The organism is Massilia sp. LXY-6, assembly GCF_051233485.1.
Lineage (GTDB): Bacteria > Pseudomonadota > Gammaproteobacteria > Burkholderiales > Burkholderiaceae_D > Telluria.
In genome coordinates this window covers 57,672-113,073 of record NZ_JBKFGF010000002.1, presented here as the reverse complement: position 1 = coordinate 113,073, position 55,402 = coordinate 57,672, and the positions used below count along the sequence as shown (strand labels likewise).

54 protein-coding genes (2 of these 54 only partly in view) are annotated in these 55,402 nt (G+C 67.3%); 26 read left to right on the top strand and 28 right to left on the bottom strand.

The window, feature by feature from the left end; translation table 11 throughout:
* Positions 1-1,319: the 3' portion of a sulfite reductase subunit alpha gene (locus tag ACI48D_RS01520; RefSeq protein ID WP_435569443.1), read on the top strand. The gene continues 34 nt to the left of window position 1, outside the view; 1,319 of the gene's 1,353 nt are visible here — the last part of the coding sequence; its start codon lies beyond the left edge, outside the window; its stop codon occupies positions 1,317-1,319.
* An 11-nt stretch (positions 1,320-1,330) separates the two neighbouring features.
* Here ACI48D_RS01520 and ACI48D_RS01515 read toward each other — a convergent pair whose 3' ends face one another.
* From ACI48D_RS01515 to ACI48D_RS01505, 3 genes are all read right to left on the bottom strand, one after another.
* On the bottom strand, positions 1,331-3,169 hold the full coding sequence (locus tag ACI48D_RS01515) for a putative bifunctional diguanylate cyclase/phosphodiesterase (RefSeq protein ID WP_435569442.1): 1,839 nt from the start codon (positions 3,167-3,169) through the stop codon (positions 1,331-1,333).
* A 4-nt stretch (positions 3,170-3,173) separates the two neighbouring features.
* Positions 3,174-3,773: an MEDS domain-containing protein gene (locus tag ACI48D_RS01510; protein ID WP_435569441.1), complete on the bottom strand. Its 600-nt coding sequence runs from the start codon at positions 3,771-3,773 to the stop codon at positions 3,174-3,176.
* Between the two features lie 113 nt (positions 3,774-3,886).
* On the bottom strand, positions 3,887-4,609 hold the full coding sequence (locus ACI48D_RS01505) for a hypothetical protein (protein ID WP_435569440.1): 723 nt from the start codon (positions 4,607-4,609) through the stop codon (positions 3,887-3,889).
* A 313-nt stretch (positions 4,610-4,922) separates the two neighbouring features.
* Between ACI48D_RS01505 and ACI48D_RS01500 the strand changes: the two genes are divergently transcribed.
* From ACI48D_RS01500 to ACI48D_RS01475, 6 genes are all read left to right on the top strand, one after another.
* Entirely contained in the window at positions 4,923-6,521 is a 1,599-nt protein-coding gene (locus ACI48D_RS01500; RefSeq protein ID WP_435569439.1) for an ATP-binding protein, read from the top strand.
* A complete protein-coding gene (locus ACI48D_RS01495; RefSeq protein ID WP_435569438.1) occupies positions 6,518-7,198 on the top strand; it encodes a response regulator in 681 nt (226 codons plus the stop codon). The genes ACI48D_RS01500 and ACI48D_RS01495 overlap by 4 nt, the downstream gene beginning before the upstream one ends.
* 75 nt (positions 7,199-7,273) lie before the next feature.
* Complete coding sequence (locus ACI48D_RS01490; protein ID WP_435569437.1) at positions 7,274-7,762, top strand: hypothetical protein; 489 nt, start codon at positions 7,274-7,276, stop codon at positions 7,760-7,762.
* 44 nt (positions 7,763-7,806) lie between these two features.
* Entirely contained in the window at positions 7,807-8,229 is a 423-nt protein-coding gene (locus ACI48D_RS01485) for a BlaI/MecI/CopY family transcriptional regulator (RefSeq protein ID WP_435569436.1), read from the top strand.
* Positions 8,226-8,411, top strand: a complete 186-nt coding sequence (locus tag ACI48D_RS01480) for an oxidoreductase-like domain-containing protein (RefSeq protein ID WP_435569435.1) — start codon at positions 8,226-8,228, stop codon at positions 8,409-8,411. The genes ACI48D_RS01485 and ACI48D_RS01480 overlap by 4 nt, the downstream gene beginning before the upstream one ends.
* A 4-nt stretch (positions 8,412-8,415) precedes the next feature.
* Complete coding sequence (locus ACI48D_RS01475; RefSeq protein WP_435569434.1) at positions 8,416-9,123, top strand: GNAT family N-acetyltransferase; 708 nt, start codon at positions 8,416-8,418, stop codon at positions 9,121-9,123.
* Between the two features lie 22 nt (positions 9,124-9,145).
* Here the strand turns inward: ACI48D_RS01475 and ACI48D_RS01470 are convergent, their stop codons facing one another.
* Positions 9,146-10,108, bottom strand: a complete 963-nt coding sequence (locus tag ACI48D_RS01470) for a hypothetical protein (RefSeq protein ID WP_435569433.1) — start codon at positions 10,106-10,108, stop codon at positions 9,146-9,148.
* Positions 10,109-10,280: 172 nt separating this feature from the next.
* Here ACI48D_RS01470 and ACI48D_RS01465 point away from each other — a divergent pair, with 172 nt between their 5' ends.
* Positions 10,281-10,871, top strand: a complete 591-nt coding sequence (locus ACI48D_RS01465) for a CHRD domain-containing protein (RefSeq protein WP_435569432.1) — start codon at positions 10,281-10,283, stop codon at positions 10,869-10,871.
* Here ACI48D_RS01465 and gluQRS read toward each other — a convergent pair whose 3' ends face one another.
* A complete protein-coding gene (gene gluQRS, locus ACI48D_RS01460; RefSeq protein ID WP_435569431.1) occupies positions 10,872-11,810 on the bottom strand; it encodes a tRNA glutamyl-Q(34) synthetase GluQRS in 939 nt (312 codons plus the stop codon). It lies immediately after the preceding gene.
* 200 nt (positions 11,811-12,010) lie between these two features.
* Here gluQRS and pyp point away from each other — a divergent pair, with 200 nt between their 5' ends.
* Genes pyp through ACI48D_RS01445 form a run of 3 tightly spaced genes read left to right on the top strand, consistent with a single transcriptional unit; the run spans position 12,011 to position 14,587 of the window.
* Entirely contained in the window at positions 12,011-12,400 is a 390-nt protein-coding gene (gene pyp, locus ACI48D_RS01455; protein ID WP_435569430.1) for a photoactive yellow protein, read from the top strand.
* Positions 12,401-12,403: 3 nt separating this feature from the next.
* Positions 12,404-13,639, top strand: a complete 1,236-nt coding sequence (locus ACI48D_RS01450) for an AMP-binding enzyme (protein WP_435569429.1) — start codon at positions 12,404-12,406, stop codon at positions 13,637-13,639.
* A 39-nt stretch (positions 13,640-13,678) separates the two neighbouring features.
* Positions 13,679-14,587 (top strand): MerR family transcriptional regulator, encoded by a 909-nt coding sequence (locus ACI48D_RS01445; RefSeq protein WP_435569428.1) that lies wholly within the window; start codon positions 13,679-13,681, stop codon positions 14,585-14,587.
* Here ACI48D_RS01445 and ACI48D_RS01440 read toward each other — a convergent pair whose 3' ends face one another.
* The 3 genes from ACI48D_RS01440 to ACI48D_RS01430 all read right to left on the bottom strand — a co-directional run bounded on the left by ACI48D_RS01440 (position 14,588) and on the right by ACI48D_RS01430 (position 18,604).
* Positions 14,588-16,915 carry a putative bifunctional diguanylate cyclase/phosphodiesterase gene (locus tag ACI48D_RS01440; RefSeq protein ID WP_435569427.1) on the bottom strand — a complete coding sequence of 776 codons (2,328 nt, stop codon included), beginning with the start codon at positions 16,913-16,915 and terminating at the stop codon, positions 14,588-14,590.
* A gap of 154 nt (positions 16,916-17,069) precedes the next feature.
* The gene (locus ACI48D_RS01435; protein ID WP_435569426.1) at positions 17,070-17,564 is read right to left on the bottom strand and encodes a nuclear transport factor 2 family protein; all 495 of its coding nucleotides are present in this window, start codon (positions 17,562-17,564) and stop codon (positions 17,070-17,072) included.
* A gap of 11 nt (positions 17,565-17,575) precedes the next feature.
* Complete coding sequence (locus tag ACI48D_RS01430; RefSeq protein ID WP_435569425.1) at positions 17,576-18,604, bottom strand: proline iminopeptidase-family hydrolase; 1,029 nt, start codon at positions 18,602-18,604, stop codon at positions 17,576-17,578.
* An 87-nt stretch (positions 18,605-18,691) separates the two neighbouring features.
* Between ACI48D_RS01430 and ACI48D_RS01425 the strand changes: the two genes are divergently transcribed.
* Together ACI48D_RS01425 and ACI48D_RS01420 are read left to right on the top strand one after the other, a co-directional pair.
* On the top strand, positions 18,692-19,069 hold the full coding sequence (locus ACI48D_RS01425) for a hypothetical protein (protein WP_435569424.1): 378 nt from the start codon (positions 18,692-18,694) through the stop codon (positions 19,067-19,069).
* Positions 19,070-19,100: 31 nt separating this feature from the next.
* A complete protein-coding gene (locus tag ACI48D_RS01420) occupies positions 19,101-19,352 on the top strand; it encodes a DUF3297 family protein (protein WP_435569423.1) in 252 nt (83 codons plus the stop codon).
* A 70-nt stretch (positions 19,353-19,422) separates the two neighbouring features.
* Here the strand turns inward: ACI48D_RS01420 and rnk are convergent, their stop codons facing one another.
* The 8 genes from rnk to ACI48D_RS01380 form a co-directional block, all read right to left on the bottom strand.
* The gene (gene rnk, locus ACI48D_RS01415; protein WP_435569422.1) at positions 19,423-19,830 is read right to left on the bottom strand and encodes a nucleoside diphosphate kinase regulator; all 408 of its coding nucleotides are present in this window, start codon (positions 19,828-19,830) and stop codon (positions 19,423-19,425) included.
* Between the two features lie 362 nt (positions 19,831-20,192).
* Positions 20,193-21,494 carry a citrate synthase gene (gene gltA, locus ACI48D_RS01410; RefSeq protein WP_435569421.1) on the bottom strand — a complete coding sequence of 434 codons (1,302 nt, stop codon included), beginning with the start codon at positions 21,492-21,494 and terminating at the stop codon, positions 20,193-20,195.
* A gap of 53 nt (positions 21,495-21,547) precedes the next feature.
* Positions 21,548-21,814, bottom strand: a complete 267-nt coding sequence (locus tag ACI48D_RS01405; RefSeq protein ID WP_435569420.1) for a succinate dehydrogenase assembly factor 2 — start codon at positions 21,812-21,814, stop codon at positions 21,548-21,550.
* Positions 21,815-22,047: 233 nt separating this feature from the next.
* Positions 22,048-22,758, bottom strand: coding sequence for a succinate dehydrogenase iron-sulfur subunit (locus tag ACI48D_RS01400; protein WP_435569419.1), 711 nt, complete (start codon positions 22,756-22,758; stop codon positions 22,048-22,050).
* Between the two features lie 56 nt (positions 22,759-22,814).
* Positions 22,815-24,593, bottom strand: a complete 1,779-nt coding sequence (gene sdhA, locus ACI48D_RS01395; protein WP_435569418.1) for a succinate dehydrogenase flavoprotein subunit — start codon at positions 24,591-24,593, stop codon at positions 22,815-22,817.
* A gap of 2 nt (positions 24,594-24,595) precedes the next feature.
* Positions 24,596-24,967, bottom strand: coding sequence for a succinate dehydrogenase, hydrophobic membrane anchor protein (gene sdhD, locus ACI48D_RS01390; protein WP_435569417.1), 372 nt, complete (start codon positions 24,965-24,967; stop codon positions 24,596-24,598).
* Positions 24,968-24,970: 3 nt separating this feature from the next.
* Positions 24,971-25,402, bottom strand: coding sequence for a succinate dehydrogenase, cytochrome b556 subunit (gene sdhC, locus ACI48D_RS01385; RefSeq protein ID WP_435569416.1), 432 nt, complete (start codon positions 25,400-25,402; stop codon positions 24,971-24,973).
* A gap of 186 nt (positions 25,403-25,588) precedes the next feature.
* The gene (locus ACI48D_RS01380) at positions 25,589-26,410 is read right to left on the bottom strand and encodes a GntR family transcriptional regulator (RefSeq protein WP_435569415.1); all 822 of its coding nucleotides are present in this window, start codon (positions 26,408-26,410) and stop codon (positions 25,589-25,591) included.
* Positions 26,411-26,683: 273 nt separating this feature from the next.
* Between ACI48D_RS01380 and ACI48D_RS01375 the strand changes: the two genes are divergently transcribed.
* The 4 genes from ACI48D_RS01375 to acnA all read left to right on the top strand — a co-directional run bounded on the left by ACI48D_RS01375 (position 26,684) and on the right by acnA (position 32,087).
* On the top strand, positions 26,684-27,676 hold the full coding sequence (locus ACI48D_RS01375; protein WP_435569414.1) for a malate dehydrogenase: 993 nt from the start codon (positions 26,684-26,686) through the stop codon (positions 27,674-27,676).
* 120 nt (positions 27,677-27,796) lie between these two features.
* A complete protein-coding gene (locus ACI48D_RS01370; protein ID WP_435569413.1) occupies positions 27,797-28,786 on the top strand; it encodes an HpcH/HpaI aldolase/citrate lyase family protein in 990 nt (329 codons plus the stop codon).
* Entirely contained in the window at positions 28,786-29,313 is a 528-nt protein-coding gene (locus tag ACI48D_RS01365) for a hypothetical protein (RefSeq protein ID WP_435569412.1), read from the top strand. The genes ACI48D_RS01370 and ACI48D_RS01365 overlap by 1 nt, the downstream gene beginning before the upstream one ends.
* 65 nt (positions 29,314-29,378) lie before the next feature.
* Entirely contained in the window at positions 29,379-32,087 is a 2,709-nt protein-coding gene (acnA, locus tag ACI48D_RS01360) for an aconitate hydratase AcnA (RefSeq protein WP_435569411.1), read from the top strand.
* Between the two features lie 191 nt (positions 32,088-32,278).
* Here the strand turns inward: acnA and ACI48D_RS01355 are convergent, their stop codons facing one another.
* Together ACI48D_RS01355 and ACI48D_RS01350 are read right to left on the bottom strand one after the other, a co-directional pair.
* A complete protein-coding gene (locus tag ACI48D_RS01355; protein ID WP_435569410.1) occupies positions 32,279-32,956 on the bottom strand; it encodes a Fe2+-dependent dioxygenase in 678 nt (225 codons plus the stop codon).
* Positions 32,957-32,975: 19 nt separating this feature from the next.
* The gene (locus ACI48D_RS01350) at positions 32,976-35,306 is read right to left on the bottom strand and encodes a TonB-dependent receptor (protein ID WP_435569409.1); all 2,331 of its coding nucleotides are present in this window, start codon (positions 35,304-35,306) and stop codon (positions 32,976-32,978) included.
* A 208-nt stretch (positions 35,307-35,514) separates the two neighbouring features.
* Here ACI48D_RS01350 and ACI48D_RS01345 point away from each other — a divergent pair, with 208 nt between their 5' ends.
* A complete protein-coding gene (locus ACI48D_RS01345; RefSeq protein ID WP_435569408.1) occupies positions 35,515-36,762 on the top strand; it encodes a DUF2863 family protein in 1,248 nt (415 codons plus the stop codon).
* A 43-nt stretch (positions 36,763-36,805) separates the two neighbouring features.
* Here ACI48D_RS01345 and ACI48D_RS01340 read toward each other — a convergent pair whose 3' ends face one another.
* From ACI48D_RS01340 to ACI48D_RS01315, 6 genes are all read right to left on the bottom strand, one after another.
* Entirely contained in the window at positions 36,806-38,554 is a 1,749-nt protein-coding gene (locus ACI48D_RS01340) for an FAD-dependent oxidoreductase (protein ID WP_435569407.1), read from the bottom strand.
* A 75-nt stretch (positions 38,555-38,629) separates the two neighbouring features.
* Positions 38,630-39,775: a serine hydrolase domain-containing protein gene (locus tag ACI48D_RS01335; protein WP_435569406.1), complete on the bottom strand. Its 1,146-nt coding sequence runs from the start codon at positions 39,773-39,775 to the stop codon at positions 38,630-38,632.
* Positions 39,775-40,251, bottom strand: a complete 477-nt coding sequence (locus ACI48D_RS01330) for a CYTH domain-containing protein (protein WP_435569405.1) — start codon at positions 40,249-40,251, stop codon at positions 39,775-39,777. Before ACI48D_RS01330 ends, ACI48D_RS01335 begins: the two co-directional genes overlap by 1 nt.
* Positions 40,252-40,267: 16 nt before the next feature.
* Positions 40,268-41,392, bottom strand: a complete 1,125-nt coding sequence (locus tag ACI48D_RS01325; protein WP_435569404.1) for a M14 family metallopeptidase — start codon at positions 41,390-41,392, stop codon at positions 40,268-40,270.
* 11 nt (positions 41,393-41,403) lie between these two features.
* Complete coding sequence (locus ACI48D_RS01320) at positions 41,404-41,802, bottom strand: hypothetical protein (protein ID WP_435569403.1); 399 nt, start codon at positions 41,800-41,802, stop codon at positions 41,404-41,406.
* Positions 41,803-41,955: 153 nt separating this feature from the next.
* Positions 41,956-42,198 carry a KGG domain-containing protein gene (locus ACI48D_RS01315; RefSeq protein ID WP_435569402.1) on the bottom strand — a complete coding sequence of 81 codons (243 nt, stop codon included), beginning with the start codon at positions 42,196-42,198 and terminating at the stop codon, positions 41,956-41,958.
* A gap of 338 nt (positions 42,199-42,536) precedes the next feature.
* Here ACI48D_RS01315 and ACI48D_RS01310 point away from each other — a divergent pair, with 338 nt between their 5' ends.
* The 6 genes from ACI48D_RS01310 (at position 42,537) to waaF (ending at position 48,583) form a co-directional block, all read left to right on the top strand.
* Positions 42,537-43,583 (top strand): hypothetical protein, encoded by a 1,047-nt coding sequence (locus tag ACI48D_RS01310; protein WP_435569401.1) that lies wholly within the window; start codon positions 42,537-42,539, stop codon positions 43,581-43,583.
* Between the two features lie 202 nt (positions 43,584-43,785).
* Entirely contained in the window at positions 43,786-44,763 is a 978-nt protein-coding gene (locus tag ACI48D_RS01305) for a glycosyltransferase (RefSeq protein ID WP_435569400.1), read from the top strand.
* A 56-nt stretch (positions 44,764-44,819) separates the two neighbouring features.
* Positions 44,820-46,085, top strand: a complete 1,266-nt coding sequence (locus ACI48D_RS01300; RefSeq protein ID WP_435569457.1) for a glycosyltransferase — start codon at positions 44,820-44,822, stop codon at positions 46,083-46,085.
* An 8-nt stretch (positions 46,086-46,093) separates the two neighbouring features.
* A complete protein-coding gene (locus ACI48D_RS01295) occupies positions 46,094-46,861 on the top strand; it encodes an SDR family oxidoreductase (protein WP_435569399.1) in 768 nt (255 codons plus the stop codon).
* A 10-nt stretch (positions 46,862-46,871) separates the two neighbouring features.
* The gene (locus ACI48D_RS01290; RefSeq protein ID WP_435569398.1) at positions 46,872-47,435 is read left to right on the top strand and encodes a D-glycero-alpha-D-manno-heptose-1,7-bisphosphate 7-phosphatase; all 564 of its coding nucleotides are present in this window, start codon (positions 46,872-46,874) and stop codon (positions 47,433-47,435) included.
* Positions 47,432-48,583 carry a lipopolysaccharide heptosyltransferase II gene (gene waaF, locus ACI48D_RS01285; protein ID WP_435569397.1) on the top strand — a complete coding sequence of 384 codons (1,152 nt, stop codon included), beginning with the start codon at positions 47,432-47,434 and terminating at the stop codon, positions 48,581-48,583. The genes ACI48D_RS01290 and waaF overlap by 4 nt, the downstream gene beginning before the upstream one ends.
* 34 nt (positions 48,584-48,617) lie before the next feature.
* On the opposite strand, the gene ACI48D_RS01280 is transcribed toward waaF, so the two are convergent.
* From ACI48D_RS01280 to ACI48D_RS01270, 3 genes are all read right to left on the bottom strand, one after another.
* Entirely contained in the window at positions 48,618-50,063 is a 1,446-nt protein-coding gene (locus tag ACI48D_RS01280) for an SGNH/GDSL hydrolase family protein (protein WP_435569396.1), read from the bottom strand.
* Between the two features lie 168 nt (positions 50,064-50,231).
* A complete protein-coding gene (gene ftsH / locus ACI48D_RS01275) occupies positions 50,232-52,082 on the bottom strand; it encodes an ATP-dependent zinc metalloprotease FtsH (RefSeq protein WP_435569456.1) in 1,851 nt (616 codons plus the stop codon).
* A gap of 201 nt (positions 52,083-52,283) precedes the next feature.
* Positions 52,284-52,694: a hypothetical protein gene (locus tag ACI48D_RS01270; RefSeq protein WP_435569395.1), complete on the bottom strand. Its 411-nt coding sequence runs from the start codon at positions 52,692-52,694 to the stop codon at positions 52,284-52,286.
* Between the two features lie 119 nt (positions 52,695-52,813).
* Between ACI48D_RS01270 and ACI48D_RS01265 the strand changes: the two genes are divergently transcribed.
* A complete protein-coding gene (locus ACI48D_RS01265; RefSeq protein ID WP_435569394.1) occupies positions 52,814-53,524 on the top strand; it encodes a LexA family transcriptional regulator in 711 nt (236 codons plus the stop codon).
* 16 nt (positions 53,525-53,540) lie between these two features.
* Entirely contained in the window at positions 53,541-53,831 is a 291-nt protein-coding gene (locus tag ACI48D_RS01260) for a hypothetical protein (RefSeq protein WP_435569393.1), read from the top strand.
* A gap of 7 nt (positions 53,832-53,838) precedes the next feature.
* Here the strand turns inward: ACI48D_RS01260 and ACI48D_RS01255 are convergent, their stop codons facing one another.
* On the bottom strand, positions 53,839-55,402 hold the 3' portion of the coding sequence (locus ACI48D_RS01255; protein ID WP_435569392.1) for a ShlB/FhaC/HecB family hemolysin secretion/activation protein. It continues 86 nt past the right edge of the window; 1,564 of the gene's 1,650 nt are visible here — the last part of the coding sequence; its start codon lies off the right edge, out of view; its stop codon occupies positions 53,839-53,841.

The following is a 55,402-nucleotide window of genomic DNA, read 5'->3' as shown; positions in this document are numbered from 1 at the left end:
CAGCCCTGCTGCTGTCCGCCGGCTACCTGCTCATGTGCGCGGGCTACGTGCGCAGGGCGCGCGCGCGCGCGCGCGTCCCGGCCGCGCCGGCGGACTGGCTGGTCGTGTACGCGAGCCAGACCGGCAGCGCCGAAACCCTGGCGCGCCGCAGCGCCGAGCTGCTTGCCACCGGCGGGCTGGCGGCGCGCGCGGCCTGCATCTCGAGCCTCGACGACGCCGGCCTGCGCGCCGCGTCGCGGATCCTGTTCGTCGCCAGCACCTACGGCGAAGGCGACGCGCCCGACACGGCGGCGCGCTTCGCCGGCCGCCTGACGGCCGGGAACGACGAACCGCCCGAGCTGGCCCACCTGCATTATGCCGTACTGGCGCTGGGCGACCGCAGCTACGCCGATTTCTGCGGCTTCGGCCGCGCGCTGGATGGCTGGCTGGCGCGCGCCGGCGCCACGCCGCTGTTCGAGCGCATCGACGTCGACCGCGGCGACAGCCGGGCACTCGAAGACTGGCAGCACCACCTCGGCCGCCTGGCGGGCACCATCGATGCGCCCGACTGGGAAGCGCCGGCCTACGCCGACTGGCGCATCGCCGAACGCGAGCTGCTGAACCCCGGCAGCGCCGGTGGCCCGCTGTTCCGCGTGGCGCTGGCGCCGGTGGACGGGCTGCTGCCCACCTGGGAAGCCGGCGACCTGGCACAGGTCAGCGCCCCGGCCGACCCCGGACATCCGCGCGAATACTCGATCGCCTCGGTGCCGTCGGACGGCCGCCTGGAGCTGCTGGTGCGCCTGCACCGGCACCAGGACGGCAGCCCGGGCGCGGCCTCGGGCTGGCTGTGCGAAGGCGCCTTCAGCGACGACGCGGTGCGGCTGCGGCTGCGCGAACACCAACGCTTCCGCCTGGGAGACAACGCGCGCCGGCCGCTGCTCCTGATCGGCAACGGCAGCGGCCTGGCCGGCCTGCGCGGGCTGCTGCGCGCCCGCGTCCAGCTCGGCGAGCGCGAGAACTGGCTGCTGTTCGGCGAACGCAACGCCGCCCACGATTTCCTGCTGCGCGGCGAGCTGGAAGGCTGGCAGGGCTCCGGCTGGCTGGAGCGGCTGGACCTGGCGTTTTCGCGCGACCAGCAGGAACGGCTGTACGTGCAGGACCTGCTGCGCGCCCAGGCCGACGCGGTGCGCACGTGGATCGGGCGCGGCGCGGCGGTCTACGTGTGCGGCAGCCTGCAGGGCATGGCCGGCGGCGTGCACGAGGCGCTCGGCCACATCGTCGGGATCGATGCGCTCGAACGGCTGGCCGCCGAGGGCCGCTACCGGCGCGACGTGTATTGAGCGCTTGAGCCTCAGCCGGGCGGCAAGCGCCAGGGCATCTCCACCGGCTGCCGGAACCGGTCCAGCAACTGGCCGGACGGCAGCGGCCGCGCCACCAGGTAGCCCTGGATCTCGTCGCAGCCATGGCGTTCCAGGAACGCCGCCTGGCCGACGGTTTCCACGCCTTCGGCGATGACGCGCATCCCCAGTGTCTTGGCGAAGGAAATCACGGCCAGCACCACCGCCGCCGCGCTCGGCACGGTTTCGATCTCGTGGATGAAGGAACGGTCGATCTTCAGCTTGTCGACCGGGAAGTTGCGCAAGGCGCTAAGACTCGAGTACCCGGTACCGAAATCGTCGATCGAGATGGCGACGCCCAGGCCCTTGAGCTCGTACAGCAGGCTGGTCGCGTGATCGATGTCGACCATGATCGAGCTTTCCGTGATTTCGAGTTCGAGGCTGGACGGCATCAGGCCGGTGGTATGCAGCGCCTGCTTGACGGTGTCGACGATGCGGGCGTCGCGCAACTGGCGCGCGGCCAGGTTGACCGCCACGGTCCTGTCGCCGAGGCCGGCCCCGCTCCAGATCCTGGCTTGCAGGCAGGCCTGCAGCAGCACGCTTTCGCCCAGCGCCACGATCAGCGCCGAATCCTCGGCAAGGGGAATGAAGCGGGACGGCGGCAGCAGGCCGCGCTTCGGGTGCGCCCAGCGCACCAGCGCCTCGGCGCCCGCGAGCATGCCGCTGGCCAGGTCGAGCTTGGGCTGGTAATGCAGGATCAGCTCGCCGGCCGGCATGGCGCGGCGCAGCTCGGTCTCGAGTTCGATGCGCTCGGCCACCGCGGCGTCGCGCGTGCTGGCGTAGAGCTGGATGCTGTCCTTGCCGCACTTCTTGGCGCGCAGCATCGCCGAGTTCGCGCGCCGCAGCAGCAGCTCGGCTTCCTCGCCGTCGAGCGGATAGACCGCGGCCCCGATGCTGCAGGTGACCACCGCCTCCTTGTCCGCCAGCGGCACCGGCTGGCGCACCGCCGCCAGCATCGCGTTCAGGCGCGCGCTGCTGCGCTCGACGCTCTCCAGTCCGGCGAGCAGGATCACGAATTCGTCGGAGCCGATGCGCGCCACGGTATCGCTGTCGCGCACCAGGCGCGCCAGGCGCCGCGCGGTCTCGCGCAGGAAGTCGTCGCCGCATCCATTGCCCAGGCCCGTATTGATGAAGGTGAAGCTGTCCAGGTCGAGATAGACCACGGCGACCATGCGGCCGTCGCGCTGCGCATTGCAGATCGCGCTGTGCAGGCGGTCGATCAGCAGCGCGCGGTTCGACAGGCCGGTGAGGTGGTCGTGGGTGGCGCGGTATTCCAGCTCGCGGGTGCGTTCGGCCACGCGCTGTTCCAGGCCGTCGCGCGCCTGGCGCAACTCCTCGTTGGCCTGGGCCAGGCGCTCCTGGTAGTGGCGGGCCACCAGGATCCGGCCCAGGGTGCCGGCGATATTGCCGAGGAAGGCGACGTAGGGCCGCAGCGCCTCGTCGTCGTCCACCCTGAGCAGCAGCCAGCCGAAACGCCGGCCCGGCGTGCCGATCGGGAAGCACTGGACGCCGGTCTTCAGGTGGCGCATGACATTCACCACCGGAACCGGCGAGCATTCGGCCTCGCAACGTTTCTTCAGCGCCGCCATGTAGGCGTTCGGCGCCGTGGTGAAGCCGTCGAGGTCGACGTGGGCCTCGGCCAGGCCCGGCAGGCTTGCCAGCGCACGCGCGACGAAGCTGGCGATGTGGGCTTCGTCCGGCATCGCGTCGATGGCCTGCTGGATGACGAGCAGGCGCCCCAGCACCGTGGCGTCGAGTGCCGGCGGGCCGGGTTCTTCGACAACGGCGGCCATGGCCTCACCCGTAGTTCTGGTAGAAGGGATTGCGCAGGAGGTGGCCGCCGATGATCACGATCGGATGCGCATTCAGCACATCGTAGATCAGGCCGCCGTCGAATTTGTTCAGGTCGTACTGGCACATGATGGTCATCGGAGCCTCCTTGATCAGCTCGTTGATCCGCGATTCGCATTCGAGGATGCGGTCGGCGCCGGGGATGCCGCGCAGGGCCCAGCTCATCTCGCCGGCGAAGCGGGCACCAAGCAGTCCGGCCGCCTGGCATTGCACGTAGGCCTCGCGCAGCCTGGCCAGCATGTCGTCCGGATCGAAGCAGCCGCCGGGGAAGTAGCCTTCCGCCGTGATCGCGGCTTCTGCCTGTCCGGGCCGGTCCAGGATGGCGGACGCCAGGTCCAGCTCCTCCAGGACCCGTGGCAGGTCGGCGCGGCTGGGCACGTCGGCCACGTAGCTGAACCCTTCGCGCCCGCGCAGCGCCTCGCGCGCATACAGAGGCAGGATCTGGCGCCGTTCCTCGTCGTCGTTATAGAGGTAGCAGATGTGCGTGCCCGCCGGATAGGGCTCGTCCGTGAATCCGAGGCATACATGTCGTCCTGGCTGCGCCATGCCCGCTCCTGCATCCTTGCTGCCGAAAGGGCAGCATACACGCATTCGCCGCGCGTCGGCGTCGGCTTTTACCTACGGCGTTCAGCGCTTTATTTCAGGATTCGCAGGTCCGCTCAGCGCACGCAGCTGACGTAGGCATTGGCCGTGTTGCCGAGCTCGGCCGCGGCGCCGCTGGACAGGTCGACGGCGACGTGGCCGGCCGCGCCCGCGGTCGACGACCAGGTCGGGCCCAGGGACCAGCCGTGGCCGTCGATGGCGCCGGACTTCTGCAGGGCCGCCAGCTCGGCCTGGCTCGGCAGCTTCCAAGGGCCGCTGGCTCCGCCGAGCGTGATGGTGGCGCAGAAGTCGCGGGCATTGGTCCAGCTGTCCTTGTGGCTGACGCCCATCCAGGCCAGGTCGTTGGCATGCACGATGACGGCGTTCGTGGCCGGGGCGACGCACACGCCGCCGGTCGCGACGGCCGGCGCGACGCACGGGACGCAGACGAGCTTGATGCGCACGTTGCCGGCGGTGTCGCAGGCCACGGCGCTGACGGTGAGCGTGGTCGAGCCCGAGGTCGGGCCATAGCCGCCGATCCTGTCCTGGGATGCGGTGATCGTGCTCGTGCCCGGCCCCTTGATCGTCACCAGGCTGCCGGCGATGGTGGCGACCTCGGCGTTGCTGCTGGTATAGGTGAACTGCGCCGGGCTGCGCGAGGATGGCGGGGTGATGTTGAACGCCGGGTCGGTTTCCTTCTTGGCGATGGCCGCGAACACGCCCAGCGGCGGGCCCTGGTCGGGATCCCCGCATGCCGCCATCAGGCACATCATCAACAGCCAGCCAAGGATTCGTTTCATGTTTTTCCTCGTAAAAGTCGTGGATTTAACCTTTGTCACAATATCAAAATCGACCGGCACAAAAGGCGTGCTTTGTCACGCGTGCGCAGGCCGGCCCGGCCTCAATGGGGTGCGGCCATGGCCGGCGCGGCGAGGGCAAGGGCGGCGGCGATGAGGATGGCGTTTGGCGAGGCGTGGAGCATGGCTTGGTTTCCGATGGCTGGATCCGGCGATGCTAATGATGAGGTGACAACTCGTCAATCGAAATCCGAGCATCGTCTTCTCCGCCTTCGCGGGGGACGACGGGAATCGAAACTTGCCCTAGAATGGCTCGTTGCCAACTTATTATCCGACCTTGAAGATCTCGATCGGCCATCGCCTGTTCGCCTCCGTCCTGCTTGCGATCCTCGCGGTGGCGGCGGGGGCCGTGTACCTGCTGCGGCAGAACGTGCTGGCGGGCTTCGGCGACTACGCCGTGCGGATCGAGCTGGATCGCCTGGAAGAGCTGTCCGGTGCGCTGGCGCGCCAGTACCGCGACCATGGCGGCTGGGCCTTCCTGCCCGCGGGCGACGAGCGCCGGCGCTGGATCGCGCACGAGCTGGAACGGCTGCAGCGCGAACGTGAAGTGCCCGTCCTGGCGGCAGCGGCCGCTCCGCCTACGCCGCCGGCGCCATCGGCTGCATCGGCGCCGCCGGCGCCATCGGCCCGGCCCGTCGCCGCCCCGGCAGCACCCCTTTCCCCGCCCGCGCCGCCGGCCCCACCCGCACCACCCGCGCCGCCGCTGCCGCCGCTGCCGGCGCCACGCATCGCGCCAGCGATCGCACAGGCGCCGGAGCTGGACGCGCCCCTGGCCCAGCGCATCACCCTGCTCGGCCTCGACGGCCGCTACCTGGCCGGGCGCGCGCCCGGCGCGATCCCGCTGGCGCGCCGTCCGATCGAGGTGAACGGCCGCACCGTCGGCTACCTCGGCGTGGCGCACGGCCAGCGCCCGAGCGACGCCATGGCGCTCGCTTTCCTGGAACAGCTGCGCGCGAGCCTGTGGTGGATCCTCGCCTTTGCGGTGGCCTTCTCGGCGCTGGCGGCGACCCTGCTGGCGCGCCACTTCCGCCGGCCGATCCACGCGCTGGCGGACGGTGCCGGCATGCTGGCCGAGGGCCGCTTCGAGGTCCGCCTTCCCGCCGGCCGCAGTGACGAACTGGGTGAGCTGGCGCGCCACTTCAACACCCTGGCGCAGCAGCTGGAAAGCGCCGAGAGCGCGCGCCGCCGGTGGGTGGCCGACACTTCGCACGAGCTGCGCACCCCGCTCGCCGTGCTGCGCGCCCAGCTCGAAGCGATCCAGGACGGCGTGCGCAGCAGCGGCTCCGACACGATCGACGCCATGCTGCGCCAGGTGCTGGCCCTGAACAAGCTGATCGACGAGCTGTACGCGCTGGCGCGCGCCGACATCGACGCCCTCGACATCAAGCCCGAACGCCTCGACCTGTGGCAGCTGGCGGCCAGGCAGGCGCGCGGCTTCGAAGCGCGCCTGCAGGCAAGCGGCCTGGCGCTCGACCTCGGCCCGGCGCCGGCGCGGTCGCTGGTGTCGGCCGATCCCGACCGCATGCGCCAGGTGATCGGCAACCTGCTGGAGAACAGCCTGCGCTACACCGCGGCCGGCGGCCGCGTGGCCCTGCGCGCCGAAACCCTTGGCACGCTGCTGCACCTGCACCTGGACGACAGCACGCCCGGCGTGCCCGACGAGGCCCTGGGACGCCTGGCGCAGCGCTTCTACCGCGTCGACGCCTCGCGCAGCCGCGCACACGGCGGCGCCGGCCTGGGCCTGGCCCTGTGCCGCCGCCTGCTCGAAGCGCAGGGCGCGCAGCTGAGGTTCGCGCATTCGCCGCTGGGCGGACTGCGCGCCACGATCACGATGCCCCTCATCGACTCGCCATGAACCACGAACTTTTCATCGTCGAGGACGAACCCGAACTGGCCGCGCTGGTGGCCGACTATGCGAAGGCGGCCGGCTACCGGGCCAGCGTGTTCGGCGACGGCGCCCTGGCCCTGGAGGCGATCCGGCGCCGGCCGCCGGCCCTGGTGGTGCTCGACCTGATGCTGCCCGGCCTGGACGGCCTGTCGGTGTGCCGCGAAGTGCGCCGCTTTTCCGCGGTGCCGGTGGTGATGGTGACCGCGCGCGTCGAGGAGATCGACCGCCTGCTCGGCCTGGAGCTTGGGGCCGACGACTACCTGTGCAAACCCTTCAGCCCGCGCGAGCTGATGGCCCGCATCAAGGCGATCCTGCGCCGCGCTGCCGCCGCCGCGCCGGCTGCTGCGGCGGCGCCCATCGTGGATGTCGACGACGGCGCGCGCCGCATCCGCATCCACGGCCGGCCGCTGGCGCTGACGCCGACCGAATACGGCATCCTGGCCGCGCTCGCGCGCCGGCCCGGCCAGGTGTTCTCGCGCGCCCAGCTGCTCGACGCCGCGCGCGAGGGCAACGCCAACCTGGACGTGGCCGACCGCGCCATCGACAGCCACGTCAAGAACCTGCGGCGCAAGCTGGATGCCGCGCTGCCGGGCGTGGAGGCGATCCATTCGATCTACGGGCTCGGATACCGCTTCGATGTGTGACGCCCACGCACGAATCTTCATTTTTTCTCCACATTCGGGCCGCACCATGCAAGCTCTTGACCCGAGGAGAACACAATGAAAACCACTGCCGCCTTCCTGAGCTTTGCCCTGCTGTCGGGCGCCGCCGGCGCCGGCCTGGCCGAGGTCCACGTCTACGTCGACTGCAAGGCCACCGACGCCAGGTGCCCGCCGCCGCCGAAGCCGCCGCGGCCGCCGCGCCCACCCGCTCCGCTGGTGCCGCCCGCACCGCCCATACCGCCCATACCGCCCGCACCGCCCGCACCCGACGCCGCGATGGCCGCCGCGCCCGCCGACCTGGCCATGCCCGCCCCGCCTGCCCCGCCTGCCCCGCCGGCTCCTCCCGCTTCTCCCGCGCCTCCCGCTCCGCCGGAGCCGCCGGAGCTGCCGCCGGTACCCGACAGCGCCCACGCCGACTGCGCGTCGAAGAAGCCGGGCACCCGCCTGAGCTTCACCCTGCGCCCGGGAGAGACCATGAGCGGCGTCTGCCGCAGGCAAGGCAACCGGATGGTGTTTTCGCTGCGCGAATACGAGCGCAGGGACTGAAGCGCGGCCGGGAGGGCATCTCGACTTTCGCGGCCGGAGCGGGTATGCTGGCCCGCATGTCGCATCCTGCCGCCCCACCGAAACCGACTCCGTCCGAGCTGGAACTGCTGCGCATCCTCTGGCAGCTGGGCCCGGCCACGGCCAGGCAGGTGCACGAAGCGATCGCGGCGGAGCGCCCCGACCTGACGGCGGCGACCGTGCTGCGCCTGCTGCAGCTGATGCACGCCAAGGGCCTGCTGCTGCGCGACGAAAGCCAGCGCGCCCACGTCTACGCGCCGGCCCAGCCGCAGGACACCCTGCAGACCAGCCTGGTCAGCGAACTGATCGCGACAGCCTTTTCCGGTTCCGGCAAGGCGCTGGTGCTGGCCGCCCTGCGTGGCCATGTCAGCAAGAAGGAACGCGAGGAAATCCAGGCGATCCTCAGTGGCGAGAGCGGCGCCAAAAGCGGCGGCGGAAAGGCATCGTGAGCGAGCTGTCTTTTCCACCCGACCCCGACCCGCGCCCGCTGCCGCCAAAGGAACCCGAGCTCGAGGATTGCTGCGGCACAGGGTGCGTCAACTGCGTGTTCGACATGTACCAGATCGCGCTCGAGAACTACGAGCGGGCGCTGACGGCGTGGCTCTCGCGCCATCCGGACAACGCAAACTAAATCCATGGACCATCTGCTAGACAACATCTTCTGGAATACCCTGAGCGGCCGACATCTCCACCTGTCGAGCGGCACCGAATGCGCCAGGCGCTATGCGCAGGGCTTCTCGCCGATCGTCGGCTTTCCCGACCCGCGGCAGCCGGACTTTGCAGCGCTGGCGCCCTTCTGCGAACCCGGCGAGCGTTTCTACTGCGACGCATGGTCCGGCCCAGCGCCGGACGGCTGGCGCATCGAAGCCGAGTCGACCATGCTCCGGATGGTGTGGGACGGCACCATGCCGGAAGAGGACGAGGCGCCCGATGCCATCCCTCTGGGAACCGACGACGCGGCGCGCGCGCTGGATCTGGCGATGCTGACCCGCCCCGGCCCCTTCGGCCCGCGCACCATCGAGCTGGGCGAGTACTTCGGCTACTTCGACGAAGGGCATGCGGGCAGCCGGCGCCTGATCGCCATGGCCGGCGAGCGCATGGCCGCACCCGGACTGCGCGAAATCAGCGGCGTCTGCACCCGCCCCGGCTACCAGGGCCGCGGCTACGCGCGCCGGCTGATGCTCAAGCTGATCCGGCGCCAACTGCTGCGCGGCGAGATGCCCTTCCTGCACGTGATGCGCGCCAACGAGGCCGCGCACCGCTTGTACCTGCGCATGGGTTTCCGCGATTATCGCGAGACGACGGTACGGGTGGTCACGCCGGATGCGCCTTACGTTCCCTAGCGAACGATCGGAGCCCGCGCGGCTAGAACGCCACCCCGGCCCCCACCAGGAACACGTCGGAATCGCGCTCGTAGCTGGTGATCACGCGGCTCCAGGTGAGCTGGGCGCGCAGGCTGTCGTTGATCCGGTAGCGCATGCCGATCGAGGCGATCGGCACCATGTGCTTGTCGCGCTCGGCGTGGGAGTCGGTGCGGTCGAGCTGGTCGCGCATCGCGTAGGCGCCGAAGCCCATCTCCAGCACGGTGCGCTCGGTGAAGGGGCGCAGCAGCCAGACCTGGCCTGACACGCCCTTGCGCTCGGCCGCATCGACCTTCCCTTCGTTCATCAGGATCACGCTCCACTCGACGTTCGGATTCAGCGTGCGGCGGTATTCCAGGCCGGACGAGGTCGAGGTCTCGGACTTGAAACTGTTCACGATCGCGCGGCCGGCCAGCAGCATCAGCACGTTGTCGCCCTGCTCCGCGTTCTGCAGGCGGATCTCGCGCGGCAGATTGCGCAGTTCGTAGCCGGCGCCGAACAGCAGCATGGTGGTGTCGTGCGAGGTGATCCCGTGCGTGTGCGACAAGCGTGTTTCCAGGTAGGCGTTCGAGGCCAGGTGGTACCTCGCGCTCAGGCTCATCAGCTGGCCCCAGCCGTGTTCGTTGCGGTAGTCGGCCAGGGAGCCGTTGCCGGTGGTGGTGTCGAAGTAGTAGTAGGGGCCGAAGCCGGCCGCGAACGACCAGCCGCGCGTGGGCACGGGCGTGTGCAGCCACAGTTGCGCGCCGAGGCCGTCGCGGTGGTGCAGCTTCGGGTGGCCCTCGTTCAGGTAATCGGCGCTCACCGACAGGTACTTGTTGAGGTGGTGGTTGTAGCCGAGGGCGACGGCGAACGAGCTGTCGTCTGCGTTCTGGTCGACCCGCATGCCGCCCGCCAGCAGGGACGCATCCTGGGCATGGGCCAGAAATGATACAAAAAACAGAGTGGGCACCAGGAAAGTGTATCGCATGATGATCGAATCCTTGGTCATTGTTGATTATGCCAAGCTTTCCAAGCCTAAGTCGCCTATAGGCACTATCTCAGCCGTACGGTGCGAGTCCGCCCCAGCCTCCGGTGCTAAGTTTTTGATCGTATCCCAGGACGGGATACGCTGCAGAGACTCTGTTCAAAGGAGGCATTCCATGAAACATGTTCTGTCCGTTCTAGCGCTGGCGGCGGCGGGCCTGGCTCCCCCGGCCTTCGCCCAGACCTACCGGGCCGTGGCCAGCGGCCCGGCCGAGAGTCCGCCCAACGGCTCACCCGGCGACAGCCTGGTGACGATCGACCTCAACACCAGCAAGGTGATGGTCGACATGCCGTTCCACGACCTGGTCGGCACCTCGTCCGCCGCCCACATCCACTGCTGCACCAGCACTGCCTTCACCGGCACGGCGCCGATAGCGATGCCGTTCGACGGTTTCCCGACCGGGGTGCATGCCGGCGATTACACGCGGGCCATCCCGCTGTACGAGGAAACCTCCTACACCCCGGCCTTCCTGGCGGCGCATGGCGGCACGGCGTCGGGGGCGGCGTCGGCGCTGGTGAATGCCATCAACGCCAACGAAGCCTACATCAACATCCACACCAGCGCCTATCCGAACGGCGAGATACGCGGCTTCCTGGTGGCGGCGCCGGTGCCGGAACCCGGCGAGTGGGCGATGCTGGCGGGCGGACTGGCCAGCCTGCTGTGGGCCGGCCGCCGCCGGCGTCCGGAGTCGATCTGGCAGAAATAGTCAGGAGGTAAGCATGGCGCCGCGTTCGGCAAGCAGGCCGGCCCAGGCCGGGACCGCCTCCTGCCAGAACGCGGCCAGGGACGAGATCGATCCGGCCGGGGCGGCCAGGCGCAGGCCGAGGAAGCCGGCGGCTTGGCGCAGGGCGGCGACGGCGGCCTCCTCCGAATGTGCATGATCGGCGGGCAGGACCGCCAGCGCGCCGGTCTGCTTCGACAGCTTTTCGCCCTTGGCGTTGCGCAGCACCGGCACGTGCAGGTAGCGCGGGGTCGGTACGCCGAGCAGGCGCTGCAGGTAGATCTGGCGCGGGGTCGAGTCGAGCAGATCGGCGCCGCGCACGACGTCGGTCACGCCCTGCTCCGCATCGTCCACCACCACCGCCAGCTGGTAGGCCCAGTAGCCGTCGGCGCGCTTGAGCACGAAATCCCCCGACTCCAGCGCCAGCCGCTGCTCCTGCCGCCCGGCAAAGCGGTCGGTGAAGCCGATGAGGTCCGCACCCGGCTCCGGCACCCGCAGGCGCAGGCTCCGCGCTGCGCGGCCCGGCGCCAGGCCATGGCGGCAGGTGCCGGGATAGATTGCCGCGCCGTCCGGCCCGACGCCCAGCCGCGAATCGGCGATCTCCCGCCGGTTGCAGCCGCAGCCGTACACGGCATCGGCAAGACGCTCGCGCGCAGCCTGGTAGAGCGCCTTGCGCCGGCTCTGCCAGACGATCTCGCCGTCCGAATGCATGCCCAGCCAGTCCAGCTGCTCGAGGATGGTCTCGGCGGCCCTGGGTACGGCGCGGCCTTCGTCGATGTCTTCGATGCGGATCAGCCAGCGCCCGCCGTTGGCGCGCGCATCCAGGTAGCTGGCCAGCGCCGCCACCAGCGAACCGGCGTGCAGCGGGCCGGTGGGGGACGGGGCGAAACGGCCGATGTAGGAACTGGTGGGGGTCGTGCTCACTGCTTGCCTGGCATTCCGGGATGAGGAAAAACGCCACCTTAGCACAGGCGGGCGGGCGGCGTCCGCCCTGCCCCCTGGTCGCTCACTCTGTCCACGACAACTCATCAATAAGTCTCTATCTTATTCCATAAAAGCAATATACAATTTATTTTGTCCTGGACAAATTAAGCTCAACCAACGCCAACCCATCAAGGAACTCCATGCAGTCAACCCTGAACGTGATCGCCTTCGGCAAGGACGACATCGACAACAGCCTGTCGCGCCTGTCCGGCAAGCAGATCGATGAACTGGCCTTCGGCGCGATCCAGCTCGATGCCCAGGGCAAGGTCCTGCGCTACAACCAAGCCGAAGCGCAGATCACCGGCCGCCTTGCCAGCGCGGTGATCGGCACCAATTTCTTCCGCGACGTCGCGCCCTGCACCAACACGGCCCGCTTCAAGGGTGTGTTCGATGCCGGCGTGCGCTCCAACAACCTGAACACGATGTTCGAGTACGTGTTCGACTACAAGATGACCCCGACCAAGGTGAAGATCCACATGAAGAAGGCGATCAGCGACGGCACCTACTGGATCTTCGTCAAGCGCCTGTAAGCCATGCGCGCATCCGGCATCTCCCTGGCCCCGTGGTGGGCCGAGCGCAGCGCGCTGCTGCGCTTCGTCGCCGACCTGGTCGCGGCCGAACTGGCGGCACTGCGCCACGAACCGCTGTTGCTGCCCACCGGCTGGAGCGCCTCGCTGTCGCTGCAGCACGACCTCGGGGCCGATTCCCTGGAGCTGCTGCAGCTGGCGGGCAGCCTGGCCGACACCCTGCAGATGCAGCGCAGCGGGATCGAGGACTACCTGCTGGCGCGCCGCACCCTTGGCGGCTGGCTCGACCTCGCCACCGCCGCCCTCCAGCAATGGGATGGCGAGTTGACTTTCCGCACCTCGGGCAGCACCGGCACGCCGAAACGCTGCACCCATGCCCTTGCCGCGCTGGAGCAGGAAGCGGCCAGCCTGGCCGCGCTGTTCCCGCGGCGCCGGCGCCTGCTCCTGGCCGTGCCCAGCCATCACATCTACGGTTTCCTGTTCGGCGTGCTGCTGCCGCGCCACCTCGGCCTCGCCCCGGAACAGGTGGTCTGCGTGCGCGCGCGCCTGCCGTCCCGGGTCGCCCGCCATACGCTGCCCGGCGACCTGGTGGTCGGCCATCCGCAGTTCTGGCAGGCGGCGACAGGCAGCGAGGCGCGCTTCGCGGACGACGTGACCGGTGCCAGCTCGACCGCGCCCTGCCCCGACGCGGTCGCGGAGCAGGCCGAGGCGGCCGGGCTGGCATCGCTGGTCCAGGTGTATGGCGCCTCCGAGACCGGCGGCCTCGGATGGCGGACCTCGCACCGCGACGCCTACCGCCTGCTGCCCTATCTCGAACGCGTGCCCGGTGCCGACGACGAGCTGAGGCGCCGCGGTCCCGGCGGCGAGACGCGCATACTGCGCCCGCAAGACGGCCTGGCCTGGTGCGGCGCCGAGCGTTTTACGGTGGGCCTGCGCCGCGATGCCGCGGTCCAGGTGGGCGGCATCAACGTGTTCCCGGAACGGGCGCGCGAGGCGTTGCTGGCGCACCCGCTGGTGGAAGACGCGGCCGTGCGCCTGATGCGGCCTGACGAGGGCCAGCGCCTGAAGGCCTTCGTGGTGCCGCGTCCCGGCGCCGGCGCCGCCTTCGCCCAGGAGCTGCGCGCATGGCTCGACGCCAGGCTGACGCCGCTGGAGCGACCGAAGGCGATCACGCTGGGGGAGCGCCTGCCGCGCGGCGCGCTGGGCAAGCCGGCCGACTGGCGCATCGACACATGCTCATGAAAGCGGATGCGGCGGCAAGCGGCTAGAATAAGCCCTTCCATGACGACCATGACCACAACGACCACCCTCAGCATCGCCGCCGTCGAGCGCGAGACCCGGCTGTCCAAGGACGTGCTGCGGGTCTGGGAACGGCGCTACGGCTTTCCGCAGCCGGTGCGCGACGCGCACGGCGAGCGCTGCTACCCGGCCGACCAGGTCGAGCGCCTGCGCCTGATGAAGCGCCTGATGGACCAGGGCCACCGTCCCGGCGCGCTGGCCGCGCTCGCGCCCGACGACCTGGCCGCGCTGGCCGCGCCGGAACGGCGCGCGCCGGCGCCCGATGCGCAGGCCGGCGCCGTCGCCCAGCTGCTGGAGCTGATCCGCGCGCGCGACCCGGCCGCGGTCCGGCATGCACTGCGGCAAGCGCTGGCGCGCCAGGGCCTGGAGCGCTTCATCGAACAGACCATCGCGCCGCTCACGGCGGCCGTCGGCGGCTGCTGGGAAGACGGCAGCTTCGACGTCTTCGACGAACATTTCTATACCGAGTCGGCGCAGCAGCTGCTGCGCCAGGCGATCGCCGACCTGCCCGGCGCCCGCCAGGAGCCGCGCATCCTCCTGACCACCGTCCCCGGCGAGGGGCACGGCCTCGGCCTGCTGATGGCGGAAGCCCTGTTCGCGCTGGACGGCGCAAGCTGTATCTCGCTGGGCACCGAGACGCCGCTGCTCGACATCGCGCGCGCCTGCTCCGCCTACCGCGCCGGGGTGATCGCCCTGTCGTTCTCGGCGGCCTATCCGCGCCGCCAGCTGGCGCCGGTGCTGGCCCAGCTGCGCCAGGCCCTGCCCGCCGAGGCCGAACTGTGGGCCGGCGGCGCCGGCGTGGCGAAGCTCGATGCGCCTGCCGGCGTGCGGCTGCTGCCGACGCTGGACAGCGGCCGGCAAGCCCTGGCCGGCCTTGGTCTCAGGGTGTGATCAGGCCGCGGCCAGGGTCCGGGTTTCCGGCTCGGCCTGCGCCTGCCAGCCCCGTATCTGCGCGATGAAGTCGTCCAGCGGCGCCGGACGCGAGAACAGGAAGCCCTGCATCGCCGGCTTGCGGTTGGCCGCCAGGAAGTCGGCCTGCTGCGCGGTCTCGACGCCTTCCGCCACCACGCGCAGGCCCAGGTGGTCGGCCATCGCCAGGATCGACTGCACGATGGCGGTCCCGTTCGGGTCGCCCGGGGTATCGCGGATGAAGCTCTTGTCGATCTTCAGTTCGTACAGCGGCATCTTCTTCAGGTAGGCCAGGTTCGAGTAGCCGGTGCCGAAATCGTCGATCGAGAAGCGGATGCCCATCTGCGCCAGTTCGTGCATGCGCGCGATGGTGTCGTTCAGGTCGTTGACCAGCAGTCCTTCCGTGACCTCGAAGATCAGCTGGCCGGCAGGCGCGCCGGTCTCGTGCAGGATCGCGCGCACCTGGTCGACGAAGTCGGGCTGGCGGAACTGCAGCGGGCTGACGTTCACCGACAGCGGCAGCGGATGGCCGGCCTGTTCCAGCCGCAGCCAGTAGGCGCAGGCCTGGCGCAGCACCCAGTGGCCGAGCGGGACGATCAGGCCGCTCGATTCGGCAGCCGGGATGAACAGTTCCGGCGAAACGGGCGTGCCGTCCGCGCGCCGCCAGCGCATCAGGAGCTCGGCGCCCACCGGCACGTGCCGGTGATCGATCTGCAGCTGCAGGTGCATCGACAGTTCGCCGTTTTCCATCGCCTGCGCCAGGTCCCTCTCCAGCGTCAGCTTGCGCTCGGCCTCGGCCAGCATGGCGGTTTCGAACAAGGTCACCCCGTTGCGCCCGCCGACCTTGGCGTGGTACATCGCGGTATCGGCTTCGCGCAGCAGGTCGTGCCCGGCCTGCCCGCCGCGCAGCGGCAGCGCGATGCCGATGCTGGCCGAGGCGTGGTAGGACTGGCCGCCGATCTCGACGTCTTCGGCCAGCGCGGCGCGGATCTTTTCGGCCACCAGCCGGGCCGCCCCGACGGCGCGCTCGGCATCCCGGCCCAGGCTTTCGAGCAGCACCACGAACTCGTCGCCGCCGAGGCGCGCCACGGTATCGCCCTGGCGCAGCACGCCCGCCACCCGCGCGGCCGCGTGCTTGAGCATGAGGTCGCCGATCGCATGGCCGCGCGCGTCGTTGATGGTTTTGAAGTTATCGAGGTCGATGAACAGCACCGCCCCCAGCCCGCCGCCCGCATGCGCGCGCGCGACCATCGCGTCGAGGCGCTCGATCAGCAGGCGCCGGTTCGGCAGCCCGGTCAGGACGTCGTAGAAAGCGAGGCGGTGGATCGCCTGGGCCGCGTTCCTGCGCTCGGTGATGTCGCGTCCGACCACCACCCAGTGCGTGTTGCGCCCGCCTTCGCCGGCGAACGGCACCAGCTCCATCTCGACCCAGTATTTTTCGCCGTGCTTGGTATAGTTCAGCAGCTCGGCCGTCACGGCGTGGCCGCGCCGCATGGCGTCGAGGATGCGCGCTAGCTCGGCCGGGTCGGTGTCGGGGCCGTGCAGCACGCGCATGCTGCGCCCGACGATCTCCTCGCGCGCGTAGCCGGTGCGGCGCACGAAGGCGTCGTTGGCGAAGATGATCGGCTGTTCGGCGCCCTCGGCATCGACCACCCTTGCGATCAGGACCATGTCGTTGAGGCGCGCCACCGCGGCCGAGGTCAGGCGCAGCTCGGCATTGAGCTCATGCAGCCGGGCGTGGCCCGCTTCGAGCGAGTCGGCGGTCTTGCCCAACTGTTGCATCGAATTGTTCAGGCGCTGCAGCAGGCCGCCGCAGGTCAGGGTGATCAGCGCGCCGACGAACAGGTAGTTCAGGGTGACGATCAGGCATGGCAGGAAGGCGTGCTCGTCCAGGTTCGCCACGTAAAGCTTCGCATAGCCGGCCAGGCCGAGGGCGAAGATCGAGGCGCCGCTGAAGAGCAGCGCGACGAGCGCCGGCCGCATCCCCAGCAGGACCACGCCCAGCACGGGCAGCGCCATCAAGAAGATCTGGCTGACCGGGCCGATCGTGAGCATCAGGCCGATGCCGACCAGGTACAGGATCGCCAGGAAGTTGAGGACCCGGAAGGTGTACGGCAGGCGCGGCAGGCGCCACAGCGCGATCACCCAGCCCAGCGCGGCGCCGTCCAGCAGGGCGACCGGCCAGATGCCCTCCTGGATGGACAGGCCGATGCTGGGCACGGCCACGAGGGTGCCGAGCCCGACCACGTACGACAGCAGGGAAGCGAAGACCCTCGAGCGCCAGTGTGCAATGTCGTAGTAGGTTCCCATAGAGCGGCCCGTGCGGCGTCAGAATTGATGCAGAGCAACATTCTAGGCGAGCTCATGGGTGCTGTCACGGCAGGAAGAGGCGCCTGTTGCGCGCGCGGGACAAAACGATATTTTGCAGAAAGCGAAACAGCGCCCGGGGCGGGCGCCGTCCCGCTTACTTGCTTGCCTCGGTTGCCTCGGCTTGTTTCACCAGCTCCGTTACCTGCTTGGCGATTCCGTTCGGCACCGCCATCGAGAGCTGGTAGTGCAGGATTTCGAAGCCGGTGGCGGTCTTGCGGAGCACGCCGCTGGCCATGCAGTGGCCCATGTTCGGCGTGTCGAGCAGTTCGTCGAACCAGATCAGCTTGCCGTCATCGGAAGCGTAGATGTTGCGCCGGGTGGCGTGGAAGGACCAGGCCGATTTCTTGCCTTCGAAATATTTGCGGCCCCAGGCCTTGAAGGCGTCGCGCTGCCACAGCTCGCTGCGGTCGGTCCCGATATACACGCCGTCCGGCGCGATCTTGTCGAAATACGCCATGCGCGCATGGGCGGCATCGTCGTGCCAGGCGTCGACGAAAGCGTTGACCTGCCTGGTCAAGGCAGGATCGGCACCGGCGGCCTGGACCAGGCCGGCGAACAACAGGCAGCAGGCGAGCAGCAGCGATTTCATGGCAGTCCCTTTCATTGGAAGCGTCCGCCGTCGACGTCGCGCAGGAACTTGACGAGGCCCGTGAAGTAGGTCTGCTGGTCGTCGTACATCGACATGTGGCTGCCGTTCGGGCAGACCAGCAGGCGGCCGTGCCGCACTTTCTGCGAGACCATCTTCATGTGCGCCGGGTCCATGGTGTCGTGCTGGCCGGCGATGACCAAGGTCGGCACCGCGATCTTCGGCAGGTCGGCGACACGGTCCCAGTGCTCCAGGCGCGCATTGTGGGCGCCGAGTTCGCTCGGCCCCTGCATCGGCACGTAGATCTTCGGGTTGATGTGGGCGAACGAGCGCTGCACCGGCTCGGGCCACTGGTCGGCCGGCATGCGCAGGATGTGCTGCACGTAGTGGTTCGGGATCAAGAGTTCCATGTAGCGCGGATCCTCGTACTTCCCCTCGGCCTCGAGCTGCCTGATCTCGGCCAGCGCCTTCTGGTCCATCTGCGGCATCAGGACGGTGTCGGCGTATTTGTTGTAGGCCGGGATGCTCATCATCATGTTCGAGATCACCAGGCCCTTCAGGTTCTGGCCGTACTTGAGCGCGTACTCGGCCGCCAGGATGCCACCCCAGGAGTGGCCCAGCAGGTAGAAATTCTTGTTGTTCAGCCCTAGTGCCTTGCGCACCTGTTCGACCTCTTCGACGAAGCGCGGCAGGTCGACCAGCGAGGGGTCGTCCGGCTTGTCGCTGTAGGCCGAGCCCAGCTGGTCGTAGTAGTAGTACTCGATGCCGGCGCCCGGGAAATAGCTGTCGAAGGCTTCGAAGTATTCGTGGGTGGCGCCGGGGCCGCCGTGCAGCAGCAGGACCTTGATGGTGGGATTGTTGCCGACGCGCTTGGTCCAGACCTTGAAGCTGCCTTTCGGCGTGACGATCGGAATCATGCGCACGCCGCCGGACAGCACGTCGCTGCGGCCGCTGTTGTCGTGGTAATTCGAAGATGCGGCGGCGGCCGCCGGGCCGGCAGCCATCAGGAGCATGGCCGCCATCAGGGCAAGGATGCGTTTCATCGGGACCTCGTCGGTTGAAATCGTGCAGATATTGTACGTTGGAAATGTAACCAAATGTACAAGAAAACCACACGCGTTCAATAACTCGTGTACATTGGTTTCAGTACAACTTCGTGTGCGAGCGATGAAAGCGTCGACCTGGAACAACACCATCCCGCGCCACCCAGGCTCAGCCTGCGCCTGACCGACGAGGTGATCGGCAAGGCGGTGAAGGAGACCCTGGCAGAGCAGGCGAAGGGACGCGGGCTGGGTCCGGAAAAGACGCTCAGCGGCGACGCTTATCAAAAATTCGAGCGGGCGTTTTCCGAGGCCGAAAAGCCGGACTGCCTGCATCCGGATGCGATGAAATTTCAGCCGCACAGCCTGGCGTTCAAGATCGGCGGCCAGACCTACGGCATCGGCGTCGGCGGCCAGCTTGCGATTCCCTTCTGGATCGCCGCGATCGTGCGCGGCAAGTGTCATTGAGGCCGGATCGGGAATCGTGGATAATGTCGCCATGAACGAACCTACCCAACTCCCTCCCCTGCCCGACCGCCTGTCCATCGACCCGAAGAGCCCGCACCATGACGCGGAAGTCTTCAAGCACCCGGTCGGCATCCGTTTCAACGGCAAGGACCGCACCGACGTCGAGGAATACTGCATCAGCGAAGGCTGGATCAAGGTCGCCGCCGGCAAGGTCGTGGACCGCAAGGGCCGTCCGATGCTGATCAAGCTGAAGGGCACGGTCGAGCCGTATTACGCCGACTAACTTTTTACATAAACGCATCATGACGGCTGCCGAAGGTTCCGGCAGCCGTTTTTCTTTGCGGCGCAGCGAGCTAGCGGTGCAGCTCCCCTGCCCGCTCCGGCTGGTACAGCAGTTCCAGCACGGTGAGCTTGAACAGTTCGCCGCCGGGACGCGCCCATTCGATGGTGTCGCCCACGGCCAGCCCGAGCAGGGCGCTGCCGATCGGCGACAGCACCGACAGGCGGTCGCTGCCGAAGGCCACGTCCTTCGGATAGGCCAGGGTCATGCAGAACTCGCGCGGCGGATGGTCGACCGCGAAGCGCACCGTCGAGTTCATCGTCACCACGTTCGGCGGCACCTCTTCCGGATCGACGATGTCGGCCCGGCCCAGTTCGTCCATCAGGTGGAAATCGAGGTGGCCGTGGGCGATCGGCGATTCGTCGAACAGCGCTTCGAGGCGCGCCATGTCGAGGCTTGATACGGTGATATTGGGTCTCATGTTCAGCTCCTGTAAAAAATAGACCAGCAAGACGGCAAGGCCGCCGCCTGTTGCGGCAGCCGGGTGTGTCGTGGAATAGGCCCGGGAGGTTGGCGCCGCCTTGCGCGGCCTGGTCCTCACCGAGCCCAGGAGAGCCGGGCGGGATGTCGCGGAAAGAACCGCGCGTGCAGCAGCCGTACCCCCTCTTGCAGGGGCGCAGGTTCGCGATCGCGGTGGGCGGCGGCGTTGCGCATGGGACGGTTACTGGGGGGTGGAGACAAGGTCCAGTATAGCCGTGCTGGGCATTTCGTCAACTCGCACGTGGCCGGGCACAAAGTAAAAAAGCGAGCCGAAGCTCGCTTTTTCGAGGCGACGAAGCTGAATTAACGCTTGTCGATGGCCGGGACGTCGCGGCGCGGCGAACCGACGAACAGCTGGCGCGGACGGCCGATCTTCTGTTCCGGGTCGGCGATCATCTCGTTCCACTGGGCGATCCAGCCCACGGTACGGGCCATCGCGAAGATACCGGTGAACAGCGAGACCGGGATGCCCAGGGCCGACTGCACGATACCCGAGTAGAAGTCGACGTTCGGGTACAGCTTGCGCGACACGAAGTACTCGTCGTTCAGGGCGATCTTTTCCAGTTCCATGGCCAGCTTGAACAGCGGGTCGTCCTGCAGGCCCAGCTCGTCCAGCACTTCGTGGCAGGTTTCGCGCATCAGCTTGGCGCGCGGGTCGAAGTTCTTGTACACGCGGTGACCGAAGCCCATCAGCTTGACGCCCGAGTTCTTGTCCTTGACCTTCTCGATGAAGGCCGGGATGTTCTCGACGCTGCCGATTTCCTTCAGCATGTTCAGTGCGGCTTCGTTGGCGCCGCCGTGTGCCGGGCCCCACAGGCAGGCGATGCCGGCGGCGATACAGGCGAACGGGTTGGCGCCCGACGAACCGGCCAGGCGAACGGTCGAGGTCGATGCGTTCTGCTCGTGGTCGGCGTGCAGGATCAGGATGCGGTCCAGGGCACGCACCAGCACGTCGTTGACCTTGTACTCTTCGCACGGGTTGCCGAACATCATGTGCATGAAGTTCGCGCTGTACGACAGGTCGTTGCGCGGGTACATGAACGGCTGGCCGATCGAGTACTTGTACGCCATGGCAACCAGGGTCGGCAGCTTGGCGATCAGGCGGATCGCCGAGATCTCGCGCTGCTTCGGATCGTTGATGTCCAGCGAATCGTGGTAGAAGGACGCCAGCGCGCCGACGGTACCCACCAGCACCGACATCGGGTGCGCGTCGCGACGGAAGCCACGGAAGAAGAAGTTCATCTGCTCGTGAATCATCGTGTGACGGGTCACGGTGTTCTCGAACTCGGCCTTTTGCGCGGCGTTCGGCAGTTCGCCGTTCAGCAGCAGGTAGCAGGATTCCAGGAAGTCGCAGTTAACCGCCAGTTGCTCGATCGGGTAGCCGCGGTACAGCAGCTCGCCCTTGTCGCCATCGATGTAGGTGATGGCCGACTGGCAGGCAGCGGTCGACATGAAGCCGGGGTCGTAGGTGAACATGCCGGTCTGGCCGTACAGCTTGCGGATGTCGATGACGTCCGGGCCGATGGTGCCTTTGTAGATCGGCATGTCTACCGACGGGCTGCCGTCGGAGAACGACAGGGTGGCTTTGGTATCAGAGGTATTCATGGCACTTCCTTCTTTGGGAGGTGGGTGTACAAAAAAACGAAACCAAGATTTCGTTACGCTTGCCGCAGGCGCACCAGCAGGGCGCGTACATGCGGCAGGTCGACCTCGCCCTCGGGCTCGGCGCGTCCCAGCAGCAGGTCCATCAGCGGGTTATCCGCCAGGTCGAGCAAACGGGTCAGCGCATCGACTTCCTCGTCCGTCAATTCCTCTTCGTGCGCATCCAGGAAGCGCGTGAGGATCAGGTCGTTTTCGAGCAGGCCCCGACGTGCGCGCCAGCGCAGGCGGGCACGGTTGGTGGGGTCGGATTGATGCGTTTTCACACTAGAGTCCGTTGTTCGGTCAACACTATACTCCGGCTGCCGGTTGCAGGCAGTACGGTAGTTTTACTGTATTTATGGAAACAAATTAGGCGCAATTACCGCGAAATATACCGTGTCAGCGGTGTTTGCGCCGCATTGTAGGGTGGGCGCGGCCGGCGTAGGCACACCGTGCCCACGCGTAACGCCGGCATGGTGCAATCGTCACGCGTGGCCACATGGTGCCCACCCTACGATTAAATCGCGCGGCGGACCAGCAATTCCTTGATCTTGCCGATCGCCTTGTTCGGATTCAAGCCCTTCGGGCAGACGTCCGTGCAGTTCATGATCGAGTGGCAGCGGAACAGGCGGTACGGGTCTTCCAGGTTGTCCAGGCGCTCGGTGGTCGCTTCGTCGCGCGAGTCGGCGATGAAGCGGTAGGCCTGCAGCAGGCCGGCCGGGCCGACGAACTTGTCCGGGTTCCACCAGAACGACGGGCAGGAGGTCGAGCAGCAGGCGCACAGGATGCACTCGTACACGCCGTCCAGCTCTTCGCGCTCTTCCGGCGACTGCAGGCGTTCCTTCTCCGGCGGGATCGAGTCGTTGATCAGGAACGGCTTGATCGAGTGGTACTGCTTGAAGAAGTTGGTCATGTCGACGATCAGGTCGCGCACCACCGGCAGGCCCGGCAGCGGACGCAGCACGATCGGCTGGGTCAGCTCGTTCAGGTTGGTGGTGCAGGCCAGGCCGTTCTTGCCGTTGATGTTCATCGCGTCCGAACCGCACACGCCTTCGCGGCAGGAACGGCGCAGGGCCAGCGAGTCGTCGACGTCGGCCTTGATGCGCTGCAGTGCGTCGAGCAGCATCTTGTCGGTGTCTTTCAGCTCGACGGTGATGTCTTGCATATAGGGCTTCGAATCCTTGTCCGGATCGTAGCGGTAGATCTTCAGTTGGACTGTGCGTGCCATGTTTTACCTATCGGGTAAGGACGGGACCGATGCCCCGTCCGCAAAGATTCTTGCTATTAGAAAGTACGTGGTTTCGGTTTGAAGGTGTCGACCGTCAGCGGCTTCTGGACCACCGGCTTGTACTCGAGGCGGTTGCCGTTCGTGAAGAACAGGGTGTGCTTCATCCAGTTCTCGTCGTCGCGGTGCTCGTAGTCGCTGTGGGCGTGGGCGCCGCGCGATTCCTTGCGCGCCGCGGCCGAGACGATGGTCGCCTTGGCCACTTCGATCAGGTTGTCCAGTTCGATCGCTTCGATGCGGGCGGTATTGAACACCTTCGACTTGTCCTTGAACGAGACATGCTTGCGGCGCTCGTCCAGCTTCATGATTTCCTTCACGCCCTCGTCCATCAAGGCCTGGGTGCGGAACACGCCGCAGAACTTCTGCATGGTGGCGCGGATGTCGTTGGCGACGTGCTGCACCTTCTCGCCGCCGGTCGAGTTCTCGAGGCGGTTCAGGCGGTCCAGCGCGTAGTCGGCGGCATCCTTCGGCAGCGCGCGGTTGCCCTGCGCCTTCAGGTTCTGGCCGACGATGTGGTTGCCGGCCGCGCGGCCGAACACCACCAGGTCGAGCAGCGAGTTGGTGCCCAGGCGGTTCGCGCCGTGCACCGAGACGCAGGCGCATTCGCCGATCGCGTACAGGCCGTTGACGATCTTCTGGCTGCCGGTACCGTCCGGAGCGACGACCTGGCCGTGGATGTTGGTCGGGATGCCGCCCATCTGGTAGTGGATGGTCGGGACGACCGGGATCGGTTCCTTGGTCGCATCGACGTTCGCGAACTTGTGGCCGATTTCCAGGATCGACGGCAGGCGCTTGCGGATGGTGTCCGCGCCGATGTGGCGCAGGTCCAGCAGCACGTGGTCCTTGTTCGGGCCGACGCCGCGGCCTTCCTTGATCTCCTGATCCATCGAGCGCGAGACGAAGTCGCGCGGCGCCAGGTCCTTCAGGGTCGGCGCGTAGCGCTCCATGAAGCGTTCGCCGTTCGAGTTGATCAGGATGCCGCCCTCGCCGCGCACGCCCTCGGTGATCAGGACACCCGCGCCGGCCACGCCGGTCGGGTGGAACTGCCAGAACTCCATGTCCTGCAGCGGCAGGCCGGCGCGTGCCGCCATGCCCATGCCGTCGCCGGTGTTGATGAAGGCGTTGGTCGAGGCCGCGAAGATGCGGCCCGCGCCGCCGGTCGCGAACACGGTGGTCTTCGCCTGCAGCATCATGACGTCGCCGGTTTCCATTTCCAGCGCCACCACGCCCAGTACGTCGCCGTCGGCGTTGCGCACCAGGTCCAGTGCCTGCCACTCGACGAAGAAGTGGGTGCGCGAACGGACGTTACGCTGGTACAGGGTGTGCAGCAGCGCGTGGCCGGTACGGTCGGCGGCCGCGCAGGCGCGCTGCACCGGCTTCTCGCCGAAGTTGGCGGTGTGGCCGCCGAACGGACGCTGGTAGATGGTGCCGTCCGGGTTGCGGTCGAAGGGCATGCCGAAGTGTTCCAGCTCGTACACGACCTTCGGGGCTTCGCGGCACATGAATTCGATCGCGTCCTGGTCGCCCAGGTAGTCGCCGCCCTTGACGGTGTCGAACATGTGCCAGTACCAGTCGTCCTCGCTCATGTTGCCGAGCGAGGCACCGATGCCGCCCTGGGCAGCCACGGTGTGCGAACGGGTCGGGAAGACCTTCGACAGCACGGCGACGTTCAAGCCGGCTTCGGACAGTTGCAGTGCGGCGCGCAGGCCGGAACCGCCGGCGCCGACGATCACCACGTCGAAGTGGCGGGTAGGGATTGCGGAATTAAATGCTGCCACGATTAAACGCTCCAGAGAATTTGCACAGTCCAGGCGGCGCAGGCAAGCAGCCAGAGCACCGTGGCGATCTGCAGGGTCAGGCGGATGCCGACCGGTTTGACGTAGTCCATCCAGATGTCACGCACGCCGACCCAGGCGTGGTAGAACAGGCCGAAGAAGGTGACCATGGCGAAGAGCTTGAACCACTGGCGGGTGAACAGCCCGGCCCAGCCTTCGTAGGAGAAGTTCTGGCCGCCCAGGAAGGAGACCAGCAGGACGATGGTGAAGATCGCCATGACGATGGCGGTCACGCGCTGGGCCAGCCAATCGCGCATGCCGTAGTGGGCGCCGACGACGAGGCGCCGTTGTCCGATATTCTTTTTAGTGGCTTGCATGGTTTAAAACACTCCGAACAGTTTGAGGGCGACCAGCACGGTCAGCGCCAGGCTGATGACCAGCACCCAGCGCGCGGTCTTCTGCGATGCGTCCTTGTCCAGGGCCATGTGGTTGTCCATGAACAGGTGGCGGATGCCGGCGGTGAAGTGGTGCAGGTAGGCCCAGGACAGGCCGAGGATGATAATCTTGGAGAACGGGTGGCTGACGACGCCCGCGAAGTGCGCGTACGAGATTTCCGAGCGCAGGCTTTCCTGGAACAGCCAGAGCAGGAACGGCAGGAAAAGGAACAGGCCGAGACCGCTGACGCGATGCAAGATCGACACGATCGCCGACGGCGGCTGTTTGTAGTACCCGCGGTATGTGATATCGCCGAAATCGACGTTACGGATTACCGGTCGGCCCTTCTTTTGAGCCTCTCTCACGGCTTCGGACATTGCAACACCTCCCTTAAAACTCATTAATTATCGAACCCAGATTCATCGATTTTGTGACCTGCTCCAGGTCCGTTTCTGGACACCGGGGGAACGTCGACCGGGCCTTGTCTTCGCTTTCCCAAAACCAACTCATTTTACTCGCTCATCGCGAATCCTGCACCAGCATAGAGCGTGTACAAAAACTATTCAGGACAATTCGTTCTGGTAATGATGCGAGGCGGTCAGGTACAGACCGCGGCGCAATTCCACCGCCTTGTCGCCATAAGTGAACGAGATCCGGTCTGCGCACAGCAGCGGCGTGCCTTCCGGCACCTTCAGACACTCGGCCGCCCCGGCATCGGCCGCCACCGCGCGGATCTTTTCCGTCGCGCGGATCATGCGGGTGCCGAACTCCGATTCGAACAGGCCGTACATCGCCCCCTTGTACTCCGCCAGGCGCTCCGCCGTCAGCCCTTTGAACAACTGGCCCGGCAGCCACATCTCTTCCAGGATCGTCGGCGCGCCATCGAAAGACATGGTGCGCTTGATATAGACGACCGCATCGCCCGGCTTCAGGTCGAGCAGGCGCGCCACCTCGGCCGGCGCACGGATGCGCTTGACCTCGAGGTACTGGTGATCCGGATGGTGGGGAACGCCCTCGTCGGGCATCAGCTTCAGGAAGCGGAAGTGGGCGCGTGCCTCGTTGTGGCTGGCCACGAAGGTGCCCTTGCCCTGGCGCCGCACCACCAGGTGCTCGGCCGCGAGCTCGTCGATCGCCTTGCGCACCGTTCCCTGGCTGACCTTGTAGCGGCCGGCCAGCTCGACTTCACTGGGGATGAGCTCGCCCGGCTTCCACTCGCCGGACTGCAGGCTCTGGGTGATCAGGGCCTTGATCTGCTGGTACAGCGGGGAAAAGGTAGGAGACATGCCCACGTGGGACGTGCCTGCTCCGGAGCTGCCTCCAGCACTGCCCGCAGTGTTATTGCCGGCGGTGCCATTGCTGTTCGGATTGGACGGAACCTGATTCATAGACTGCGATTTTTCCACAAATCCCACTCTGCGTCCAGTGGGAATGTGAAAGATTAGCTGTCTTATATAAGACATATGATATGAATTGACAGATGGAATATCGGAGGACTACACTCGCGGTCGATTGGACGTGGGTGTGCCCTGACCGGTTACACGCCGCATGTCCAAATCGGAGATGCGCTTTTGGTATGATTGCAGTTTTCCCGAACTGGCGTATCCTCGGCGTCGCCTCGCTTACCCGCTGTAACCCGTTTCCCAACTTTGGAGATAATCATGGCTAAAACCCCAATGCGCGTCGCCGTCACCGGCGCGGCCGGCCAGATCGGCTATTCCCTGCTGTTCCGCATCGCCAACGGCGACATGCTGGGCAAAGACCAGCCGGTCATCCTGCAACTGCTCGAAATCGACAACGAGAAGGCGCAGAAGGCGCTCAAAGGCGTCATGATGGAAATCGACGACTGCGCATTCCCGCTGCTGGCCGGCATGACCGCCCACAGCGACCCGATGACCGCATTCAAGGATGCCGACGTGGCCCTGCTGGTCGGCGCCCGTCCGCGCGGCCCGGGCATGGAGCGCAAGGACCTGCTGGAAGCCAACGCCCAGATCTTCACCGTGCAGGGCAAGGCGCTGGACGCCGTCGCTTCGCGCAACGTGAAAGTGCTGGTGGTGGGCAACCCGGCCAACACCAACGCCTACATCGCCATGAAGTCGGCCCCGAACCTGCCGGCCAAGAACTTCACCGCCATGCTGCGCCTGGACCACAACCGCGCCCTGTCGCAGGTCGCCGCCAAGACCGGCAAGCCGGTCGGCTCGATCGAAAAGATGGTCGTGTGGGGCAACCACTCGCCGACCATGTACGCCGACTACCGCTTCGCCACCGCCGACGGCCAGTCGGTCAAGGACCTGATCAACGACGACGTCTGGAACCGCGACACCTTCCTGCCGACCGTCGGCAAGCGCGGCGCCGCCATCATCGACGCGCGCGGCGCCTCGTCGGCAGCCTCGGCCGCCAACGCAGCGATCGACCACGTGCGTGACTGGGTCCTGGGCACCAACGGCAAGTGGACCACCATGGGCATCCCGTCGGACGGTTCGTACGGCATCCCGGAAGGCACCGTGTTCGGCTTCCCGGTGACCACCGAGAACGGCGAGTACACCATCGTGCAGGGCCTGCCGATCGACCAGTTCTCGCAAGAGCGCATCAACCACACGCTGAACGAACTGAACGAAGAGCGCGCCGGCGTCGCTCACCTGCTGGGCCAGTAATCATTTCCGTCGTCCCCGCGCAGGCGGGGACCCAAGTTTGGCAAGTGCTGACGACATGCACGCAGAACTTAGGTCCCCGCCTCCGCGGGGACGACGCTACTTTTAGCTAAATAGTCAGTTATGCATCCTTCCGAGGTTTTATTCCAGGGTCAACGCCAGCCGCTGCTGCTTCCTGCCTGCGATCACTACGCCGGCAGCGAGAAACTGATGCGCAAGTCGATGGCCCTGCAACAAGAGCTTGGCCCGGTATTCGACATCACCTTCGATTGCGAGGATGGCGCCGCCGCCGGCAACGAAGCGGCCCACGCCCGCCTGGTGGCGAGCCTGCTGAACGACGAAGGCAACCGCTTCGGGCGGATCGGCGCGCGCCTGCACGACGTGGGCAGCTCCCACTTCGAACAGGACGTCGAACTGATCGTCGGCGCGGCGGCACCGCGACTGGCCTATGTGGTTTGCCCGAAGCCGAACGGCATCGCGGATGTGCTGCGCGCGCAACGGATCGTCAACGCGGCGGCGGAAAAAGCGGGACGTCCCGACCTTCCGCTGCACGTGCTGATCGAGACCCACGGCGCGCTGCACGACGCTTACGCGATCGCCGCCCTGCCCCAGGTCGAATGCCTCTCGTTCGGCATCATGGACTTCGTGTCCGCCCACCATGGCGCGATTCCGGCAAGCGCCATGCGAACTCCGGGGCAATTTACCCACCCCCTCGTAGTACGAGCGAAGCTGGAGATGGTTGCGGCATGTCATGCGCATGACAAGGTCCCCTCCCATAATGTGACGACCGATATCAAGGACAGTGCGGTGGTCGCCAACGACGCCACCCGCGCCGCCGGCGAATTCGGGTTCACGCGCATGTGGAGTATCCACCCTGACCAGATCAAGCCGATCGTCAAGGCCTTTACCCCGCGTGCGTCGGAAGTGAACGAAGCAACCAACATCCTGCTCGAGGCAATGGCAGCAGATTGGGGGCCGATCGCCCAGCATGGCCGCTTGCACGACCGCGCCAGCTACCGATATTATTGGGCGGTGTTGCAGCGCGCGAAGCTGGCCGGCCTTGCGCTGCCGGATGCCGCGGCGGCAATCGTCAACCAACCGGAATCCATCTGATGGCCATCACTCTGAAACAAATGCTCGCCGCCTGCACCGTTGCGCTCGCGGCCGCCTCCCTGTACGCGCCGGCATCCGCCGCCGGCGCAGCCACCTCCGCCGAACACGAATCGCATCCGAAGGCCGTCAAGGTCCTGAAGGAAAAGGCCAAGAAGGCCAAGAAGGCGAAAAAAGAAGAAGCGAAGCAGGCAATCGCCGACGACGAACCGGAACCGGACCTCACCGACACCGTCGTCGCCGACTATGCGTGCGAGTTGAACAACAAGGTCACCATCTACACCAACGAAAAAGACAACGGCCACATCGCGCTGCGCTGGAAGAACCGGCTGCACCGCCTCGAGCGCGTGGGCACCACCACCGGCGCGCTGCGTTTCGAAAATACCAAGTTCGGCCTGGTCTGGATCGGCATCCCGTCGAAGGGCATCCTGCTCGACTCGAAGCTGAATCGCCAGCTGGCCAACGAATGCAAGAACGCCGAACAGGCCAAGCCGCTGGTGGCGGCTGCACCTGCTGAAAAGAAAAGCTGATGCCGGCGCATCGGTCCCATTGCTCGATTAGCCAGCAATAATAAGTCCCTACCGAAGGAGAGCTCATGTCTCACAACACTTTGAACACGCTGAAGGAATTCCCGCTGCAAGCGGGCCAGACCGGCCAGTTTTACTCGCTGCCGGCACTGGGCGAATCCCTGGGCGTGAACCTGTCGCGCCTACCGGTGTCGATCCGTATCGTTCTCGAGTCCGTGCTGCGCAATTGCGACGGCAAGAAGGTCACCGAAGAACACATCCGCCAACTGGCGAACTGGGGCCCGACCGCCCAGCGTACCGAAGAGATCCCCTTCGTCGTCGCCCGCGTCGTGCTGCAGGACTTCACCGGCGTGCCGCTGCTGGCCGACCTGGCCGCGATGCGCAACGTCGCCGCCAAGATGGGCGCCAACGCCAAGAAGATCGAGCCGCTGGTGCCGGTCGACCTGGTGGTCGACCACTCGGTCACCATCGACCACTTCCGCACCCCGAATGCGCTCGACCTGAACATGAAGCTCGAGTTCCAGCGCAATAACGAGCGCTACCAGTTCATGAAGTGGGGCATGCAGGCCTTCGACACCTTCGGCGTCGTGCCTCCGGGCTTCGGCATCGTCCACCAGGTCAACCTCGAGTACCTGGCGCGCGGCGTGATGAAGAACGGCAGCATGTTCTACCCGGACACCCTGGTCGGCACCGACTCGCACACCACCATGATCAACGGCGTCGGCGTGGTCGGCTGGGGCGTGGGCGGTATCGAAGCGGAAGCCGGCATGCTGGGCCAGCCGGTCTACTTCCTGACCCCGGACGTGATCGGCGTGAACCTGACCGGCGCGCTGCGCGAAGGCTGCACCGCAACCGACCTGGTGCTGACCATCACCGAAATGCTGCGTAAGGAAAAGGTCGTCGGCAAGTTCGTGGAATTCTTCGGCGAAGGCACCGCCTCGCTGTCGACCACCGACCGCGCGACCATCGGCAACATGGCCCCGGAATACGGCGCGACCATGGGCTTCTTCCCGGTCGACGAAAAGACCGTGGAATACTTCCGCGGCACCGGCCGCACCGAAGAAGAACTGGCTGCCTTCGAAAACTACTTCAAGGCCCAGCAGCTGTTCGGCATCCCGCGCGAAGGCGAGATCGACTACACCCGCGTGGTGTCGCTCGACCTGTCGACCGTGACCCCGTCGCTGGCCGGCCCGAAGCGTCCGCAGGACCGTATCGAACTGGGCGCGATGAAGTCGACCTTCACCGACCTGTTCTCCAAGCCGACCACCGCGAACGGCTTCAACAAGTCGGCCGACGACCTGCACAAGGTCTACGAGACCACCAACGGCGTGCGCGTGAAGAACGGCGACATCCTGATCGCCGCCATCACCTCCTGCACCAACACCTCGAACCCGAGCGTGCTGCTGGCCGCCGGCCTGCTGGCCAAGAAGGCCGTCGAAAAAGGCCTGACCGTCGCTCCGCACATCAAGAGCTCGCTGGCTCCCGGCTCGCGCGTGGTCACCGAATACCTGACGGCCGCCGGCCTGCTGCCCTACCTGGACAAGCTGGGCTTCGGCGTCACCGCGTACGGCTGCACCACCTGCATCGGTAACGCCGGCGACCTGACCCCGGAACTGAACGCCGCGATCACCTCGAACGACATCATCGCCGCCGCGGTCCTGTCGGGCAACCGTAACTTCGAAGCGCGTATCCACCCGAACATCCGTTCGAACTTCCTGGCCTCGCCGCCGCTGGTCGTCGCCTACGCGATCGCCGGCAACGTGACGCGCGACCTGATGAGCGAGCCGGTCGGCAAGGGTTCGGACGGCGTCGACGTCTACCTGGGCGACATCTGGCCAACTTCGCAGGAAGTCCAGGACCTGATGAAGTTCGCGATGAACTCGGACGTCTTCAAGAAGAACTACGCCGACGTCAAGGGCAACCCGGGCGCGCTGTGGGAAGCCGTTTCCTCGACCTCGGGCCAGGTGTATGACTGGCCGGAGTCGACCTACATCGCCGAGCCGCCGTTCTTCGCCGACTTCGAGATGACCCCGAAAGCCGCCGCCACCGGCGTCAACGGCGCGCGCGCGCTGGGCGTGTTCGGCGACTCGATCACCACCGACCACATCTCCCCGGCCGGTTCGATCAAGGAAGACGGTCCGGCAGGCAAGTACCTGAAAGAGCACGGCGTGCTCAAGGCCGACTTCAACTCCTACGGCTCGCGCCGCGGCAACCACGAGATCATGATGCGCGGCACCTTCGCGAACGTCCGCATCAAGAACAAGATGATCCCGCCGAAAGCCGACGGTTCCGCAGTCGAAGGCGGCATCACCATCCACCAGCCGAGCGGCGAACAGATGTCGATCTACGACGCGGGCATGAAGTACATCGCGGAAGGCACCCCGACGATGATCTTCGCCGGCGAAGAATACGGCACCGGCTCCTCGCGCGACTGGGCCGCCAAGGGCACCCAGCTGCTGGGCGTGAAGGTCGTGATCGCCCGTTCGTTCGAGCGTATCCACCGTTCCAACCTGGTCGGCATGGGCGTGCTGCCGCTGCAGTTCATCGGTGACGACAGCGTCGAAACCCTGGGCATCACCGGCAACGAGACCTATGACCTGAAGGGCCTGGAAGGCGATATCCGCCCGCAGATGCAGGCGACCCTGGTGATCCACCGCGCCGACGGCTCGACCAAGGAAACCCAGGTCCTGCTGCGCATCGACACCCCGATCGAAGTGGACTACTACAAGCATGGCGGCATCCTGCCGTTCGTGCTGCGCCAGCTGCTGGCTGCTTGATGGCAGGGGTCAGGGGTCTAGGGGTCAGAGCCCGGGTCTAGGGGTCAGAGCCCGGTTTTAACGGGTGGGCTCTGACCCCGGCGCTCCTGACCCCGGCGCTCAGTGGCAAAAGGCAAAAAAGGCCGGAATCCGCAAGGATTCCGGCCTTTTTATTCTTCCGCTGCCATCAATCGCACGGTAGGGTGCCCACCCTACGTCTCGGCCCACTGCCGCAGCAGGTTGTGGTAATGCCCGGCCAGGCCGACCAGCTCCGGCCCGTCCCCGTGCTTCGCCCGCAGTGCCTGGATATTCAGGTCCAGCTCATACAGCATCGACCGCTTCCAGTCATCTCGCACCATGCTCTGCACCCACAGGAAAGACGCCACGCGCTCGCCCCGCGTCACCGGCTGCACCTCATGGATGCTGGTAGCGGGATAGACGATCGCATCGCCGGCCGGCAGCTTGACCTCGTGTGTGCCGTAGGAATCGATGACGGTCAGCTCCCCGCCTTCGTATTCTTCAGGCTCGGACAGAAACACGGTGCACGACACATCGGTGCGGACAGGAGAAGCGCCCCGCTGCGTGCGGATCGCGCCGTCCACGTGCGGGCCGTAGTGCTCGCCGCCGGCGTAGCTGTTGAAGAAGGGCGGCAGGATGCGCAGCGGCAGCGCGCACGAGAAGAACAGCGGATTGGCCATCAAGGCCGCACTCACGATCTGCCCGAGTTCCAAAGCCGGCGGCGACCCTTCAGGCAGCTGGCGGTTGCGCTTGACCTGCGCCCCCTGGCTGCCGACGCTGGCGCGGCCGTCGATCCAGTCGATGCCGGCAAGGCGCTCGCGCATCGATTTCACCTGTTCCGGCGTCAGCACGCCCGGGATGTGCAGCATCATCGCCGCTCCTTACCTGATATCAGAACTTGAAGTTGGCGGTCAGGGTCGCCGAACGTCCCGGCGCCACGCCGGCGTAGTGCGGCGACGACACCTTGTCGAAATACAGTTTATCAGTCAGGTTCTGCAGGTTCAGCTGCAGCGAGATGTCCTTGTTCAGGGCATAGCTGGCCATCGCATCGAAGCGCGCATAGCCCGGCACGTATTTGTTGTTGTTGACGTTCGCGTACACCTTGGACATCGCGCTCATGCCGAAGCCGGCGGTGAAGTCCTTGGTGAAGGCATAGCTGGTCCACAGCGAGGCGCTGTTCTTCGGCGTGGTCGGGAAACGGTTGCCGTTGAACGGCGACGGGGTCCAGACCGGGGCTGCCGTGGTGCCGGTGTTCAGGTAGCCGTTGTCGGCGATCTCGGCGTCCAGCCAGGTGTAGCCGCCGAACACGGTCCAGGCGGACGTGATCTTGCCGGAGAAGCCCAGTTCCACGCCCTGCACTTCCTTGCGGCCGACGTTCTGGACGGTGCCGTCCGGCGAGGTGACGCGGGCATTGTTCATGGTGCTCTTGAACAGCGCGCCGGTGACCGAGAGGCGGCCGCCCGGCAGCAGGTCCCACTTGCTGCCCAGTTCGATGTTGCGGCTGCGCTGGGGCTGCAGGTTCTGGACGGCGGCGGTCAGCGCGTCCAGGCCGTCGCCGCCGTCGTTGCCCGGCGGGGTCGCCGAACTGGCGTAGGAAAGATAAATGCTGCCGTTCTTGGCCGGCTTGTAGACGATGCCGGCCTGGGTGCTGACGAAATTGGTGTCGACCACGGCGTGGGCGGCCGGGGCCGCGGCGCCGTTGACGATGCCGGCGGCCGTATCCAACCTGCTCTGGAAATCGTCCCAGCGCAGGCCCAGGTTCAGCAGCCACTGCGGATTGATTTCAACGGTGTCGAAGGCATACGCGGCCTTCGTTTTGGTGCTCACATGGGTCAGCGCGCCCGACAGGCTGCGGCTGTAGACCCAGGGGTCGTAGGGATTCGGATTGACCAGGGTGGTGCAGTTGTACAGCGTGGCCGCGCCCGAAGTCGGGCAGGTGAAGGTGCCGGTCAGCGGGTTGTTGGTGCCGGGCGTGAACAGCCAGGTGCTGCGGTCGGTCGTCTCGCGGTCGAATTCGACGCCGGCGTTGAAGCTGTGCTTCATGCCGGCGGCCGTCAGTTCGCCGCTCAGGCTGGTGACGTTGGCGAAGGTGCGGGTCTCGGTGGCGCGGGTGTTCGCGCGGCGCCAGACGGTGCCGTAGCGGACGGTGTTGCCCTTCGAATCGTCGGGCTGGGTCCAGACATAGTCGTTGTTCGACTTGCCGTAGCGGCTCACGTTGCGCAGTACCAGGCCCGGGCTGAATTCGTGGCGCAGGTCGATCGTGCCGACGTCGCTTTTCGTGTCGCGGAAGTCGCGGTTGGCCAGTCCGTAGAAGGTGCTGCGGTCGACCGCGAACGGGGTGCCGTTGCCGTTCTTCGCCACGTCGGCGCCGCTCGCGATCGGGTTGTTGAAGGGGATGCCGGTATCCGGGATCTCGTGCGAAGTCAGGTGGTAGAGGCTGACGATGGCGCGGTCCGGGCCGTTCAGGCCGAAGGTGACGGTGGGTGCCACGCCCCAGCGATTGCCGCCCACCACCTTGCGGCCCGGGACGTCGTTCTCGTGCGCCATCACATTCAGGCGGAAGGCGCTGTTGCTGCCGATGTTGCGATTGACGTCGCCGGTGATGCGGCGGTACTTGTCGCTGCCGATGCCCACCGAGGCGCTGTTGAAGTCGTAGGCCTGGGCGGTCTTGCTGACCAGGTTGACGCCGCCGCCGGCCGAGGAACGGCCGCCGTAGGCCGAGTTCGGGCCCTTGACCACTTCCACCTGCTCGATGTTGAACACCTCGCGCGACTGCGAGCCGGCGTCGCGGATGCCGTCGATATAGGTATCGGTCTGGGCGTTGTAGCCGCGGATGAACAGGTTGTCGCCGACCGGATTGCCGCCCTCGCCCGCGCCGATGGTAATGCCCGGCACGGTACGCAGCGCATCCGTCAGCGACACGGCCCCGGTCTGCGAGATCACCTCGCTCGATACCACGGTCACCGATTTCGGCGTATCCAGCAGCGGCGCAGTGAACTTGGCGTTGGCCGAGACGGGTGCCTGGTTGGCGCCGCTCACCTGCACGGTCGGGATGCTCTGGTCGATCGCGTTGTCCGGCGCCGCATGGGCAAGCGGCATGCCGAGCGTGGCCAGCAGGGTCAGCGCAAGGGCGGGCGCGGGCGCCGGCAACGGGGAACGGAGCTGCGGCGCATGCTTGCGGCTCTTGATGAAGGATGCTTGCGGCGGTGTGGTCGTGGTCATGGCGTTGGTGGGTAAATGAGAACGATTCGCATTATGATTCTTATTTCAGAATTTGACAAGAAAGATGAGCAAATCGTTCAGCAAAGCCACTGCCGAACTTGCCTGTGTGTTACAGGCATGTGGCCGAATCAACTACAATACCGGGGAGATGGGTTTATCATGACCCCTTGCCTTAATCACCTATCTACCGAAGAGACCCCCAAGCGCTATGCGTCGCTCCTCCAAAGACTCACCCAAACTATCGGCAGAAAGCCAGCGTCTAGTCAGTATCAGCCAAGCCATCGCGCAGGCCGGCAGCCGCGTTGAAGAACGGACCTGGGAGCGCAATCTCGACTCGCAACTGCAGAAGCTGCTCAAGACCAACCACCAGGAAAGCATCGACGCCGCCCTGAACGTCCTGTTCAAGGGCGACCTCGCGGTCTACGACGTGCTGATGGACTGCGTCGAAGCGGTCAGCGAATCCTCGACCATGACGGAACAGGCCGGCGGCAACGAAGTCACCTGGCAGGCCCTGCTGGTGGCCGCGCCGATCCTGGCCTGGACCCGTTTCTCGATCGCCTCGGGCATCATCCCGAACGAGGTCCTGGGCACGCTGTCCGCGCATTTCTCGGCCCACCTGCTCGCCGACGGCGCCCGCATGGCGATGGCGCCGACCCTGTACTCACTCGACCAGCTGCCGCGCACCCACGCCGAAACCTATGGCCTGACCCACAAGCTGGCCCAGGCGGCCCACAAGGGCGGGACCGTGAAACCGGCCGCGCCGGGTCCGGACGCGTCGCAATTCCTGGCCGACACCCGCTACCTGTTGGTGGCCGTCATCGCGCCGGTCGGCGCCCCGCTGTTCCGCTGGCAGGAACCGCAGCACCACATCAACTTTGAGGCCGAGCGCGAGGTCGCGCTGGAACAGTGGCGCGCCCAGGCCGCACCCAACGTGGCGCGCCTGCTGCCGGGCTGCGGCACCGAGCTGCTGCTGCCGGAAGCCTATTACGTCGCCTGCCGCGAGGCGGACAAGCTGGTCCGCCCGGTGTCGGTGCGCGCCGCCGTGCATTACCTCACCTACACGCTGGGCGTCGAACCGGGCGACCTGCGCGCCGTGATCGCCGGCTTCGGCGAGGAAGTGAACGACAGCCAGGTCGACGAATACCGCGTCGGCTTCACCTTGCGCCAGTCGCCGGACGTGGTGTACGGCATCGTCTGGCCGCTGTACGGCCAGGAAGACGAGGAAGGCACGCCGATGGAAGGTCCGGTCCACGGTGGCCGCCCGCCGGCGCCGATCGACGAGATCGTCAAGCACCTGAACGAGATGGGCATTGCTCACGTCAAGCGCATCGCCGAACACTACGTCGCCGAGTATTGCGACGACTGCGGCGCCCCGCTGTTCGCCGACCCGAGCGGCGAGCTGGTGCATGCCGAGATGCCGGAAGATACGCCGGCGGGGAACGAGCACTTCCATTAACACCGTCGTCCCCGCGCAGGCGGGGACCCAAGTGTTGCGTGCGTTACCGGTGCGCCGGAAAAACGTTGATCTCCGCCTCCGCGGGGACGACGAGCTGATTGGCGAGGTAGCCGTGAATCTGCGCCACCGCCGCCGCCCCCTCCCCGGCCGCGGCCGCCACCCGCTTGGTCGAGCCGGCGCGCACATCGCCCACCGCGAACACGCCGTCCACACTGGTCTCGAGCGCGCGCTGGTGGTGCTCGCGGCCGGCGTCGATGCCGGTCAGCACGAATCCCTTCCCGTCCAGCGCCACCCCGCATTCGTGCAGCCAGTCGCTGTTGGGATCGGCGCCGACGAACAGGAACAGGTGGCGCGTCTCGAACCCGATCTCCCTGCCGTCCGGGATGGCGCGGCAACGCACCCGGCTCAGGCCGCCATCGTCGCCGTCGAGCGCGGCCGGCTCCAGGCGGGTGTGCAGCACGATGTTGGGCGTGGCCGCGATGCGCTCGATCAGGTAGCTGGACATGGTGTCCTCCAGGCCGGACCGGCGCACCATCAGGTGCACCACCGAGGCATGCGCGGCCAGGAACACGGCCGCCTGCCCGGCCGAGTTGCCGCCGCCGACCAGCACCACCGGCTGCCGGCGGCACAGGCTGGCCTCCACCGGCGATGCCCAGTAATACACGCCGCGGCCTTCGTAGCGCCCGAGCTCCGGCAGGTCCGGCTTGCGGTAGCGCGCGCCCGCCGCCAGTACCACGCTGTTGGCGCGCAGGCAGCTACCATCCTCCAGTTCCACCTTCAGCGGCCGCTCTTGGCACAGCAAGCGCGCGGCCTGGGCCGGGATCGCGATCTCGGCGCCGAACTTGATCGCCTGCACATAGGAGCGGCCGGCCAGTGCGCGGCCGGAAATGCCGGTCGGGAAGCCGAGGAAATTCTCGATCCGTGCGCTGGCCCCGGCCTGGCCGCCGTAGGCGCGCTGGTCCAGCACCATCACCGACAGGCCTTCGGAGGCCGCGTACACGGCGGTCGCCAGGCCGGCCGGACCGGCGCCGACCACCAGCACGTCGTATACCTTGCCGCGATCGATCCGCGGCAGGGTACCGAGGCAGCGCCCCAGTTCCACCAGCGTGGGATTGCGCATCACGAAGCCGTCGGGCAGCGCCACCAGCGGCCAGTCGGAAGCATCGTGCCAATGCTCGCGCACCAGTTGCGCCGCCTCCGGGTCCGAGGCCGGATCACGCCGCGTGTACGGATACGCGTTACGCGACAGGAAGTTCTCGATCTCGAACAGGCCGGCGTGCGCGGCCGGGCCGATCAGGATCGGGCCGCCGGGATGGTCGCCGATCAGCAGCACGCGGCGCAGGATGAAGGCGCGCATCAGGCGCTCGCCCAGTTCGGCCTCGGCCATCAGCAGCGCGCGGATCGCGCCGGCATCCAGCACCAGGGCATCCAGTTCGCCGACCGCCACGGCGTCCACCAGCGGCGGCCGGCCGGATAATTGAGAGACTTCGCCGCTGAACTGGCCCGGCCCATACTCGACCACCTCGACCCGCTTGCCGAGCGCATCGGTGCGGCTGCAGACCAGCTGCCCTTGCAACACCACGATCATGCCGGGCGAGTCGATGCAGGCGCGGAACACGCACTCGCCGTCGCGCCAGCGGCGCGGCACGCCGAAACGGCGCACGCGGCGCAGGTCCTCGTCTGTCAGGACGGGAAAGATCTGGTGGCCCCGGGTGGCGAGGTCGACCGCGGAATGGGATTCGGGGTCGGCCCCGAGGGCGTCGGGACCGAAGGTGGGTAGCTGGTCTGGCATGGCGGGCAGCTCGCAATGGGATGATCCGGCCCCATGCTAAACCAGTTCGCGCCGCCTGCCGCGCAATGCTGCGGATTACTTCTGCCTGATGGCGGCGATTACCCGCTTGGCGAACTCGGCCGGGTTGCCGGCATGCCAGCGCCACACGATGACGAGCTCGTGCTCGGGCGAGACCACGATGTCGTTGCTGCCCGCGCCCAGCGCCGCAAAGGCGGTGACAGGCAGCCCCGGCAGGTTCTTGCCCCTGGTGTTGAGCCACCACAGGTAGCCGTAGTCGGGCCCGTGCTCGCTCGGGCTCAGGGCCGCCTTCACGTAGCCTGCCGGCACGATCTGTTTTCCATCCCAGGCGCCGCCGCGCAGCCACAGGTAGCCGAAGCGCGCCATGTCCCAGGAATCGATCCACATGCCGCCGCCCCAGCGCGTGCCGCCGCTCACCGACGGCACCAGCTTGCCGTTCAGCTCGACGTAGCTGTTGGTGTAGGGCACCCACTTCCAGGTGTTCGACGCGCCGATCGGGTCCATCACTTCCTGCTGGAACACTTCCGGCACCGGCTTGCCGAACACGCGCAGCAGCGACAGCGCGAAGCGGTTGATGCGGGCGTCGTTGTACTCGTAGTACTGGCCCGGCGCCTGGAGAATCCGCGGCTTGCGCTCGCCGGCGCCGAAAGCCTCATGGCCGACGAAATCGGCGTTCTTGCCCCACATGCTGCCTTCCCACTCGGATTCCTGCTGCAGGTGCTGCTTCCAGGTGATCGGGGCGTTGTGCGGGGACGCGTAGCCGCCGTCCTGCACGCTGCTCCCGACCGGCTGGTTCAGGTCGGCGATCCTGCCGTCGCGCACGGCGATCCCGGCCACCGTCGACAGCATGCTCTTCGCCACCGAATAGGTCGGGTCGACGAAGTGCGTGTCGCCGAACTCGGCCACGACATAGCCCTTGTAGATGACGACCCCGTTGGTGGCCGCGCGTTGCGTGGGCAGCGAGCCGAGCGGTTCGCCGAAGGTCTTGCGCTGGTCCGAGAAATCCTTGGCGCGTTCGGTCTCGTGCGCGCTCGCGTAGGCGACGGCCTCGGCCAGCCTGGCCGGATCCATGCCCAGCGCCTCCGGCGACTGGCGGGCCCAGTTGCCGGCGGGCGGGAAATAAGGTTTCGCGGCGGGTGCGGCGAAGGCCGCGAGGGGAAGGCACAAAGCCAGCGACAGGATCGAACGACGCTTCAGGCGCATCACGCAGGATCTTTCCACTTGGAGTAAGGCAGCCGGATCAGGCTGGAGTTGTAGTAGCGCGGATCGCCCGTCACTTCGCGGCCGATCCAGTCCGGTTTCTCGAAAGCCTCGTCTTCGCTGCCGAGCTCGATCTCGGCCACCACCAGGCCGGCGTTCTCGCCCTGGAACTCGTCGACTTCCCAGGTGTGGCCGGCATGCGCGATGCGGTGGCGGACCTTCTCGACCAGCGGCTGCTCGCACAGGCGGTCCAGCAGCTCGGCCGCATCGGGCACGGGAATCTCGTATTCCCATTCGCCGCGGCTGGCGCCGGTGGTCTTGCTCTTGATCGTGATGACGGCCCGCTCGCCCTCGATGCGCACGCGCACGGTGCGCACCGGGTCGGCCACCAGATAGCCCTGGCGCATCAGCGTCGGCTGGCCGAGCCCGCGCCAGCCGTCGCCGTGGGGGAGGAACTTGCGCTCGATTTCGATGCCCATGATTCCTCCCTTTGCCTTAGTCGTCGAGCGACAGCAGGATCGGCTGCAGCATCGCCGCGCCAAGGGCGCTGCTGCGCGCGCCGTTCCAGCCGACGTGCGGATCGGGCAGGTTGGCGTTGTCCTTGAACGGCATCTCCAGCGTCAGCGACAGGCATTTATAGGTGTGGCCGATGTACTTCGATGCCAGGGTCAGCAGCTCGTCGTTGTACTTGCTGGCGGCGTAGCCGTAGACGTTCTGGAAGTCCGGGCTGGACGCCATGTAGCGCTCGATGAAGGCGTTCTGGGCCGCCAGTCGCTCGGGCGTGAAGTCGGTCAGCATCTCGCTGCCGGCCACGAAGTTGTACGGCAGCGCCTCGTCGCCATGGATGTCGAAGAACATGTCGACGCCGGTTTCCTCGATCTTGCGCTTCACGCACAGCACTTCCGGGCTGCGCTCGGGCGACGGGCTCATCCATTCGCGGTTCAGGTTGGCGCCGGCCGCGTTGGTGCGCAGGTTGCCGCGCACCGAGCCGTCCGGGTTCATGTTCGGCACGATGTAGAACACGGCGCGCTGCAGCAGCTTGCGCGAGACCGGGTTCGAATTGTCCAGCAGCGCGTCCATCATGCCCTCGATGAACCACTCGGCCATCGTCTCGCCCGGATGCTGGCGTGCGATCACCCAGATCTTCTTGTCGGCGTTCGGATTGCCGACCACTACCAGGTTCATGTCGCGGCCGTCGATCGTGGTGCCGATGTCGTGCACGCGCGCGATCGGGTTCTCGGCCACCTCGCCCAGCAGGCGCAGGTGGCGCTCCCAGGTGTAGGGCTCGAAGTAGGCGTAGTAGATGCTGTCCAGTTCCGGCGTGTGGTTGACGGTCATCACCTGGCCGTCGAAGCTGGTCGGCACGCGGAACCAGTTCTCGGTGTCGTAGCTGGCGGCCACCTGGTAGCCTTCGAAGCCTTTCGGGTAGGTCGCCCGGCCGGCGTTCAGGAAGCGGATGGTGCAGGCCTGGCCACGCGCGCCCTGCAGGCGGAAGTGGAACCACTGGTGGATGTCGGCGTGCGAATCCTTGCGCAGGTTCAGGTCGATGTTGCGCGGGTTGTCCGCATTGACGACCTCGATGGCGCCGGAATCGAAGTGCTGGCTGATCTTGATGGGCATGGCTACTCCTTTTATTCGAGGTCGATCAGATCCTGGCTATACGCGTGCAGGATCTGGCGCATCAGTTCGACGTTGCTGCGATCCAGGACCAGGGTCAGGTCGGGCTTGACGTCGAGGTTGAAGCTCATGCTGATCTTGCCCGGCAGGACCTTGCAGTTGACCGTGAAGGCGCGCGGTTGGTTCGGATTGTCCCAGTCCCATTGGGTGATCTGCGGCGGTGCCGGCGGCGCCTGCAGGGTGGGATCCTGGTTGGCCGGCAGATTCTTGAGCAGGAAAAACACGATCGAGGCCGGGATGATGACACAGGTGTCATTCGCACCATGTGTGGAGAACTTGGCCAGCAACAGATTACCGACCCGGTCGCACGACATGGCCATGCTCTTGACTTGACGGATGACCGCAGATTTCACGACAACTCCTATGAGATTGGACAAAAAGGCGCAGCGATTCTACCGCATCCCATAGCCGAATTGTGTGAAAGAAAAACAAAACGGGGAGCTCGCGCTCCCCGGTGCTTTGCTGGTGCGGAAAGACGGCGCCGCCACCGTCTTTCAGCCGGCTGCTTACTGTTTGTTGCCGCGCGACGAGCCACGCGACGACGAGCCCGATGCCGACTGGCGATTGCCATGGCTCATGCTGCCTGCGCGACGAGCCTCTTCCGAGGTGAACTCGTGCGCCGTGCCTTTCTGGTGAGCGGCCTTGCCGCCTTGGCTGGCGATTTCGCGCTGACGCTCAGGATCCATCGACGCGAAACCGCGGTTCTTGGTACCGCCACTCTGTTTGTTGCCCTGGTTATTTGAAGCCATGGTGCTCTCTCCTCTTTGCACTGAAAACCGCCGCGTCCTGCGGCAGGCCAATTCCGACGCTCTCGGCAGAAACCGATGAGTGCTCGGTCGGAATCATCTTAGGCATGCAGGATGGATGAGGCTATAGGACGTTTTCAGATGACTTTGTAGGACAATGTGAGACAGAAAATGCACAGCTGAAATCTACTTCCGGTAGTAAACATGACATTGCCTGTCTTTGGACGAGTCGCCAGTATTAGTCCTACAACCTCCCGCCGTCTCTTCCTATACTGAAGATCTGATCAAGGGCGCATGATCTTACTGAGAATGCAATCGTTCCAGTTGAAAAGGAGACGACCATGGACGCAAACCAACGCAGCGAAGTCAACAACCAGACGAATAACGTCGCCAACGAAAAATGGCCCCCCGGCTCGAAGGGCAAGACCGCGGATGAAGGACCGCTCGACCATACCTATCCGCAAGGCCTCGGCGTGCAGCAACAGGGCAACCAGGGCATCGACACGATGGGGACGCAGCAGACCGGCGCCGGTCCGGGCGCCGCGCCCGGCGGCATGGGCGGACGCGAGGACGGCGGCAAGCAGTCGCACACCCCGGGCGGCTCGATGCAGACGCAGATGAGCGGCGGCTCGAGCCCGGTGCAGGGCATCACCGACAGCCACCAGCGCCAGATGGAACAGAAGTCCGGCGCCTACGGCCTGCTCGAACAGCCCGTCGGACATCGTCCCAAGGACTCCGGCGTGGACGTGACCGAGGGGCACGACATGCACCGCGACGTGATCCGCGGCCAGATGGCCTCGCAGAATCCGAACCAACCCGATCTGCAGGGCGGCTCGCTCGGCCCGAACCATGGCAGCATGCAGTCCGGATCGCAGGGCAGCAGCGGCGGAAATACCAGCGGCGGCGGCATGCACGGCCCGCAAAGTCCGCCAACCAGCCTGACCGCCGGCCCGATCGGCAACCGCCAGCAGGGCAGCAGCCTGTACGTGTCCGACAACTCGATCCGCAGCGGTGGCGGCATGCGCGGCCCGCACAGCGAGCACCTGCAGGACCTGCCGGGCGAGGAAGCCCAGCGCGGCAACACCCAGCTCGGCGTGGCCGGCTCGCATTCAATGGCGAACCAGGCTCCCAGCATCGGCGGCGTGCACGAGTCGAACGACGTGGCCGGCGGCCTGCCGCGCTCGCCGGGCAACACCGGCGCGCAGAATGCGGTCACCAGCACCGACCGCAGCGGCTCGCAGACCGGCGCCGGCGGGTCCGACAGCGGACCGCCGGCGCACCAGTCGAACGACGCCGCCGGCGGCTATCCGCGCAGCCCGGGCTACGCCAACCGGCTGAACGGCGACCAGAACATGGACGACGACACCGGTTTCAAGCGCAAGCCTTGACGCTGCGACCTTAACCCGGCCCGGCTGGACGGGCCGCCCCTCTTCCGCCTTCCCGGGCGGACCCGAACGCGCCGTCGAGGCGCGTTTTCTTTTCTCCTCCCGGCAAAACGCTTGATTCAGATTCAGGTTTTCCCCCAGCAAGGGAACCCTGCCGTTCCGTCCGCAGTCGAACCGGTCACAACATCGACAAGGGGGAAAGGCCATGCGCCGCCTGAATATCCTGACCTGGCACACGCACGGCAGCTACCTGTATTACCTGTCCCACGCCCCGCACGAATTCCACGTGCTGGCCAAGCCCGGTCGCCCTTCCGGCTACGGCGGGCGCTGCGGCCCCTTTCCTTTCGGCCCGAACGTCCACGACCTGCCGGCGGAGCAGGCGCGCGGGCGCGAATTCGACTGCATCCTGTTCCAGGAAGACCACCATTGGGAAAAGGACCAGTACGAATTCCTCACGCCGGCCCAGCGCGCCCTGCCCCGTATTTATCTTGAGCACGATCCTCCCGGCATCGCCATCACCGGAGGCGCCACGCCACGCCAGGCCTGGCCGACCGACACCCGGCACCTGGTCGACGCCCCCAACGCGCTGCTGGTACACGTCACCCCCTTCAACGCCCTGATGTGGGACAGCGGGCGCACGCCCACGCGCGTGATCGAGCACGGCGTCGCCATTCCGGCGGGGGTGCGCTACCAGGGCGAACTCGAACGCGGCCTGACGATCACGAACCACCTCGCGCGGCGCGGCCGGCGCATGGGGGCGGACCTGTTCGCCGCGCTGCGCGCCGGGCTGCCGCTCGACCTGCTCGGCATGGGCGCCGCCGAGCTGAACGGGCTGGGCGACATCGACCACCCCGACCTGCCGGGCTTCGCCGCCCGCTACCGCTTCCTGTTCAGCCCGGTCCGTTACTCCAGCCTGAGCCTGTCGGTGCTGGAGTGCATGATGGCCGGGATGCCGGTAGTGGCCCTCGCCACCACCGAGATGGCCACCGTCGTCGAGCATGGGGTCTCGGGCTATGCCGTCACCGACACGCGCCAGCTCGCGCCCTGCATGCACGCCCTGCTGAAGGATGCCGGCCTGGCGCGCCGCCTGGGCCAGGGCGCGCGCCGCACCGCGCTCGACCGCTTTTCCATCGACCGCTTCAGCGCCGACTGGGACGCTGCGCTGCGCTACGTCACCAGCTAGCAGGACGCCACATGAAACTCGACGACCAAGCGCTTTCCGCGACCGCATCCGGGCCGATACGGCGGATCGCCCTCATCAGCGACCACGCCTCGCCGCTGGCGGCCCCCGGCAGTATCGACTGCGGTGGCCAGAACGTCTACGTGGCCAACCTGGCGCGCGAGCTGGCGATGGCGGGCCACCTGGTGGACGTGTTCACCCGGCGCGACGCCATCGGCCAGAAGCAGCTGGTGCGCTGGCGCGACAACATCCGCGTGGTGAACGTGCCGGCCGGCCCGGCGCACCATGTGCCGAAGGAACAGCTGCTGTCGCACGTGCAGGCCTTCGCCCGCTTCACGACCCGCTTTGCCCGCCACCAGCCGGCCATGTACGACATCGTGCATGCGAATTTCTTCATGTCCGGCATGGTGGCCCAGCACCTCAAGCAGGTGCTCGGCATTCCCTTCGTGATCACCTTCCACGCGCTGGGCCAGGTGCGCCGCCTGGCCCAGGGCGCCGACGATGCCTTCCCGCCCGCGCGCACGCGCATCGAGACCCTGCTGATGCAGCAGGCCGACCGCATCATCGCCGAATGCCCGCAGGACCGGCTCGACATGGAGCAGCTGTACGGCGCCAGCCCGACGCACATCGCGGTCACGCCCTGCGGCTTCGATCCCGGCGAGCTGTGGCCGCAGGACCAGGGTGAGGCGCGCGGCCTGCTCGGCCTCGATCCGGACCGCTTCACGGTACTGCAACTGGGGCGCATGGTGCCGCGCAAGGGCGTCGACACCGTGATCCAGGCCACCGCCCTGCTGCGCAGCCGGCACGGCATCGATGCGCAGCTGCTGGTGGTAGGCGGCGACACCCATGCGGGCGGCCGCGACGGCCCCGAGATGGCACGCCTGCGGGCGCTGGCCGCGCGGCTCGGGATCCTCGAGCACGTGCGCTTCGCCGGCCAGAAGCCGCGTGCCGAGCTGCGCACCTGGTATAGCGCCGCCGACGCCTTCGCGACCACGCCGTGGTACGAGCCGTTCGGCATCACCCCGGTGGAAGCCATGGCCTGTGCGCGGCCCGTGGTCGGCTCCGAAGTCGGCGGCATCAAGAGCACCGTGGTCGACGGCGGCACCGGCTTCCTGGTGCCTTCGCGCGCCCCCCAGGCGCTGGCCGGGCGCCTCGCCACGCTGCAGCGCAATCCCCTGCTGGCCCGCACGATGGGCGATGCCGGACTACGGCGGGCCTACCGGCACTACACCTGGCGCAGCGTCGCCCAGCAGGTCGCCGCGGTGTACGCCGCCGTGCTGGCCGAAGCGCAGGCGCGCGCCCCGATCGACCTGACCCAACCCTAGGAGCCAGCATGGCCGAACCTTCCCTCCCCCCTTCGCCGACCGCCGCCCTGCACGGCAGGACCGCCTTCGTCACCGGTGCCGCCAGCGGGCTCGGCGCCGCGCTGGCCAACACGCTGGCCGCCGCCGGCGCCGACATCGTGGCGGCCGACATCCGCGCCGCCGCCCTGCAGGACCTGGCCCCGCGCCTGCGTGGGCACGGCGTGCGCGTCGACGCCGTCGAGCTCGACGTGGCCGACCCGGCGCAGGCGCGCGCCGCCATCGAGCGCACGGTCGAACGCATGGGGCGCCTGGACATCCTGGTCAACAACGCCGGCACCGACCTCACCCTGCCCATCGACGCACTGCGCGAGGCGGACTGGCTGCGCGTGATCGGCACCAACCTGAACGGCCCCTTCCTGCTGGCCAAGCATGCGGCGGCCCAGATGCGCCGGCAGAATGAGGGCAAGGACGGCGGCGACATCGTCAACATCGCCTCGACGGCCTCCAAGCGCGCCTGGGCGAACGCCAGCGCCTACCACGCCAGCAAATGGGGATTGCTGGGCCTGTCGCACGCCCTGCACGCCGAACTGCGCCCGCACGGCATCCGCGTCACCGCCGTGGTGGCCGGCGGCATGCGCACGCCCTTCCTGCTGGACCGCTTCCCCGACCTCGACCCCGGGCTGCTGCAGGACCCGGCCGACGTCGCCCAGGCCATCCTCGGTGCCCTGCTGCTGCCGCGTTCGAGCGTGGTGCCCGAGCTGACTGTGCTGCCGGTGCGCGAAACCTCCTGGCCATGACCGCGTTCCCATGAAGGCCATTTTCCTGGACAAGGACGGCACCCTGGTCGACGACCTGCCGTACAACGTCGAGCCGGGGCGCATCAAACTGTGCAGCCGCGCCGGCGCGGCCCTGCGCCTACTGTCGCGGCTCGGCTACCGGCTGTTCGTCGTCACCAACCAGGCCGGCATCGCCTTCGGGCGCTTCGGCGAGCCGGCCATGGAGAGCGTTCACGAGCACCTGCAGGACCTGCTGTTCCGCGAGCAGCTCACGCTGGACGGCTTCTACTACTGCCCGCACCACCCGGACGGCAGCGTCGCCGCCTACGCCCGCGTTTGCCACTGCCGCAAGCCGATGCCCGGCCTGCTGCTGGAGGCGGCGCAGGAGCACGGCATCGACCTGCGCTCGTCCTGGATGATCGGCGACATCCTGCACGACGTCGAAGCGGGCAACCGCGCCGGCTGCCGCACCATGCTGATCGATAACGGCAACGAGACCGAATGGCGGCTCGGTCCGCGCCGCATCCCGACCCGCATGGCGCCCGACCTGTATGCCGCGGCGGTGCTGATCGCCAGCCACGGAGGCGCTCCGTGACGCCGGGATGCACGCCCGGCTGGAAGGAGGCGCGCAGCATCCTCTGCGTGCGCCTGGATGCGCTCGGCGACGTCCTGATGTGCACGCCGGCGATGCGGGTCCTCCGCGACGTCCTGCCCGGGCGCAGCCTGACCCTGCTGACCTCGCCGTCAGGGGCTGCGGCCGCGCCCTTCGTTCCGGAAATCGACGAGGCGATCGTGCATGCGGCGCCGTGGATGAAGACGGAGGTCCCGGCCGCGCCCGAGGACCTGCTCGCCCTCGCCGCCACCCTGGCCGCGCGCCGCTTCGATGCGGCGGTCGTGTTCACCACCTATACGCAGAGCGCCCTGCCCGCGGCGACGCTGTGCTGGCTGGCCGGGATTCCGCTGCGGCTCGCCCACTGCCGCGAGAATCCCTACCACCTGCTGACCGACTGGATCGCGGATCCGGAGCCGCAGGCCATGGTGCGCCACGAAGTGCAGCGCCAGCTCGAGCTGGTGCGGCATGCCGGCGCGCCGCGCCAGGCCGGGCCGGCGCCAGGGCTGTCGTTCGCGCTGCGCGCCGCCGACGTCACCGCCACGCGCGTGCGCCTGCTGCGCATCGGCGTCGATCCCGACCGGCCCTGGCTGCTGCTGCACCCGGGTGCCAGCGCGGCCTCGCGGCGCTATCCGGCCAGCCATTGGGCACGCGCGGTCGGCCTGCTGGCGCGCCGCACCGGCCTGCCGATCGTCATCACGGGCAGCGCTGCCGAAGTTGAATTGGTCGAGGAGGTCCGGGCCGGCTGCGGGGTAGGAAGCTACTCCCTCGCCGGTCAGCTGAGCCTGGGAGAACTGGGGGCCGCGCTGCACCTGGCCGCGGTCGCGCTGACCAACAACAGCGGGCCGGCCCATGTGGCGGCCGCGGTCGGCACCCCGGTGGTCGACCTGTACGCGCTGACCAATCCCCAGCACACGCCCTGGCGCGTGCGCAGCCGGGTGCTGTTCCAGGACGTGCCCTGCCGCTTCTGCTTCAAGAGTACTTGCCCGGCCGGCCACCATGCCTGCCTGGCGGAGGTGGCGCCGGAACGTGTCGTGGACGCCGTGCTGGAGTTGCTGCCGCCGGCACCGGGCGCCCGCCTGCCCTCCACGGCAGGCGCCGATGCCGCAAGCCTCGGCCTTAATGCCGGCTGAGCTCGATGCCGGCTGAGCTCGATGCCGGCCGGCCTCAGTGCTTGCCGGCGCGCGCCACCGCACCGGAAGCGCCGGCGGTGCTGCCCAGGCTGCGGAACAGCTGCAGCGGGATGGCGTTCGCCATCGCCTGCATGCCGAGGTCGTTCGGATGCAGGTGGTCGCCGCTGTCGTAGGCCGGCAGCATGCGGGTCGGGTGGCTCGGATCGCGCACCGCACGGTCGAAGTCGATCACGCCGTCGAACTCGTCGCTGGAGCGGATCGAGTTATTCACGGCCTCGCGAATCTGCTCCTTCGCCGGCGTGTAGTAGCCGGGGAAGATCGTGCCCTCGAACGGCGTCAGGGTGGCGCCGTAGATCGCGATGCCCTTCTCGTGGGCGCGCGCGATCAGCTGGCGGTAGCCGGCAATCAGCTCGTCCGGCGTCGGTTCTTCCGAGATCGGGATGGTGCCGGTGCCCGGGTGGCCGATGTCGTTGATGCCGATCAGCACGACCAGGTAGCGCACGCCGGCGGTGGCCAGCACGTCGCGGTCGAAGCGCTCCAGCGCGGCGCGGCCGAACAGCGGCTGCTCGCCCGGGTCGCGCAGCAGGCGGTTGCCGCCGATGCCGCGGTTCACCACCCCGAGGCGGGCGCTCCAGGCGACCAGGCCGGCGGCCGGGCTCACGGCCTGCCTGCTGGCCTGCTTAGTTGCCTGCTTAGTTGCCTCCTTGTCGGCCTGCTTGCCGCCCTTGACAAGGCTGAGCGGCTCGCGCGCGGTCTGCAGGCGCAGGGCCAGCAGGTCGGGCCAGCGGTGGTTGGCGTCGATCATGGTGTTCGAACCGTCGGTGATCGAATCGCCCAGCGCCACGATGGCGGCGCCGCCCGGGGCGTTGACGTCGACCTCGGTCAGGAAGGGCCAGGAAGTGATGGTCCGGTCGGTCGGGAAGACCGCCGCGCCGGTGAAATTGCCGGGCAGCGAGACGTAGTTGGTCTGGAAGGCCGAGCCGTGGATGGTGGTGGCCTGCACGCTGCCCGGCAGGTGCAGGCTGATGGCCAGGTCGGACAGGGCCGGCACGTCGAGGTCGACCGGATCGGACAGCACCGGAGCGCCGGGCGGGACCGTGATCGAGCGACTGCCGCTGAAGCTCAGCGGGCGGTCGCTGCCGGCGACGATGGTAGCGCCGCCCTGGCGCAGCGCCACGTGGGCCTCGCCGATGCGCAGCGGCACCGCGCCGAAGGTATTCGAGATCCGGATCCGGACCTGATTTCCTCCGATACTGGTGTGTACGATCAGGCGCAGGGTCTGGTCATTGAAGGTCATCACCTGGTTGCTCAGCGGCGGCCCGGCAGGCCCCGTGCCCCAGGTGCCGACCCACTGTTCGGTGGTCCAGTCCGGCTGGGCGAAGGCCGGCAGCGACGGCAGCGCCATGCCGGCCAGTGCCAGCAGGCCTACGGCACATACACGGTGGACGAATGCGGAGATGGGCAGCGGATTGCGCTTCATGATGGCTCCTCGGTAACGTGATCGGACAGCCGCCGCAGCATCGCGCAAACGCGGGCTCGATGGCACGCTCCAATCTAGCCATCGATAGCGGGCACAACAAGACAGGTTCGACCTGAACCGTTGAGTTATATCGAGGAGTACGCCGGAATGCGATGCACTAAAGAACGACTAGCCCTGGCGCTTGACGAGTTCCCGCGGTGCCGCGGTGGCCTGTTCCTGGCGCAACAGCGCATCCAGGGCCTCGCGGTCGACCGTCTCCTTCTCCAGCAGCGCATGCGCGAGCGCGTCCAGCAGCTTGCGCCGCTCGCGCAGGGTCGCGCGCACGCGCTCGTGCGCCTCGTCCAGCAGGCGGGCGATGTCGGCATCGATCATGCGCGCGGTGCGCTCGCTGTACTCGCGGCGCTGGCCGGGCGGCATCGGGTACAGGGCACCGGGAGCCGTCTGCTCGAAAGCTGCCAGGCCCAGCCGCTCGCTCATGCCGTACTGCGTCACCATATGGCGCGCCAGGTCGGTCGCCATCTGCAGGTCGTTCTGGGCGCCGGTGGAGACGTCGCCGAACGCCAGTTCCTCCGCGACCCTGCCGCCCAGGTAGACGTCGATCCGGTCCAGCAATTCGCTCTTCTTGAGCAGGTAGCGGTCCTCGGTCGGCAGCTGCTGGGTGTAGCCGAGGGCGGCAATGCCGCGCGGGATGATCGAGACCTTGCCCACGCGGTCGGCATGCGGGCGGAATTCTGCCACCAGCGCATGTCCGGCCTCGTGCCAAGCGACGGTTTCCTTCTCGAGCGGGTTGATCAGGCGCGAGCGCTTTTCCATGCCGGCGATGACGCGGTCGACGGCTTCGTCGAAGTCGGCGCTGTCGACCCGCTCCTTGCCGCGGCGGGCCGCCAGCAACGCCGCCTCGTTGACCAGGTTGGCGAGGTCGGCGCCGGACAGGCCGGGGGTGCGCGCGGCGATGCGCGCCAGGTCGACGTCGTTCGCCAGCGTTACCTTGCGCGCGTGCACCTGCAGGATCTGCTGGCGCCCGCGCAGGTCGGGCCGGTCGAGGGCGACGTGACGGTCGAAGCGCCCGGGGCGCAGCAGGGCCGGATCGAGGATTTCGGGGCGGTTGGTGGCGGCCAGGATGATCACGCCCTTGCCGGTGTCGAAACCGTCCATCTCGACCAGCAGCTGGTTCAGGGTCTGCTCCTGCTCGTTGTAGCCGCCGACGGTACCGGCGATGCCGCGCGCGCGGCCCAGCGCGTCCAGTTCGTCGATGAAGATGATGCAGGGCGCCACCTTCTGGGCCTGGACGAACAGGTCGCGCACGCGCGCCGCGCCGACGCCGACGAACATCTCGACGAATTCCGAGCCGCTGATCGAAAAGAACGGTACCCCCGCCTCGCCCGCCACGGCCTTGGCCAGCAGGGTCTTGCCGGTGCCGGGCGCGCCGACGATCAGCACGCCTTTCGGGATGCGCCCGCCGAGGCGGTGGTAGCGCTGCGGGTTCTTCAGAAATTCGACGATCTCCATCAGCTCTTCCCGGGCCTCGTCGGCGCCGGCCACGTCGCCGAAGCTGACCCCGGTCCGGCTCTGCATGTGGACCCGGGCGCGGCTCTTGGCGATGTCGAACAGCCCGGCCGTCATGCCGCCACGCTTGAGCATGGTGCTCCAGAGCCAGAACAGCAGCAGGATCGGCAGCACCCAGGACAGCAGGCTCGACAGCCACTCGCTGTGTGCCTGGCCGCCGTAGCGCACCTTGGCCGCCTCGAGTTCCTTGGCCAGGTCGGGGTCCGTCACGCGCACCGTGGTGAAGGGACAGTTGCCGTCCGCGCCGCACTTGATCGCGCCGGCGCGCGCCTTCGGCAGCACGGCTTCGAGGCCGCTGTCCTTCAGGGTGCCGGAGACTGTCGTGTCGGAAACCGTGACTTCCTTCACCTGCCCGGCATGCAAGAGCTGCTTGAACTCGCTGTAGGCCAGCGGCGAAGTCGTCATCAGCTCGAACAGGGACTGGGACAGCATGAACAACAGCAGTCCGAACATCCAGTACCACAGAAAGGGCCGGATCGCCCCGCTTTTGTTGTCAGGTTTGTTGTCGGGCTTATTGTCAAGCTTGTCGTCGGCCTTGTTGTCGGCCTTGCTGTCCACACGCGTCCTCCCGTCGGCTGCCACGCCGCGTCATTCACACGTTGTTCTTCAGGATAGTCCTCGTTTTGATGTAAATCAAATCCGTGCGCCGCAAGCTCACAGCGTCTTGCGTACCTGGCGCACGGCCTCGGCGGCATCTTGCGCAATCTCGGCGATGTCCTTGCTGCGGCGGCGGTCCAACCACAGGACCAAGGCGCCGAGGACCCACCAGGCCGGCAGCCCGGCCAGCACCAGGAAGGGCGCGGCCACCAGCAGCACGCCGAGTTCGGCGGGCCCGCCGGCCAGCGCCGCGGCCTGCCCCGCCGAGGCGAACAATGCCGGCCACCAGCAATAGGCCGCAATCGCCAGGCACGGCCCGGCCACGGCGCAGGCCAGCAGCGTGCAGGCGAAGCGCGCGGCCGCCTCGCGCCCCGACTTCGGCCACAGGAACAGGAAGCCGAGGCCAGTCGCCGCCAGGCCGGCGGCAAACGGAACGGCGGCGAGCTTCAGGAACATGAGCGCGACCATGGCAATGTCTCCCATCGTTGATGTTTATCTTGAAAAGGTTTAGTATTTCGACACGAGTATAGAACTCTAAACTGACGTAAGTCAAGAACACTAAACCAATCGAGTTTAGGATGCTAAACATGAACACACTGACCGAACGCCTCAGCACCATTTATCGCGACCTCCCCCAGCTGGAAGGCGAGCGTGGCCAGACGGGGCTGGTGAAAGCGTCCGGCGCGTCGAAGAGCGTGGTCAACCAGTGGCTGACCGGGAAGATCAAGTCGATGGATATCCGCTATGCGCTGAACATCGAGCGCGAACTCGGCTTTTCCCATATCTGGCTGATGACCGGCGAAGGAGAACCGCGCGCGGCGCCGCTGCACGGGGTCAGGAACGCGATGCCGGTGCGCGCCGCGGCCAACGACGATGCCGACTTCGTCGAGATCCAGATGGTCAAACTGCGCCTGTCGGCCGGCATCACCGGTTTCCGGACCGAGCCGGAACGGCGCGACGGCGGCACCCTCGGCCTGCGCCGCTCCTGGATCGAGCGCCACCAACTGCGCCCGGAACACCTGATCGCCATCCTGGTCAAGGGCGAGAGCATGGAGCCCTCGCTGTACGAGGACGACATCGTGATCGTCAATACCCTCGACACCAAGCCCGTCGACGGCGCCGTGTATGCCTTCAACTACGAGGGCGAGGCGGTGGTCAAGCGCCTGGCGCGCGACGCCGGCCAGTGGTGGCTGACCTCGGACAATCCGGACCAGCGCAAGTACCACCGCAAGCTGTGCAAGGGCGCGGAATGCCTGGTGATCGGCCGCGTGGTGCGCAAGGAAAGCGACCGGATCTGACGTCCCCGGTTGATAGATGAAGATCCAGGTCGCGGTGACGGTGCTGAAGGGCGTGCGGGTGGCGGTGGCGTTCCCGCCGCCGGCCTGGGTCGTGCCCGGCATGGGCGACGCGCTGCTGGCGCGGCTGCAGCCGCACTTCCCCACCCTGCCGGTCATGCTGGCGTCGAGCCAGCCGCATGGGATACGCGCACATGCCGCGTTCCAGGCCCAGCGCCTGGTCGACGGCGAAGACCTGGACGGCCTGGCGCGGGTCGAGGTCGACCTGGACGCGCCGCCGGCGCTGCCGGAGGAGCCGCCGCCCTTCTAGTCCTGGATCAGAAGCGGTAGGACGCCCCCGCCAGCAGCGACGGCGTGCGCGCCGCGTCGTCGGACTGCGCCGCGCCGCCGCGGGTGCGCCAGGCCAGCATCAGGTTGGCGCTCCAGTGTTCGCCGGCATAGCGCAGGCCCAGGCCGGCGCCGGCCAGCGAGCGGTAATTCACGCCCTCCGTCCACGGCGATTTGTTGAGCGTGACCCGGCCGGCGTCGTAGAACGCGAACGGCACTACCGGCCCCATCGCGTAGCGCGCTTCGAGCTGGGCCAGCCAGCCGTTGTCGCCATAGCCTTCGCCGTTCGGATAGGCGCGCACGCCGTTCACGCCGCCCAGGCCCAGCTTCTCGGACGGATCGAGGTTGGCGCCGGCGCGCTGCACCGACATCCTGCCGTACAGGTCGATGCGCTGGTTCAGCGACTGGATGCGGGCCAGGTCGAAGTTCAGCTTCGAGAAGCCGCCCGCGGTGCGGGCGCTGGCATCGTTCAGCGCGCGCGACTCGCCGTCCAGGGCCAGGCTGCCGCGCACGAAGGACAGCGCGCCGTAGGTGATGCCGGCGTAGATGAACTGGTCGCGCATGTCGAAGGCGACGTTGACCGGGATGACGGTGCTCGACTTGTCGCTCCGGGTGGCGCTTGCGCCCTGGCGGTCGTGCAGCTTCTTGTGGTCCAGGCTCGCCGACAGCGTCAGGTTGCGCAGCTGCGAGCGCACCAGCGGATAGCTCAGGCCGAGACTGGCGACGTCCGCCGTGCCGCGCGCGCCGAGGGCCGCGAAGCTGCCCGCCAGCTCGTAGAAGGAATGGGTGTAGCTGGCCTTGCCGCGCAGCCCGCGGTGGCCCAGCGGCGCCGCGTACGCGAAGGAGCCGAACCACATGTGGTCTTCGGTGTACAGCGCCTGCACCGAGATCTGATCGCCCAGCATGAAGGGGCTGTCGGCATCCGCGCTCAGGTGGGCGCGCATGCGGCCGGTGGCATGGGTGCCGTAGTTGTCGAGCCCCGCCTCGCCCTTGTAGCGGTGGTCGCGCTGCACCTCGACCAGCAGGTCGCCGGTGCCGACTTCCTCGCCCGGCCGCACCAGCGGCACGGTGCGGTCGCCCGACTGGTCGTTCAGCAGCAGGGTCACGCGTTCGAGGTCGGCGCTCTCGATGATCGCTCCTTTGGGCAGCGCCGACAGGAAGCCCTCGGCGCCGCCGACGAAAGCCGGCTCGCCGTGCGCGCTCACCTTGCCGTAGCGGCCTTCCAGGATCTGCACCTTCAGCTCGCCGTTCGACATGTCCTGCTGCGGCAGGTAAGCGCGTGCGAACGGATAGCCGGCCTGCTGGTAGTAGGCGCTCAGGCGCGCGGCCAGGCTGCTCAAGCCGCCGAAATCGTAGGACTGGCCCTCGACCGGGCCGAGGGCAGCCAGCAGCACCGCGCTCGGGATGCGCGTGTTGCCGGTGATCGTCACGTGGCGCAGCACCACGCGCGGACCGCCGCTCTGCGGCATCTGCGCCGGCGGCGCGACCTGGACGGGATTGGCACCGCTTGGTGCGGGACGGGGCAGCGCCCGCGCGTTTTCCTGCAGCAGCGCG

Bases quoted from the DNA above. Each gene is read 5' to 3' on its own strand.
- ACI48D_RS01515 (WP_435569442.1), bottom strand. From the start codon at position 3,169: ATGGCCGCCGTTGTCGAAGAACCCGGCCCGCCGGCACTCGACGCCACG.
- ACI48D_RS01510 (WP_435569441.1), bottom strand. From the start codon at position 3,773: ATGGCGCAGCCAGGACGACATGTATGCCTCGGATTCACGGACGAGCCC.
- ACI48D_RS01505 (WP_435569440.1), bottom strand. From the start codon at position 4,609: ATGAAACGAATCCTTGGCTGGCTGTTGATGATGTGCCTGATGGCGGCA.
- ACI48D_RS01495 (WP_435569438.1), top strand. From the start codon at position 6,518: ATGAACCACGAACTTTTCATCGTCGAGGACGAACCCGAACTGGCCGCG.
- ACI48D_RS01490 (WP_435569437.1), top strand. From the start codon at position 7,274: ATGAAAACCACTGCCGCCTTCCTGAGCTTTGCCCTGCTGTCGGGCGCC.
- ACI48D_RS01485 (WP_435569436.1), top strand. From the start codon at position 7,807: ATGCTGGCCCGCATGTCGCATCCTGCCGCCCCACCGAAACCGACTCCG.
- ACI48D_RS01475 (WP_435569434.1), top strand. From the start codon at position 8,416: ATGGACCATCTGCTAGACAACATCTTCTGGAATACCCTGAGCGGCCGA.
- ACI48D_RS01470 (WP_435569433.1), bottom strand. From the start codon at position 10,108: ATGCGATACACTTTCCTGGTGCCCACTCTGTTTTTTGTATCATTTCTG.
- ACI48D_RS01465 (WP_435569432.1), top strand. From the start codon at position 10,281: ATGAAACATGTTCTGTCCGTTCTAGCGCTGGCGGCGGCGGGCCTGGCT.
- pyp (WP_435569430.1), top strand. From the start codon at position 12,011: ATGCAGTCAACCCTGAACGTGATCGCCTTCGGCAAGGACGACATCGAC.
- ACI48D_RS01450 (WP_435569429.1), top strand. From the start codon at position 12,404: ATGCGCGCATCCGGCATCTCCCTGGCCCCGTGGTGGGCCGAGCGCAGC.
- ACI48D_RS01445 (WP_435569428.1), top strand. From the start codon at position 13,679: ATGACGACCATGACCACAACGACCACCCTCAGCATCGCCGCCGTCGAG.
- ACI48D_RS01440 (WP_435569427.1), bottom strand. From the start codon at position 16,915: ATGGGAACCTACTACGACATTGCACACTGGCGCTCGAGGGTCTTCGCT.
- ACI48D_RS01435 (WP_435569426.1), bottom strand. From the start codon at position 17,564: ATGAAATCGCTGCTGCTCGCCTGCTGCCTGTTGTTCGCCGGCCTGGTC.
- ACI48D_RS01430 (WP_435569425.1), bottom strand. From the start codon at position 18,604: ATGAAACGCATCCTTGCCCTGATGGCGGCCATGCTCCTGATGGCTGCC.
- ACI48D_RS01420 (WP_435569423.1), top strand. From the start codon at position 19,101: ATGAACGAACCTACCCAACTCCCTCCCCTGCCCGACCGCCTGTCCATC.
- rnk (WP_435569422.1), bottom strand. From the start codon at position 19,830: ATGAGACCCAATATCACCGTATCAAGCCTCGACATGGCGCGCCTCGAA.
- gltA (WP_435569421.1), bottom strand. From the start codon at position 21,494: ATGAATACCTCTGATACCAAAGCCACCCTGTCGTTCTCCGACGGCAGC.
- ACI48D_RS01400 (WP_435569419.1), bottom strand. From the start codon at position 22,758: ATGGCACGCACAGTCCAACTGAAGATCTACCGCTACGATCCGGACAAG.
- sdhD (WP_435569417.1), bottom strand. From the start codon at position 24,967: ATGCAAGCCACTAAAAAGAATATCGGACAACGGCGCCTCGTCGTCGGC.
- sdhC (WP_435569416.1), bottom strand. From the start codon at position 25,402: ATGTCCGAAGCCGTGAGAGAGGCTCAAAAGAAGGGCCGACCGGTAATC.
- ACI48D_RS01380 (WP_435569415.1), bottom strand. From the start codon at position 26,410: ATGAATCAGGTTCCGTCCAATCCGAACAGCAATGGCACCGCCGGCAAT.
- ACI48D_RS01375 (WP_435569414.1), top strand. From the start codon at position 26,684: ATGGCTAAAACCCCAATGCGCGTCGCCGTCACCGGCGCGGCCGGCCAG.
- ACI48D_RS01370 (WP_435569413.1), top strand. From the start codon at position 27,797: ATGCATCCTTCCGAGGTTTTATTCCAGGGTCAACGCCAGCCGCTGCTG.
- ACI48D_RS01365 (WP_435569412.1), top strand. From the start codon at position 28,786: ATGGCCATCACTCTGAAACAAATGCTCGCCGCCTGCACCGTTGCGCTC.
- acnA (WP_435569411.1), top strand. From the start codon at position 29,379: ATGTCTCACAACACTTTGAACACGCTGAAGGAATTCCCGCTGCAAGCG.
- ACI48D_RS01355 (WP_435569410.1), bottom strand. From the start codon at position 32,956: ATGATGCTGCACATCCCGGGCGTGCTGACGCCGGAACAGGTGAAATCG.
- ACI48D_RS01350 (WP_435569409.1), bottom strand. From the start codon at position 35,306: ATGACCACGACCACACCGCCGCAAGCATCCTTCATCAAGAGCCGCAAG.
- ACI48D_RS01345 (WP_435569408.1), top strand. From the start codon at position 35,515: ATGCGTCGCTCCTCCAAAGACTCACCCAAACTATCGGCAGAAAGCCAG.
- ACI48D_RS01340 (WP_435569407.1), bottom strand. From the start codon at position 38,554: ATGCCAGACCAGCTACCCACCTTCGGTCCCGACGCCCTCGGGGCCGAC.
- ACI48D_RS01335 (WP_435569406.1), bottom strand. From the start codon at position 39,775: ATGCGCCTGAAGCGTCGTTCGATCCTGTCGCTGGCTTTGTGCCTTCCC.
- ACI48D_RS01330 (WP_435569405.1), bottom strand. From the start codon at position 40,251: ATGGGCATCGAAATCGAGCGCAAGTTCCTCCCCCACGGCGACGGCTGG.
- ACI48D_RS01325 (WP_435569404.1), bottom strand. From the start codon at position 41,392: ATGCCCATCAAGATCAGCCAGCACTTCGATTCCGGCGCCATCGAGGTC.
- ACI48D_RS01315 (WP_435569402.1), bottom strand. From the start codon at position 42,198: ATGGCTTCAAATAACCAGGGCAACAAACAGAGTGGCGGTACCAAGAAC.
- ACI48D_RS01310 (WP_435569401.1), top strand. From the start codon at position 42,537: ATGGACGCAAACCAACGCAGCGAAGTCAACAACCAGACGAATAACGTC.
- ACI48D_RS01305 (WP_435569400.1), top strand. From the start codon at position 43,786: ATGCGCCGCCTGAATATCCTGACCTGGCACACGCACGGCAGCTACCTG.
- ACI48D_RS01295 (WP_435569399.1), top strand. From the start codon at position 46,094: ATGGCCGAACCTTCCCTCCCCCCTTCGCCGACCGCCGCCCTGCACGGC.
- ACI48D_RS01290 (WP_435569398.1), top strand. From the start codon at position 46,872: ATGAAGGCCATTTTCCTGGACAAGGACGGCACCCTGGTCGACGACCTG.
- ACI48D_RS01280 (WP_435569396.1), bottom strand. From the start codon at position 50,063: ATGAAGCGCAATCCGCTGCCCATCTCCGCATTCGTCCACCGTGTATGT.
- ftsH (WP_435569456.1), bottom strand. From the start codon at position 52,082: ATGTTCGGACTGCTGTTGTTCATGCTGTCCCAGTCCCTGTTCGAGCTG.
- ACI48D_RS01270 (WP_435569395.1), bottom strand. From the start codon at position 52,694: ATGGTCGCGCTCATGTTCCTGAAGCTCGCCGCCGTTCCGTTTGCCGCC.
- ACI48D_RS01265 (WP_435569394.1), top strand. From the start codon at position 52,814: ATGAACACACTGACCGAACGCCTCAGCACCATTTATCGCGACCTCCCC.
- ACI48D_RS01260 (WP_435569393.1), top strand. From the start codon at position 53,541: ATGAAGATCCAGGTCGCGGTGACGGTGCTGAAGGGCGTGCGGGTGGCG.